The 57,671-nt window shown below is 60.9% G+C and carries 47 protein-coding genes (1 of these 47 running past the window's edge); 24 read left to right on the forward strand and 23 right to left on the reverse strand.

Annotated elements, in window-relative coordinates:
* Positions 1-211 precede the first annotated feature (211 nt).
* From AC3WQN_RS14210 to AC3WQN_RS14220, 3 genes are read right to left on the reverse strand one after another with little or no spacing between them, the layout of a single operon-like run.
* On the reverse strand, positions 212-553 hold the full coding sequence (locus tag AC3WQN_RS14210) for a hypothetical protein (RefSeq protein WP_103399465.1): 342 nt from the start codon (positions 551-553) through the stop codon (positions 212-214).
* Positions 550-939, reverse strand: coding sequence for a phage holin family protein (locus AC3WQN_RS14215; protein WP_103399464.1), 390 nt, complete (start codon positions 937-939; stop codon positions 550-552). The genes AC3WQN_RS14210 and AC3WQN_RS14215 overlap by 4 nt, the downstream gene beginning before the upstream one ends.
* 1 nt (position 940) lies before the next feature.
* Positions 941-1,255, reverse strand: a complete 315-nt coding sequence (locus AC3WQN_RS14220; RefSeq protein ID WP_103399463.1) for an ElaB/YgaM/YqjD family protein — start codon at positions 1,253-1,255, stop codon at positions 941-943.
* A 324-nt stretch (positions 1,256-1,579) separates the two neighbouring features.
* Between AC3WQN_RS14220 and AC3WQN_RS14225 the strand changes: the two genes are divergently transcribed.
* The 5 genes from AC3WQN_RS14225 to AC3WQN_RS14245 all read left to right on the forward strand — a co-directional run bounded on the left by AC3WQN_RS14225 (position 1,580) and on the right by AC3WQN_RS14245 (position 5,087).
* Positions 1,580-2,788, forward strand: a complete 1,209-nt coding sequence (locus AC3WQN_RS14225) for an ammonium transporter (protein WP_103399462.1) — start codon at positions 1,580-1,582, stop codon at positions 2,786-2,788.
* Positions 2,789-2,922: 134 nt separating this feature from the next.
* Entirely contained in the window at positions 2,923-3,159 is a 237-nt protein-coding gene (locus tag AC3WQN_RS14230; protein ID WP_095078696.1) for a glutaredoxin family protein, read from the forward strand.
* Positions 3,160-3,274: 115 nt separating this feature from the next.
* Positions 3,275-3,709, forward strand: coding sequence for a LexA family protein (locus tag AC3WQN_RS14235; RefSeq protein ID WP_103399461.1), 435 nt, complete (start codon positions 3,275-3,277; stop codon positions 3,707-3,709).
* A gap of 73 nt (positions 3,710-3,782) precedes the next feature.
* Positions 3,783-4,103, forward strand: coding sequence for a transcriptional regulator (locus tag AC3WQN_RS14240; protein WP_095078698.1), 321 nt, complete (start codon positions 3,783-3,785; stop codon positions 4,101-4,103).
* A gap of 93 nt (positions 4,104-4,196) precedes the next feature.
* Complete coding sequence (locus AC3WQN_RS14245) at positions 4,197-5,087, forward strand: pseudouridine synthase (protein WP_103399460.1); 891 nt, start codon at positions 4,197-4,199, stop codon at positions 5,085-5,087.
* A gap of 65 nt (positions 5,088-5,152) precedes the next feature.
* Here AC3WQN_RS14245 and AC3WQN_RS14250 read toward each other — a convergent pair whose 3' ends face one another.
* Together AC3WQN_RS14250 and mobA are read right to left on the reverse strand one after the other, a co-directional pair.
* Complete coding sequence (locus tag AC3WQN_RS14250) at positions 5,153-5,374, reverse strand: YgdI/YgdR family lipoprotein (RefSeq protein ID WP_095078700.1); 222 nt, start codon at positions 5,372-5,374, stop codon at positions 5,153-5,155.
* Between the two features lie 73 nt (positions 5,375-5,447).
* A complete protein-coding gene (gene mobA, locus AC3WQN_RS14255; protein WP_103399459.1) occupies positions 5,448-6,050 on the reverse strand; it encodes a molybdenum cofactor guanylyltransferase MobA in 603 nt (200 codons plus the stop codon).
* Between the two features lie 81 nt (positions 6,051-6,131).
* On the opposite strand from mobA, the gene moaB reads away from it, so the two are divergent.
* Both moaB and AC3WQN_RS14265 read left to right on the forward strand, forming a co-directional pair.
* On the forward strand, positions 6,132-6,671 hold the full coding sequence (gene moaB / locus AC3WQN_RS14260; RefSeq protein WP_103399458.1) for a molybdenum cofactor biosynthesis protein B: 540 nt from the start codon (positions 6,132-6,134) through the stop codon (positions 6,669-6,671).
* A 22-nt stretch (positions 6,672-6,693) separates the two neighbouring features.
* On the forward strand, positions 6,694-7,881 hold the full coding sequence (locus tag AC3WQN_RS14265; RefSeq protein WP_178081888.1) for a molybdopterin molybdotransferase MoeA: 1,188 nt from the start codon (positions 6,694-6,696) through the stop codon (positions 7,879-7,881).
* Between the two features lie 73 nt (positions 7,882-7,954).
* Here AC3WQN_RS14265 and AC3WQN_RS14270 read toward each other — a convergent pair whose 3' ends face one another.
* The 4 genes from AC3WQN_RS14270 to AC3WQN_RS14285 form a co-directional block, all read right to left on the reverse strand.
* Positions 7,955-8,251: a hypothetical protein gene (locus tag AC3WQN_RS14270; protein ID WP_256587232.1), complete on the reverse strand. Its 297-nt coding sequence runs from the start codon at positions 8,249-8,251 to the stop codon at positions 7,955-7,957.
* 258 nt (positions 8,252-8,509) lie between these two features.
* On the reverse strand, positions 8,510-9,169 hold the full coding sequence (locus AC3WQN_RS14275; protein WP_103399456.1) for a response regulator: 660 nt from the start codon (positions 9,167-9,169) through the stop codon (positions 8,510-8,512).
* Complete coding sequence (locus AC3WQN_RS14280) at positions 9,166-10,059, reverse strand: sensor histidine kinase (RefSeq protein ID WP_103399455.1); 894 nt, start codon at positions 10,057-10,059, stop codon at positions 9,166-9,168. The genes AC3WQN_RS14275 and AC3WQN_RS14280 overlap by 4 nt, the downstream gene beginning before the upstream one ends.
* Before the next feature lie 452 nt (positions 10,060-10,511).
* Positions 10,512-10,982 (reverse strand): hypothetical protein, encoded by a 471-nt coding sequence (locus AC3WQN_RS14285; RefSeq protein WP_103399454.1) that lies wholly within the window; start codon positions 10,980-10,982, stop codon positions 10,512-10,514.
* 543 nt (positions 10,983-11,525) lie between these two features.
* Here AC3WQN_RS14285 and AC3WQN_RS14290 point away from each other — a divergent pair.
* Together AC3WQN_RS14290 and AC3WQN_RS14295 are read left to right on the forward strand one after the other, a co-directional pair.
* Entirely contained in the window at positions 11,526-12,461 is a 936-nt protein-coding gene (locus AC3WQN_RS14290) for a chemotaxis protein CheV (protein ID WP_095143838.1), read from the forward strand.
* 257 nt (positions 12,462-12,718) lie between these two features.
* A complete protein-coding gene (locus AC3WQN_RS14295; protein WP_103399453.1) occupies positions 12,719-13,525 on the forward strand; it encodes an MOSC domain-containing protein in 807 nt (268 codons plus the stop codon).
* 68 nt (positions 13,526-13,593) lie between these two features.
* On the opposite strand, the gene ppnP is transcribed toward AC3WQN_RS14295, so the two are convergent.
* From ppnP to AC3WQN_RS14335, 8 genes are all read right to left on the reverse strand, one after another.
* The gene (gene ppnP / locus AC3WQN_RS14300) at positions 13,594-13,878 is read right to left on the reverse strand and encodes a pyrimidine/purine nucleoside phosphorylase (RefSeq protein WP_095078709.1); all 285 of its coding nucleotides are present in this window, start codon (positions 13,876-13,878) and stop codon (positions 13,594-13,596) included.
* 73 nt (positions 13,879-13,951) lie between these two features.
* Positions 13,952-14,500 carry a 3'-5' exonuclease gene (locus AC3WQN_RS14305; protein WP_095143836.1) on the reverse strand — a complete coding sequence of 183 codons (549 nt, stop codon included), beginning with the start codon at positions 14,498-14,500 and terminating at the stop codon, positions 13,952-13,954.
* Positions 14,501-14,570: 70 nt separating this feature from the next.
* Entirely contained in the window at positions 14,571-16,532 is a 1,962-nt protein-coding gene (locus AC3WQN_RS14310; RefSeq protein WP_103399452.1) for an acetyl/propionyl/methylcrotonyl-CoA carboxylase subunit alpha, read from the reverse strand.
* Between the two features lie 83 nt (positions 16,533-16,615).
* A complete protein-coding gene (locus tag AC3WQN_RS14315; RefSeq protein ID WP_103399451.1) occupies positions 16,616-17,413 on the reverse strand; it encodes an enoyl-CoA hydratase/isomerase family protein in 798 nt (265 codons plus the stop codon).
* On the reverse strand, positions 17,410-18,567 hold the full coding sequence (gene atuD / locus AC3WQN_RS14320) for a citronellyl-CoA dehydrogenase (RefSeq protein WP_103399450.1): 1,158 nt from the start codon (positions 18,565-18,567) through the stop codon (positions 17,410-17,412). The genes AC3WQN_RS14315 and atuD overlap by 4 nt, the downstream gene beginning before the upstream one ends.
* Positions 18,568-18,705: 138 nt before the next feature.
* Positions 18,706-20,322 (reverse strand): geranyl-CoA carboxylase subunit beta, encoded by a 1,617-nt coding sequence (atuC, locus tag AC3WQN_RS14325; protein WP_103399448.1) that lies wholly within the window; start codon positions 20,320-20,322, stop codon positions 18,706-18,708.
* 3 nt (positions 20,323-20,325) lie between these two features.
* On the reverse strand, positions 20,326-21,195 hold the full coding sequence (locus AC3WQN_RS14330) for an SDR family oxidoreductase (RefSeq protein ID WP_103399447.1): 870 nt from the start codon (positions 21,193-21,195) through the stop codon (positions 20,326-20,328).
* A 12-nt stretch (positions 21,196-21,207) separates the two neighbouring features.
* Complete coding sequence (locus AC3WQN_RS14335) at positions 21,208-22,998, reverse strand: acyclic terpene utilization AtuA family protein (RefSeq protein WP_103399446.1); 1,791 nt, start codon at positions 22,996-22,998, stop codon at positions 21,208-21,210.
* Positions 22,999-23,177: 179 nt separating this feature from the next.
* Between AC3WQN_RS14335 and AC3WQN_RS14340 the strand changes: the two genes are divergently transcribed.
* The 3 genes from AC3WQN_RS14340 (at position 23,178) to AC3WQN_RS14350 (ending at position 25,813) form a co-directional block, all read left to right on the forward strand.
* A complete protein-coding gene (locus AC3WQN_RS14340) occupies positions 23,178-23,801 on the forward strand; it encodes a TetR/AcrR family transcriptional regulator (RefSeq protein ID WP_103399445.1) in 624 nt (207 codons plus the stop codon).
* Between the two features lie 103 nt (positions 23,802-23,904).
* On the forward strand, positions 23,905-24,699 hold the full coding sequence (locus AC3WQN_RS14345) for a substrate-binding periplasmic protein (RefSeq protein WP_103399444.1): 795 nt from the start codon (positions 23,905-23,907) through the stop codon (positions 24,697-24,699).
* 100 nt (positions 24,700-24,799) lie between these two features.
* Complete coding sequence (locus AC3WQN_RS14350) at positions 24,800-25,813, forward strand: GNAT family N-acetyltransferase (RefSeq protein ID WP_103399443.1); 1,014 nt, start codon at positions 24,800-24,802, stop codon at positions 25,811-25,813.
* Positions 25,814-25,983: 170 nt separating this feature from the next.
* Here the strand turns inward: AC3WQN_RS14350 and AC3WQN_RS14355 are convergent, their stop codons facing one another.
* Positions 25,984-26,532, reverse strand: a complete 549-nt coding sequence (locus AC3WQN_RS14355; protein WP_103399442.1) for an RNA polymerase factor sigma-70 — start codon at positions 26,530-26,532, stop codon at positions 25,984-25,986.
* A gap of 373 nt (positions 26,533-26,905) precedes the next feature.
* On the opposite strand from AC3WQN_RS14355, the gene AC3WQN_RS14360 reads away from it, so the two are divergent.
* A complete protein-coding gene (locus AC3WQN_RS14360; protein ID WP_103399441.1) occupies positions 26,906-39,919 on the forward strand; it encodes a non-ribosomal peptide synthetase in 13,014 nt (4,337 codons plus the stop codon).
* 257 nt (positions 39,920-40,176) lie between these two features.
* On the forward strand, positions 40,177-41,001 hold the full coding sequence (locus AC3WQN_RS14365; RefSeq protein ID WP_103399440.1) for an alpha/beta fold hydrolase: 825 nt from the start codon (positions 40,177-40,179) through the stop codon (positions 40,999-41,001).
* A gap of 69 nt (positions 41,002-41,070) precedes the next feature.
* Here AC3WQN_RS14365 and AC3WQN_RS14370 read toward each other — a convergent pair whose 3' ends face one another.
* Positions 41,071-41,688 (reverse strand): TetR/AcrR family transcriptional regulator, encoded by a 618-nt coding sequence (locus AC3WQN_RS14370; protein ID WP_095078721.1) that lies wholly within the window; start codon positions 41,686-41,688, stop codon positions 41,071-41,073.
* Positions 41,689-41,821: 133 nt separating this feature from the next.
* Between AC3WQN_RS14370 and AC3WQN_RS14375 the strand changes: the two genes are divergently transcribed.
* Positions 41,822-42,736, forward strand: a complete 915-nt coding sequence (locus AC3WQN_RS14375; RefSeq protein ID WP_103399439.1) for a DUF808 domain-containing protein — start codon at positions 41,822-41,824, stop codon at positions 42,734-42,736.
* Between the two features lie 90 nt (positions 42,737-42,826).
* On the opposite strand, the gene AC3WQN_RS14380 is transcribed toward AC3WQN_RS14375, so the two are convergent.
* Positions 42,827-43,615: an MlaA family lipoprotein gene (locus tag AC3WQN_RS14380; protein WP_103399438.1), complete on the reverse strand. Its 789-nt coding sequence runs from the start codon at positions 43,613-43,615 to the stop codon at positions 42,827-42,829.
* Positions 43,608-44,906, reverse strand: a complete 1,299-nt coding sequence (locus AC3WQN_RS14385; RefSeq protein ID WP_103399437.1) for a serine/threonine protein kinase — start codon at positions 44,904-44,906, stop codon at positions 43,608-43,610. Before AC3WQN_RS14385 ends, AC3WQN_RS14380 begins: the two co-directional genes overlap by 8 nt.
* 222 nt (positions 44,907-45,128) lie before the next feature.
* Between AC3WQN_RS14385 and AC3WQN_RS14390 the strand changes: the two genes are divergently transcribed.
* Positions 45,129-45,503: a hypothetical protein gene (locus tag AC3WQN_RS14390; RefSeq protein WP_103399436.1), complete on the forward strand. Its 375-nt coding sequence runs from the start codon at positions 45,129-45,131 to the stop codon at positions 45,501-45,503.
* 22 nt (positions 45,504-45,525) lie between these two features.
* Here AC3WQN_RS14390 and AC3WQN_RS14395 read toward each other — a convergent pair whose 3' ends face one another.
* Positions 45,526-47,121 carry a glycoside hydrolase family 17 protein gene (locus AC3WQN_RS14395; protein ID WP_103399467.1) on the reverse strand — a complete coding sequence of 532 codons (1,596 nt, stop codon included), beginning with the start codon at positions 47,119-47,121 and terminating at the stop codon, positions 45,526-45,528.
* Positions 47,122-47,402: 281 nt separating this feature from the next.
* Here AC3WQN_RS14395 and AC3WQN_RS14400 point away from each other — a divergent pair, with 281 nt between their 5' ends.
* From AC3WQN_RS14400 to AC3WQN_RS14410, 3 genes are all read left to right on the forward strand, one after another.
* The gene (locus AC3WQN_RS14400; protein WP_103399435.1) at positions 47,403-48,251 is read left to right on the forward strand and encodes a glycine betaine ABC transporter substrate-binding protein; all 849 of its coding nucleotides are present in this window, start codon (positions 47,403-47,405) and stop codon (positions 48,249-48,251) included.
* 195 nt (positions 48,252-48,446) lie between these two features.
* Positions 48,447-48,758, forward strand: a complete 312-nt coding sequence (locus tag AC3WQN_RS14405) for a DUF485 domain-containing protein (RefSeq protein ID WP_095078729.1) — start codon at positions 48,447-48,449, stop codon at positions 48,756-48,758.
* Positions 48,755-50,413, forward strand: coding sequence for a cation acetate symporter (locus AC3WQN_RS14410; RefSeq protein WP_103399434.1), 1,659 nt, complete (start codon positions 48,755-48,757; stop codon positions 50,411-50,413). The genes AC3WQN_RS14405 and AC3WQN_RS14410 overlap by 4 nt, the downstream gene beginning before the upstream one ends.
* A 953-nt stretch (positions 50,414-51,366) precedes the next feature.
* Here the strand turns inward: AC3WQN_RS14410 and gltA are convergent.
* Positions 51,367-52,656: a citrate synthase gene (gene gltA, locus AC3WQN_RS14415; RefSeq protein WP_103399433.1), complete on the reverse strand. Its 1,290-nt coding sequence runs from the start codon at positions 52,654-52,656 to the stop codon at positions 51,367-51,369.
* Positions 52,657-53,019: 363 nt separating this feature from the next.
* Between gltA and sdhC the strand changes: the two genes are divergently transcribed.
* The 5 genes from sdhC to AC3WQN_RS14440 all read left to right on the forward strand — a co-directional run.
* Complete coding sequence (sdhC, locus tag AC3WQN_RS14420; protein ID WP_056852964.1) at positions 53,020-53,394, forward strand: succinate dehydrogenase, cytochrome b556 subunit; 375 nt, start codon at positions 53,020-53,022, stop codon at positions 53,392-53,394.
* Positions 53,388-53,756: a succinate dehydrogenase, hydrophobic membrane anchor protein gene (gene sdhD, locus AC3WQN_RS14425; protein ID WP_045057756.1), complete on the forward strand. Its 369-nt coding sequence runs from the start codon at positions 53,388-53,390 to the stop codon at positions 53,754-53,756. Before sdhC ends, sdhD begins: the two co-directional genes overlap by 7 nt.
* Before the next feature lie 3 nt (positions 53,757-53,759).
* Complete coding sequence (gene sdhA, locus AC3WQN_RS14430) at positions 53,760-55,532, forward strand: succinate dehydrogenase flavoprotein subunit (protein WP_103399432.1); 1,773 nt, start codon at positions 53,760-53,762, stop codon at positions 55,530-55,532.
* 11 nt (positions 55,533-55,543) lie between these two features.
* Positions 55,544-56,248: a succinate dehydrogenase iron-sulfur subunit gene (locus AC3WQN_RS14435; protein ID WP_095078947.1), complete on the forward strand. Its 705-nt coding sequence runs from the start codon at positions 55,544-55,546 to the stop codon at positions 56,246-56,248.
* 262 nt (positions 56,249-56,510) lie between these two features.
* Positions 56,511-57,671: the start of a 2-oxoglutarate dehydrogenase E1 component gene (locus AC3WQN_RS14440; RefSeq protein WP_103399431.1), read on the forward strand. It continues 1,671 nt past the right edge of the window; 1,161 of the gene's 2,832 nt are visible here — the first part of the coding sequence; its start codon is at positions 56,511-56,513; its stop codon lies off the right edge, out of view.

Here is a 57,671-nt window from a genome sequence, read left to right on the forward strand (position 1 = left end):
AAACCGCGTTCCTCGCGCCTTGCCCTGCACCAAGCGGGCATCCGTCGCGGCCGCCACCAAACGTCAACAGACCCTAGCTTCCCGGTTCGTGCCGCCGGCTGCAAGCGGAACCCGAGCCCGTCGGTATCGATATTCGGTGAACGGGCAGGTGGCATCGAACCTCTCGATAAAGAGGTTCGAACCCGGCAACACTGCAGCCAGTGACAGCGGACTAGTCTTTGCGTGAGGTGCCTTGCATCACCAGCTTGATCAGCGGCAACAGTGCGGTGCCCAGTCCGACCCATCGGGAGACATTGCGCAGGCCTCCACCCTTGGCGCCCTTGCCGGTGAGAAAGCCCAGCAAGGTCACGGCGGCAACCCCCCAGAGTGGCGCGTGCTTGATGCCCAGGCCCTCCTGCAGGGTTTGCGACATGCCGCGTATCCGCTGCAAGGGTTGCAGCAATTGTCGCGACTCATGACGTATTTCCTGGCGATGCATTTCCATGCGCAAGCGGATCAGGGCCTTGCGCATTTCTTGCCGCGAGCTGTTCTTGGGGATCTTGGGCAGGCTCATGGCAGCAGGCGCTCCCTGTCGTTGTTCAGCTCTTCGAGGGTGGCGTGGAACGGCGACGACTCATCGAAGACCGCTGCTTTCAGGCGCATGCCGCAGAACAGGGCCGCGAGCGCATAGAACACGCACAGGCCAACGATGGCCGACAGGCGATAGGTGTCCCAAAACACAATCAACACCAGTGCCGAAAGACCCACCAGCAACAGCAGGGCGAACACCAGCGCAAGGCCGGCGAACAGCAACAGGCTGACCGTACGCGCCTTTTGCTCTTGCAACTCGATGCCGAACAACTCGACATGACTGTGCAGCAACCCAAGGAACGCGGCGCCCAGGCGCCGCGATGAGGAGCCGGAGTCCGTATCCGGCGAGCCGGATTCACCGATCGCCATATCAGCGCCGAGTCGCCAGCAGGCCAATCAGAAAGCCCACGCCAGCCGCGATACCCACCGACTGCCAGGGATTGGCCTGGACATACTCTTCTGTCGAAGAGACAGCGGCCTTGCTGCGCTCGCTCAGGGAGTCCTGGGTCAGTTTCAGGGTTTCGCGGGCGCGCACCAGGCTTTCGTGAATCTGACCGCGCAGTTCGTCGGCTTGATCACCGGCCAGTGTCGCGGTGTGTTCCAGCAGCCGCTCGGTGTCGCTGACCAGTGTCTGAAAATCTTCCATCAGGATTTCTTGAGCAGTCTTTTCCGTTTTGCTGGCCATGGTGATCTCCATAAGTGGGGTGTGAAGTGTTCGAGTATGAGCCGTTTGCGAAGGTTCAGTGCAAACGGCTGGTACAGCTTTTGCTATGTCGTGGTGCGTCAATCGGTGCTGTTGTACTGAAAACGGGCGTGCTTCGCGAAAACCTTAACCTAAATAATAGTAATCAGCGGAAACATCCAGGCAAGGATTGAGCCCGTCGGTTTTTTTGCGCCAAAACGGTTCGCCGTAAGGTGAGTTGATGCCAGGGGAGGTGTCAACTTGGTGCGCAAAAAGACCTGGCGAACTGCTTTGGTGCTTTTCCCGGATTGAAGGTCTGCCAACCCCATGGAAAATCTGCAAAGTGCAGTGGACAGTCTGGTCCTCGGTTCCAACACGCTCTTCATCCTGATCGGCGCGGTCATGGTCCTGGCGATGCATGCCGGTTTCGCCTTCCTGGAAGTCGGTACGGTTCGTCAAAAGAATCAGGTCAATGCCTTGTCGAAAATCCTCAGCGACTTTGCCATTTCGACCCTGGCTTACTTCTTTATAGGCTACTGGATCTCATACGGCGTCCATTTCATGCAACCGGCCTCGGTGATCAGTGTCGATCACGGTTATGGACTGGTGAAGTTTTTCTTTCTGCTGACGTTCGCCGCCGCCATTCCAGCCATTATCTCCGGCGGAATTGCCGAGCGGGCGCGGTTCATACCGCAGTTGTGCGCCACCGCGCTGATCGTGGCGTTCATCTATCCATTTTTTGAGGGCATTGTCTGGAATGGCAATTTTGGCCTGCAAGCCTGGTTGCTCGAGCGCTTTGGTGCCGGCTTCCATGACTTTGCAGGTTCGGTGGTGGTGCATGCCATGGGCGGCTGGCTGGCACTGGCGGCGGTGCTACTGCTCGGCCCGCGCAATGGACGGTACCGCGACGGGCGCCTGGTAGCGTTTGCTCCATCGAGTATTCCGTTCCTGGCATTGGGCTCGTGGATTCTGATCGTCGGCTGGTTCGGCTTTAACGTAATGAGCGCCCAGACTCTGCAGGGGGTCAGCGGATTGGTGGCGGTCAATTCGTTGATGGCCATGGTCGGCGGAACCGTGGCCGCGTTGATCGTTGGTCGCAACGATCCGGGGTTTCTGCACAATGGACCGCTGGCCGGGCTGGTCGCGATCTGCGCGGGCTCGGACCTGATGCACCCGGTGGGGGCCCTGGTGACCGGTGCCATCGCCGGGGCCCTGTTTGTCGGGTGTTTCATTGCCGCGCAAAACCAATGGAAGATCGATGATGTGCTGGGCGTCTGGCCATTACATGGCTTGTGTGGCGCCTGGGGCGGCATTGCCTGCGGGATCTTCGGCCAGACGGCGTTGGGCGGGCTGGGTGGTGTCAGCCTGATCAGCCAATTGATCGGTACGGCGCTGGGTATTGTGGTGGCATTGATCGGGGGGCTGGTGGTGTATGGCGCAATCAAACGCTTGCATGGTCTGCGCCTGAGCCAGGAAGAGGAGTACTACGGTGCTGACCTGTCGATCCACAAGATCGGTGCCGTCAGCCAGGACTGAGGGGCGCTGGGAGCGCAATGATCTGCACCCGCGATCTGCGCGCGGCATTCACCCCGTGATGGGGGTGGCTGGCGCTCGACGGTTTTTCACGTCCGGCCTAGAATGATCACCCATTCCTCAGTGATCTGTACCTCATGCCTTCTGAATGCCAGTTGTTCGGCACCCTTGGCTGCCATCTCTGTGAACTCGCCGAAGCGGAGCTGATGCCGCTGGTCGAGCACGGATTGTTGGTGGAACTGGTGGACATTGCGGACAGCGATGCGTTATTTGAAGCCTACGGCTTGCGAATTCCGGTGCTGCGCCGGGTCGATACGGGGGCCGAACTGGGCTGGCCCTTCGATGCCGAGCAGGTCGTGGCGTTTTTGCGCTGATCCCCTCGCTTTTGTTGCGACACGGACTCCGTTTGTCGTGACCTGCCTGTAATGCGTTGGCGCGCGCTCGAATATTCGTTTACTGTATGTGCATACAGTTATTCGGGTGGCCGTCATGTCCCTCACCATACTCGCAAGTCGTCAGCGCTTGCAGCTGCCGGATTCCGGTGAGCTGAGCATCAGTACCCTGCATTGCGCCGCTCAAGAGCAGGCGCATTGCGACTTCTCGCTAGACCGGATAGTGGGGCTGGGGGCCGAGCAGGTGCGTGCGGTCCTGGTTGATGACGACAGCTTGCTGGGGTTCGGTATTTATCCCGGTGACCGTCTGATCGTCGATCGTTCGATCCAGCCTGTTCAGGATCAATACGTGGTGGCCCATCTCGACAGCGAAAACGATTACTGCGTGCGCCTGCTGGCGGCGGATCCCAAGGGAGGGCTGCTGCTCAAGGCTGCGCGGCCCTCTATCCCCTCGGTCCCCTTTGATGAACTCGACCCGGCCCCGATCTGGGGGGTGGTGCTGTGGGTCGTCAGTTATGTGGGGCGTGGGTGAGATTGGCCCTGCGAGCCTGATTGGCTGGAACGCCAGGCGCGCGCACGGGATTACGAAATGAGAGGGATGCAACATGGTCAATGTTGAACAGTTGAAAGCCAGCGTGAACCGGATGTCGGTCGACGTGGTACGCGAGGCGGTACGGGAGTTACGCCTGGACGGCCTGGTGACGGAAGGGAAAACGCCGTTCAACAAAGTGCACTTCAATACCTGTTTTGCCGAAATCGAGGCTCTGTTTCAGCGCGCCGGGTATCACCGTCAGCTGGACGTCGTCGGTTACCAGGGCTTGCTGTATGCGCTTTATGATCCTGGCCGCTGGGAAGCCGTCGATGTATTGCGCTGGCTGAAAGAGTTCACCGACGCGGCAGCGCTGCGCGAGTCCTTGACCGCGTGACGGAAATCAGGAGGGGCCGTGTGGAATCTGTCCTAGGTCCGTTCAAGCCGTTGTTGGATAATAGCCATCAGCATTAACGGCCAGAGCTTTCGTATGTCCACCTCATCGTTTTCCGCCGCACAGAACCAGGCCAGTACGCTATACCTGCCACCAGGCAGTTGGGCGACCGTGCTTGATTGCCTGTGCGAACACTTCAGCGCCATTGGGCGTGAACAATGGCTGGACAGGATCGCCCGCGGTCGTGTGCTCGACGGTCAAGGCCAGGCGATTGCCGTGGACCTGGCGTACAAGGAAGGCCTGCGAATCCATTATTTTCGCGAGGTGCCTGATGAGAAACACATCCCGGTTGTGGAAACGATCCTGTATGCCGACGAGCATCTGGTGGTGGCGGACAAACCCCATTTCTTGCCGGTGACCCCCGCTGGCGAGTATGTCGAGCAGACGTTGCTGCGTCGGTTGATCCGTCGCCTGGACAATCCGCACCTGGTGCCACTGCATCGTATTGACCGGCACACGGCGGGGCTTGTGCTGTTTTCCGCCAATCCGCAAAGCCGTTCGGCGTATCAGTCACTGTTTCCGACTCGCACCATCGAAAAGCACTATGAAGCCATTGCCCGTGCGTTGCCGGCACTGTCGTTTCCCCTGGTACACAAAAGCCGTCTGGTCGATGGTCAGCCCTTTTTCCGTATGCAAGAGGGGCCAGGCATCAGCAATACCGAAACCGCAATCGAGGTCGTAGAAAAAAATGCTGATCTGTGGCGCTACGCGTTGTACCCGGTGACGGGCAAAAAACACCAGTTGAGGGTTCACATGGCCGCGTTGGGGGCGAGTATCTGTAATGACCCCTTCTATCCCGACGTCTTGAACGATGCAGAGGATGACTACGCCAATCCTTTGAAGCTGTTGGCCAAAGGCTTGCGCTTCGTCGACCCGGTGACCGGTCAGGAGCGGGTGTTCGAAAGCACCATCAGCCTGGACTGGTAGCCGCTCCAGACAACAACAAGCCCGCGCTGGGCGGGCTTGGTCGTGTCGCTGGAACGCGTCGCGACTTACAGGTCCTTGACGGTGCGAACCTGATCCTTGTTGATGCGGGTTTGCTTGCCGTCCAGCTGTTCGAACTCATAGAAACCCGACTTGTCATTGTATCTAGGGGTGTCGACAGACTGGATTTCGCGGCCGTCATTCAAGGTGATGACTGCAGGTGACGAGCAGCCCGCGAGGGTGGCCAAGCCCAAGGCAAGCATGAAAGTGGCGAGGGTCCGATGAGTCATGAGATGTCTCCGCTATTGAATTCTTGATGTCTGAACTTGAGACGTACAGCACGCGTGCAAGTTCCAGAATAGGTCATTCTGACACGCTGGCATGCAGACTTAATAGCTCTGGGGTATTGAGGTTGGCCAGGCGCCGATCATTCTCGGGACACTGCAGTGCAATGGCATCAAGCGTGCGCATGATACGTCCAGGGCTGCGCTCGCCCGCACTCCAGGCCTTGTCGAACTCATCTGACAGCGCGACAGGGATGATGCACAGCAACGGCTCCCAGTGTTCACCCTGACGCACCATCAAGGGTTTTTCCGGGTGCTGGCGGGCCGCCTCACGCATGGTTTGCAGCAGTTCGGCGTCCAGGCGTGGCACATCGCACGGCAGCACCATCAGGTGGGGGTGGCGTGCGGCCTTCAGCCCGGCGCGAATACCTGCCAAAGGGCCAGGGAAATCACTGTCGTCATCGTGTACCAACTGATCGGCATAGGACGCATAGCGGTCAAGATTGCGGTTGCAGGAAATGATCAGGTCATCGGTCAAGCCCCGGGTCCGTTGGTGCAGATGCGCAATCAGAGGCAGGCCCCGCCATTCGAGCAACCCTTTGTCCTGCCCCCCCATGCGCTGGCCACGCCCGCCCGCCAGGAGCAGGATGGAGCAGGGCGGTAACTCAGTATTCAGGGGCATGACGCCTCTCCATCGGTGGGGCAAAAAAACAGGGCTCTGTGATATAACACCGGGCCGTTTCTCCTACAACTGGACGAGCCTATGAAAGCCAAGGCCGATGTACCTTTCGTTGCGCTGAACATCGCGGTGCTGACCGTCAGCGATACCCGCACGCTGGAAACCGATACCTCGGGCCAGGTCTTTGTCGACCGCTTGAGCGCTGCCGGCCACAACCTGGCGGCGCGTGTCCTGCTTAAAGATGACCTGTACAAAATACGTGCGCAAGTCGCCACCTGGATCGCCGACGACCTGGTTCAAGTGGTGCTGATTACCGGGGGGACGGGTTTCACCGGGCGTGACAGTACGCCTGAAGCCGTGAGCTGCCTGCTGGACAAGCAGGTCGACGGGTTTGGCGAGTTGTTCCGACAGATATCGGTCGCTGATATTGGCAGCTCCACGGTCCAGTCGCGTGCACTGGCAGGCCTGGCCAATGGCACGCTGGTTTGCTGCCTGCCAGGTTCCACCAACGCGGTGCGAACCGGTTGGGATGGCATACTCGCCGAGCAATTGGATGCGCGTCACCGTCCCTGCAACTTCGTCACTCACCTGAAACAGGCGGCACCTTGTGAATCGCGCGGCTAAGCCAGGCAAGACGGGCAGCTTGATGCCCGTCGAAGTGGCGTTGGCACGCCTGCTTGAAATGGCTGAAGCATCGCCCATTGACGAGCATGAGCGATTGCCGCTGGCTGCCGTCCACGGGCGTGTGCTGGCCAATGACCTGGTATCGACCCTTGATCTGCCGCCGTGGCCCAACAGTGCCATGGACGGTTACGCCCTGCGGCTGGCCGACTGGACGGGCGAGCCATTGGTGGTCAGTCAGAAGATATTCGCCGGGCAAGCACCGGAGCCCTTGGCGCCGGGTACGTGCGCCAGGATCTTTACCGGCGCACCGGTGCCGGCCGGTGCGGATTGCGTCGAAATGCAGGAAAACGCCGAGGTTCTGAGCGACCTGCGGGTGCGGTTCACCGAACCGATGAAGGTCGGACAGAACATCCGCCCGCAAGGTCAGGAAGCCACGGTGGGCGAGCAGGTGCTGAGTGCCGGCACCCGTTTGGGGCCTATCGAGCAAGGCCTGGCTGCCTCACTGGGGTGCGCGGAGCTCGAGGTGGTGCGCAAGGTGCGCGTCGCCGTACTGTCTACCGGCGACGAGCTGATCGAGCCGGGGCAGTCGCTGGGTCCCGGACAGATCTACAACAGCAATCGGGTATTGCTGTGCAGCTGGCTGCAGCGCCTGGGCTGCGAAGTGGTGGATGCCGGTATTCTTCCTGACAATCTGCAGGCCACGCGCGCGAGACTCGCTGAGCTTGGAAGTGTTGACCTGATTCTTTCCACGGGTGGCGTATCGGTTGGCGAAGCCGACTTCCTGGGTATCGCCTTGCGTGAAGAGGGTGAGCTGGCGCTGTGGAAGCTGGCGATCAAGCCCGGGAAACCGTTGACGTTCGGTCACTTCCGAGGTGTGCCGGTGATTGGTCTGCCAGGGAACCCGGCCTCGACACTGGTGACGTTCGCGTTGCTGGCCCGGCCTTATCTCCTGCGCCGCCAAGGCGTGCAAGCAGTGGCCCCATTGCAATTCCAGGTCCCGGCGGGATTTGTCTGGTCCAAGGCAGGCAATCGGCGGGAGTACCTTCGCGGTCGGCTGGAGCAGGGGCGGGCGATTGTCTACAGAAACCAGAGTTCGGGTGTTTTGCGCAGCGCGGCATGGGCCGAGGGGTTGGTCGAAGTGCTTGAGGGGCGCACCCTGGTCGAGGGCGATTGGGTCAACTTCATCCCGCTAAGTGAAGTACTCGGCTGAACTTCACTGCAGCGCTACCTCGTCAGGCCCGACAGCGAGCCGAGTGGGCCTGGCTCGCCGCCTGGCGGCTCTGTCAGTTGAATAGCATGACCAGTTGATCGATCCGGCTGCTGGCGATCCAGCTGACGAGTCCGATGATCACGGTAATGGCGCCTGTTGAGTACGCAAGCCTGTGCTGGATGGATTTCAGGTCGCTGCGAGCCGTTTCCATGTCTCTGCGGATATGCCTGAGGTGGGCCTCCAGTTCGGTAAGGCGAGGCTCCAGGGCGCTTCCTTTGCTTGAGTCGAGGCCGCACAGGCATTCCGCTCGCTGATTGTCCTTTGGGGCTGCCGTGCGGATTGCCGAGATTCGCAAGTCATGGCTTGTCATATGGATGCACATCCTTGTGTGTGGCCAATCTGTTTCTGATAACGACTGACACAAGGTGTTCCAATATCAATTGACCGTCAATTCGGCTGATTCGTCGCGGCATGTAAGAAAAAACTCCACACGTTCAGCGGCGCTGGACGCAGGCAAGGTGCAGTGCTGATGGCCTGGTGACGACGGGTTCTGGATGTCAGCATTGCACCGGTGCCGCTGAAGAGAGTGAGCGCCTTCAGTGGAAGCTTGTTTCAGGGCTGATGCCGATCAGTCGTCGAGGCTGATGATCTGTTCGCGCACGGCAAACAGCACCAGGCCCGCCACATCGAAGATCTGCAAGCGTTTCATGATATGCGAGCGATGGGTTTCAACGGTCTTGATGCTCAGGCCCAGGCCATTGGCAATCTCGCGAGTGGATTTGCCGCGCACGATCAAGCGCAGGATCTCCAGTTGGCGTGCCGTCAGGTTATGGGTCTCGATGGTTTCTGGCGGTTGTCGGTGTGTCTGTACCAGTGCCTGATTGATCACCGTGTGTGCAATGGCCGGGCTCAGGTAACGTTCGTTGTTGCGCAAGGCTTCGAGCGCGTGCTCCAGTTCCGTGGCGGTGGTGTCCTTGAGCAGGTAGCCGTGGGCTCCCGATTCCAGGGCGCGCATGATCAACGCCGGTTCGGTGTGCATCGACAGGATCAGCACCTTGCTCTGGGGGCGAACCGCCTTGAGCGTTTGCAGCGCTTCGAGCCCGCCGATGTCGCGCATGGACAGATCCAGCAGGATGATGTCAGGTTGCAGGTGCTCGACCATTTCGAGCACCTGGGCGCCATCAGTGGCTTCTCCGATGACCGAGTAACCGGGAATGTCCATGACCAGTGCGCGTACACCGGCCCTGATGAGTGAGTGGTCATCCACCAGAAGCAAGTTGCAAGTCAATGTAGAACCTTATTCGTGCTGGCCCGTTCGCGCGCGCGGGGCGCCCAGGGGAAAAGAGCGTCGATCTGCGTTCCTTTGCCGGGCTCACTGGTGACGCTCAGGGTGCCGCCCAATTGCTCGACCCGCTCTGACATCCCGGCCATCCCGCACTGCCCTTCGCGGCCAGGATGGGGGGCGGGGGAGAATCCCAGTCCGTCGTCACTGATGAACAACGCAAGCCCTTGGGGCGTACGCTGCAAGCGGACCAACAGGTTATGGGCCTGTGCATGGCGCAGTATGTTGGTGATGGCTTCCTGGGTAATTCGAAAAGCTGCCACTGCCATTTCCTCCGGGATGCCGGTCAGTTGCTGGTGGCATTCGAGGCTCCATTTCACGGCGGTATTGGCCAGTGTCTTGAGCAAGTGCGCGCGCAAACTGGCTTCCAGGCCAAGGCTGGTCAGTTGTCTTGGGTTGAGCAGGGCGGACATGTCGCGAACTTTTGTCAGTGTTTCTTCCAGGGTTTCACACAACACGGTGCATTGGCTTTGCTGGTCGTCAGGCAGGCGGCGCTTGAGCCATTCGCCTTGTAGTCTGGCGGCTGTCAGTAATTGACCAATGTCGTCGTGCAGTTCACGGCTGAGTCGATGACGTTCGTTTTCCTGCACTTGCAGCAGGCGGTCGGCAAGTTCCTGCGGCTGAAACTTGATGGACCTGCGCGAGTGGCAATACTGCTCCAGCGCACAGCCTGCAGCCACCAGGTTCAACGCCACCAATACCGGTGGCATGGGGATGGAGAGGCCATAGACCAGCACGCTGCCCACTGCCGAGCAAAGGCAAAGCAGCAGGGTGATCCGGCGAAGGTTCGTTCGGGACAGGCGCCAGGTTTGGATGGATTTCAGGCCGGCGTGCATAGCTGATGGAGCCAATGAGTGTTCGCTGCGGGCAGGCCGGTCATGGAGGTTGACGGGACTGTGTCTGGAAAAACCGGGTAAATGAATGATCCGCTTCAAATTAGCGCAGCCTGATTGTCACAATCGGGTTTTGCACTTACCAGAAGGCAATGCCGGGCTGGATTCAGAGTGCCATTAATGTAGCGTCAATTAATTGGACGGCATGTTAACACCTAAGGCACGCCTGGTCGCCTTTGCCCTCTATTGTTCAACGGACAGGAGCAGGCTTGAGGTCGAATGCCGGTTGATGACTATTCACGGCTTTGAACGGGTTGTTCTGGCGTATTCGAAGTGCTCGCCAATCATTGGACTTACGTCGGCAATGTCGTTGTTGGATATGAGTTATTCAAAGGCGACATGATCAGATGTTACATGGCGTGTCGATAGTTGTTCGGGGAAGTGCAGAGTGTGAGTCAGGCATGTCTGGCCGTGAGAGTCGCGCGCGCATAGCCTTTGGCGGGAACGCTGAACCGCAGGGGGGCACGTCCGATTTCCACCGCGAACGCTTCGAGCAACGACACCTGCTCGGCGTTGTCGAGGCTCAGTTCACCGGTAATGACGTCGACCAGCTCCAGTTGCCAGGCCATCAACGTGTAGCATTCCTTCAAGGCGCAAAGGGCCTGGGCGTGCAGGTCGATTTGCGGGGGCGCTTGACTGAGCAGTACGTGGATAGACGTCGCGAACTCCGACACCGTCCCCAGTGCCAATGCGTCCGCACGGTTGGCCAGCGTGAGTAGCGTGCCGAGCATGCAATCGATAGCGTCCTGGTCGTTGTTGATCAGTTGCAGGTGGGCCAGGCACTCCTCTGACTTGGCCAGAAGGGTTTCCGCCTCGATCAGGAATTCAGGCAACCGTTGGCTCCAGTTTTTACGATCGTTCAGCATGCTTTTCTCCACGACATCAAGTCAGGTGGCGCAATGGGGTGTTGAGTGAACGGGCGTAAATTACTGCCAGATAACCAGCCAAGTCTGTAGGACAGTTCCGGTATTTCAGGATGGACGACGCAAGGTTTGTGTGTGTCTGGCACGTGCTTATCCTTTGCATCGATGGCAGCGTGGGCGTGATGCGCGGTTTTGGCACGCCCCCATGAAGCGTGTTCCGATTGGCTGAAATTGAGGCCTGGCGTTGGTTCTGTGATCAAAAACAAAAGCCTGACTCCATTCATGCAATGAGAATGGCGTCACATTAATGGCTATTGGATATCGCGAATATCAGGCTGATCCTGATTGTGCCTAGGGGATTCCCTTATGGCAGGGAACCTGTCACGCATTTGTTGGTCGCGCGGCCAGGAGAGAGGGTCCATTCAGTAGAGCATGATGTTAATGTGACATCAATTTTTTTGCGGGCCGGTATTCGAGGTCAAGAAGCGGTGGCATCCGCCGATACGCTGTTTTAGTGAATTCATCAGAAAAGCCCAGGAGTCATTAATGGCCGGCATTCTCGACACGGTAGATCAACGCACGCAGCTGGTGGGTGAGAATCGCCTGGAAATCCTCATGTTCCGCCTGGCCGGTCGGCAATTGTTCGCGATCAACGTGTTCAAGGTGCAGGAAGTCCTGCAATTGCCCAAGTTGACCTTGATGCCGCAGCGCCATCCGTTTGTCTGTGGCGTGGTCAATCTGCGTGGCCAGACGTTGCCGGTGATTGACCTGTCCCAGGCCATCGGCATGCGTCCGCTGGTACCTGGCCCCAACAGCACCATCATTGTCACCGAGTACAACCGCTCGGTGCAGGCGTTCCTGGTCGGTGGTGTGGACCGCATCGTCAACATGAACTGGGAAGCCATCCTGCCGCCGCCAACGAGTGCTGGTCGCCAGCATTACCTGACCGCCATCAGCAAGGTCGATGACCAGTTGGTGGAGATCATCGACGTCGAAAAAGTCCTGGCCGAGATCGTGCCCTACAGCGCCAAGGTCTCTCGTGAAAAGCTCGAAGATCCGGTTCTTGAGCGCGCCCGTGGCCGTGAGGTGCTGCTGGTGGACGACTCCAACGTCGCGTTGTCGCAGTTGCGCGACACCCTGGGTCAGCTAGGGGTGAAAATGCACATTGCCAGCGATGGCCTCAAGGCCCTGAAGCTGCTCAAGGGCTGGGCGGACTCCGGGGTCGAGATGACCGACAAGCTATTGATGGTCTTCACTGACGCCGAAATGCCGGAGATGGACGGTTATCGCCTGACCACCGAGATCCGTAACGACCCTCGCCTGCGGGGCTTGTATGTGGTGCTGCACACCTCACTGTCGGGTAGCTTCAACGACTCGATGGTCAAGAAGGTCGGTTGCGACAACTTCCTGTCCAAGTTCCAGCCCGACAAGCTGGTCGATGTGGTGCGTGAGCGCCTGATGCGCGATGAAGTCACTGCCTGACAACCGCACAAAAAAGGTGGGCACGCGCTCCAATGTCAGTCAGTTAAGCCGCAGGACCAGTGGGAGCGGGCTTGCCCGCGAATAGCGATAACGCGTAATGCCTGGAAAACCGCGGTGTTTTCTTCGCGGGCAAGCCCGCTCCCACAGAGTTTTCGTCGATCGAGTTGCTTAACTGACTGGCATTAGGCACGCGGTCAGCCTTTGATTCGATGATCAAGCTCGTATAGGGTGGCGTTTTTGCCAAACAGGAGCTGGCCATGTTGCGTCTGAGCGCGCTTTACCGTTATCCACTCAAGTCCGGCAAGGGTGAAACCCTGCAGCAGGCGAGCCTGGACAAGCTCGGGCTTGCCGGTGACCGACGCTGGATGCTGGTGGATGAGGCCAGTGGGCGCTTCCTGACGCAACGGGCGGTATCGGCCATGAGCCAGTTATCGGCCCTGTGGAATGCTGCTGGAGGCCTGACCCTCGCGGCGCCGGGCCATTTGCCGATTGATGTTGCCTTGCCGGCAGCGGATGCCGATCTGCGCGGTGTGACCATCTGGCACGATACCTTGCGGGTGCCGGATGCCGGTGATGCCGCGGCTGCCTGGGTCAGTGCGTTTATCGGCAAGCCGACCCGGCTGGTACAGGTCCCCGAAGCGCTGGCCCGCACCACGCAGGCCGGTTATGGCAGGGACGACGATAAAGTGGCGTTTGCCGATGGCTTCCCGCTGTTGTTGATTGGCCAGGCTTCGCTGCAAGATCTGTCGCAACGGGTAGGGCGCCCCTTGGAAATGATGAGGTTCCGGCCGAACCTGGTGATCGAGGGCAGCGAGGCATTTGCCGAGGATGGCTGGACGCGCATTCGCATTGGCGATGTCGAGTTCCGTGTGGTCAAGCCTTGTTCGCGCTGCATCCTGACCACCATCGATCCGCAGACCGGCGAGCGCAGCGAAGACCGCGAACCCTTGGCCACCCTGCAAAAGTACCGGGCCCGGGAAGAGGGCGCGATGTTCGGTCAGAACCTGGTCAATGATGGCAGCGGTGTGCTGGAAGTGGGCATGCCGGTGACGATTCTCGAATAAGTTGCCAGCCCTGCAAGCAAAAATGCCCGTGTCCTTGGACACGGGCATTTTTTATCGCGAAGAATCTCTTAACCGCGGTATTCGCACAGGTAAGCGCTGTCGACGGCGACCTTGAGCTGGAACTTGCTGTTGGCCGGTACGTTGAACTGGCTGCCGGCGGCGAAGGTTTCCCAGTCGCTGCTGCCAGGCAGCTTGACGGTCAGGGCGCCGGATACCACGTGCATGATTTCACGCTGGCTGGTACCGAATTCGTATTCGCCCGCCGCCATGACGCCGATAGTGGCCGGACCTTCAGCAGTGCCGAAAGCAATCGACTTGACGGTACCGTCGAAGTACTCGTTGACTTTAAACATGGGCGATTCCTCGAAAAGGGCTAAAAAGGCCGGCCAGTATGCACAAGGCCATTTCGCCCGTCACCTGTTGCCCTCAAGGTTTCGCCGCAAGCGTCAGGGGCAGCAGGCGTGCGGTATTTCGTGCGTCTTCCAGTGCCCGGTGCTGTTGTCCGGTGAACTGCAAGCCAGCCAGTTGCAGGGCGCCGTTGAGCCCCAGTGGCCGCTCCAGGCGGCGAGCCTTGGCAAACCGCTGCTTGAGATTCATGTGCGGGACACGACTCAGGGCGCTGTCGAGCTGCAGGCGTTGCCATTCCTGAAGCAACTGCTTGCGGTCGTAGTCTCCCCAACTGGCCCAGCCTTCCAGGCGAGTGTGATGCTGGCCCAGCCAGCGCTCGAACAGCGGCCAGACATCGCTCAGCGGTTGGGCCGCGTCGATACTGGCCTGGGTGATATGGGTCAGCTCCCGGCAAAACGGGGTCAGCAATGGCCGCCGCAATGGCCGCACGAAGCGCTGGAAGTGATCCAGCTCACGGCCCTGGCGATTGACCAGCGTGGCGCCGATCTCGATGATTTCCATCTCTTCTATGGGCCAGCCACCGTCATCGGTTGTCGCTTCTAGATCAATTACCAGCCAATGAGGCATTGCAGGGTTCCTGGTATCCGCGTCCTGATAAGGCTGAGCGTAGCCAACCGCGACGGATCCGCCTAGCGGCTTATTCAACCTCCAGCAAAATCTGCCGGTTCTTGACCTGGTCGCCAGGGCTGACCTGCAAGCGTGTGATCACGCCATCGATGCCAGCCTTGAGCGGGTGCTCCATTTTCATCGCCTCTAGCACCAGTAGCAGTTGGCCCTTGCTGACGGTTGTCCCTTCACTGACCAGTACATCGACAATGGCGCCATCCATGGGGGCCTTCAGCGTACCGCTGCTGACACTGGCCTGGCCGCCGATCGCCGCCAATGTCTGGTCCTGCAACAGCAGGGCACCGGGGCGGGTAAACAGCCTGAGTTGTCCATGGGCCAATTGATAGCTGTACCGTCGGCGAATGCCGTCGATATCCAGGTGGACGGCGCGAGGGTCGATGTCGAGCACGGTCAGTTGCAGCGTTTGCCCGGCCACCTGAATGCGCAATTGACCCGCGGCCTGGACCGTCACTTCGCTCGCCCAGCGGCCATCGTGCATACCGATTTGTAGCTGCAGCGGCGCATTGGCGTTGTTGCGCCAACCCGTGAGCCCCGGTGCGTGGGCGCGGGCGGACTGCTGGTAGAAGATCGCTGCGGCAACGGCCAGTTCCTGGGCCGTGGGTGTGTGCGGGTGCAGGCTCGAGTGATCACTGAAGTATTGCGGGATAAAGCCGGTGCTGAAATTCCCGGCAATGAACTGTGGGTGTTCCAGTAACCCGGCGAGCAGTCGCTGGTTGGTCTGCAATCCGAGCAAGGCACTGTCTTCGACCGCCCGCAACAGCTTGCGCCGGGCTTCTTCACGGGTCGCACCGTAGGCGATGATTTTGCCGAGCATCGGGTCATAGAACGGGCTGACCTGCTGGCCTTCCAGCAGGCCGTGGTCAATCCGTACACCGTCCTGCAGGGCCGGCTCCCAGCGGGTGATGCGCCCGGTCTGGGGCAGGAAGCCCTGGGCCGGGTCTTCGGCATAGAGTCGCACCTCCATGGCATGGCCCTTGAGTGTTACCTGCTCCTGGTTCATCGGCAGCGGCAATCCGGCGGCGACGTCCAGTTGCCAGGCCACCAGGTCGATGCCGGTGATCAATTCGGTCACCGGGTGTTCGACCTGCAAGCGAGTGTTCATCTCCAGGAAATAGAATTGCCCACGGGCGTCGAGCAGAAACTCGACGGTACCGGCGCCCACGTAATGGACGGCGCGTCCCGCTTTCAGTGCCGCTTCGCCCATCGCCTGACGCAGCTCGGCCGTCATGACCGGGCATGGGGCTTCTTCAATGACTTTTTGATGGCGGCGCTGAATCGAGCAGTCGCGCTCGCCGAGGTAGATCAATTGACCGTGCTGGTCGCCGAACAATTGAATTTCAACATGACGAGGGTCGATCAATGCTTGTTCGAGAATCAGTTCGTCGCTGCCAAACGCATGCAGGGCTTCGGAGCGTGCGGTGCGGATCTGTTCCAGCAATTGGTGGGGATTGTGCACCAGGCGCATGCCACGTCCGCCGCCGCCGGCGCTGGCTTTGATCATCAACGGGTAGCCGATGCGCTCGGCCTCGCGGCTGAGGGTGGCGTCGTCCTGTTCAGGCCCTTGATAGCCAGCGATGCACGGCACGCCGGCAGCCAGCATGGCGATCTTCGACAGGCGCTTGCTGCCCATCAGTTCGATGGCGGCCGGGCTTGGACCGATGAAGGTCAGGCCGGCATCGGCGCAGGCGCTGGCGAAGTCGGCGTTTTCCGAAAGAAAGCCGTAGCCCGGGTGGATGGCGTCGGCTCCACTGCGTCGTGCGGCGTCGATGATCGCCTCAGCGTTGAGGTAGGACTGGGCAACCGCGGCGGGGCCGATGTTGATTGCTTCATCGGCCATGCGCACGTGCAGGGCGTCGGCATCGGCATCACTGAACACCGCCACCGTGCGATAGCCCAAGGCCTGGGCGGTGCGCTGGATGCGGCAGGCGATTTCACCGCGGTTGGCGATGAGGATTTTGCGCAAGGTGGGCATGGTTCAATTCCCTTGGTGAATGCGGTGTGTGTGAGGGCCCCATCGTCGGAACGCCGTCGGCTGCGGACCCGTTCGCGATGCCCTCAGGGCGCCCAGCCGGGTTTGCGCTTTTGTACGAAAGCCATCGTCCCTTCGATGCCTTCGGCACCGGTCACGGCTTCAGCGAACCACTGGGCGGCCTGATCGAGCAATGGCCCCGACAGCTGTTCGGTGCTGGCCAGTAACAGGGCTTTGGTCGCGGCATTGGCGCCCGGTGCGCAGCACAGTACGTGGGCGAGCACCCCATCCAGGCGTTCGGCCAAGGACTGGGCATCATGCTCGACAAAATGCACCAGCCCCAGGCGCCGTGCCTCGTGGCCATCAAAACGGGCGGCGGTCAGTGCCAGGCGCCGGGCCTGGGTCAGTCCGATGCGCTGGACCACGAACGGCGCGATTTGTGCCGGCAGCAGGCCCAGGCTGGTTTCCGGCAGGCCGAATTGCGCGTTGTGTTCGGTCAGCGCAATGTCGCTGACACACGCCAGGCCAAACCCTCCGCCGAGCACCGCGCCTTGCAACACGCTGATCAGCACTTGCGGTGCATGCTGGGCCTCTTCCAGGAGCGAGCCGAACGCACGGTTCAATTCACGGTAAGCCTCCAGGCCTTGGGCCCGTGCATTGGCCATGTCCTTCAGGTCGCCGCCGGCACAAAAGTGGCCGCCGGCACCGCCCAGCACCAAGGCTCGAACATCCCGGTCATCGCGTACCGCCGCCAGCACTGCGCGCAACTCAGTGACCATCTGCAGGCTCATGGCATTGCGGCAGTCCGGACGGTTCAAGGTGATGTGCAGCACGCCGTTGTGCTGCTCCAGCAACAGGGTCTGGCAAGCGGGCAGGGTGCTCATTTTTTCTTCCCGGGCAGGATGCCCATCAGTTTGCAGATGATCCCCAGCATGATTTCGTCGGCCCCACCGCCGATCGACACCAGCCGTACATCGCGATAGGCGCGGGCCACCGGGTTGTCCCACATGTAGCCCATGCCGCCCCAATATTGCAGGCAGCTGTCGCTGACCTCGCGCCCCAGGCGCCCGGCCTTGAGCTTGGCCATGGATGCCAGGCGGGTGACGTCCTGGCCTTTGATGTACTGCTCGGTGGCCTGATAGACCAGGGCCCGCAGGCATTCGATTTCAGTCGACAGCTCGGCGAGGCGGAAGTGGATGACCTGATTGTCGATCAGCGCGTTGCCGAAGGTCTTGCGCTCCTTGCAGTACTCGATGGTGCTGTCGACACAGTACTCCAGGCCCTTGATCATGTTGGCGGCCCCGAACAGGCGTTCCTCCTGGAACTGCAGCATTTGCATCATGAAACCGGCGCCTTCGTGGCCAATGCGGTTGCGTTGCGGAACGCGCACGTTGTCGAAAAACACCTGGGCGGTTTCCGAGCTGCGCATGCCCAGTTTGTCCAGGTTCGGACTGAGGCTGATGCCGGGGGTGTTCATCGGCACCATGATCAGCGACTTGTTGATGTGGGCCTTGTCGTCCGAGGTATTGGCCAGCAGGCAGATGAAGTCAGCGTTCGGGGAGTTGGTGATCCACATCTTGCTGCCGTTGATCACGTAATCGTCACCGTCCTTGCGGGCGGTGGTTTTCAGCCCTGCGACATCGGAGCCGGCACCGACTTCCGAGACGCCGATGCAGCCGACCTGCTCGCCGCTGATCGCCGGGCGCAGGAACTCATCGCGCAACTCATCGGAACCGAACCTGGCCAGGGCCGGGGTGCACATGTCGGTCTGCACGCCGATGGCCATCGGTATCCCGCCGCAACGAATGGTGCCGAACTCCTCGGCGGCGACAATCGAATAGCTGTAGTCCAGGCCCATGCCACCGAATTTTTCCGGCTTGGAAATCCCCAGTAGGCCGAGCTCGCCGGCCTTGCGGAAAATCTCGTGGATCGGAAAGCGCCCGGCTTTCTCCCACTCGTCGACGTGGGGGTTGATTTCGCGGTCGACAAACTGGCGGACGGTACGGCGCAGTGCTTCGTGTTCCTGGGTAAAGATCATTGTTGTTGTTCTCCTGACGAACCCTGATCGTTGCCACGCCCTGCGTGGCAACGCTGCTTTGGACGCCCTGCGTCCACTGTTGGGACGCAGAGCGTCCCGGGCTGCATTCCCGCGTGGCGCGCGGGAACGATCAACTGACTAAAACCGTGCGACACCAAAACTGTTGGACTGCAGCTGACGAACATCGGCCTCGTGACAAACATCCAGCAGGTAGCCCAGCAGCGTACGGGTGTCCCGTGGATCAATCAGCCCGTCGTCCCACAGGTTGGCACTGCCATAGAGGGCGGTGGACTGGCTGTCGAGTTTTTGCGCGGTGACCTGTTCCAGCATGTCGAGCATCTTCGGATCCGGGACCAGGCCGTCCTTGAGCTGTTTGGCTTCGGTGACGATGCGCAGCACCTTGCCGGCCTGGGCGCCGCCCATTACCGCCGTGCGGCTGTTGGGCCAGGCGAAAATGAAGCGCGGGTCCAGGCCCCGGCCACACATTGCATAGTTGCCGGCGCCGTAGGAGCCACCGACCACCAGGGTCAGCTTCGGTACCCGTGCATTGGCTACCGCCTGAATCAGCTTCGAACCATGTTTGATCACCCCTTGCTGTTCCGACTCGGTGCCGACCATGAAACCGGTGGTGTTGTGGAAAAACAGCAGGGGGGTCTGGCTCTGATCGCACAACTGAATGAATTGCGCCGCCTTGCTGGCGCCTTGGGGGGTGATCGGGCCGTTGTTGCCGATGAAACCGCAAGGCCGTCCCTGGATGTTCAGATGACCGCAGAGGGTCTGCTGGTCGAACTCACCCTTGAATTCCAGAAAGCGCGAGCCATCGGCGATGCGGGCAATAATCTCGCGCACGTCGTAGGGTTTTTTCGGGTCATCGGGAATCAGCCCCAGCAGTTCATCGATGGGGTAGAGCGGTTCGTCCCAGGGCTGGGCGGCAAGCCGTGGCAGTCGAGCGTTCCACGGCAGCAGGCTGACGATCTCGCGCACCAGGCGCACACCGTCGGCATCATTCTCGGCCAGGTACTCGGCGGTGCCGGCGATTTGCGCGTGCATTTCGGCGCCGCCGAGTTGCTCGTCAGTGGCGACCTCGCCCGTGGCGGCCTTGAGCAGCGGCGGCCCGGCAAGAAACAGTTTGGCCTTGCCGCGCACCACCACCACGTAATCCGACAGCCCTGGCTGATAGGCGCCACCGGCCGTTGCCGAACCATGCACCACGGTAATCTGTGGCAAGCCCATGGCCGACATCCGCGCCTGGTTGGCGAAGCTGCGTGCACCCTCGACAAAAATCTCGGCGGCGTAGTTGAGGTTGGCACCACCGCTCTCGGCGAGGGTAATTATCGGCAGTTTGTTTTCCATGGCGATCTGTTGCAGGCGCAGGGATTTCTTCAGGCCGCTGGGGGAGATGGTGCCGCCCTTGATCGCACTGTTGTTGGCCACCACCAGTACCCGCACGCCGGACACATGGCCAATCCCGGCGATCAGGCCGCCGCCGGCCTGGCTACCGTCCTTGTCATCGTGCAGCTTGTAGCCGGCCAGGCTCGCCAGTTCGAGAAACGGCGCGCCGGGGTCGAGCAACAGGTTCAAGCGTTCGCGCGGCAACAGCTGCCCGCGCTTGTCGAATTTCGCTTTGGCTTCGACGGCCTTGCTCAGCAGGTTGCGTTCCAGCTGGCGGATTTGCTCGATGCCGCCGAGCATCGCCTCGCGGTTTTGCGCAAACTGCGGGCTGAGGGGGTCGAGCAGGGATTCGATGACTGGCATGGATCAACCCTCGCCCTTGAGCACGTCGGGTAAATACGCTCGATGGAAGCCATTGAACGACTCACTGTGTTGCGCCTTGTGCAGCGGCCACGCCCGGCTGCCAAGACTGGCGGCGCCGTCGATGCGCAAGGTGCTGCCGCTGATAAACGCGGCGGCCGGGCTCAGTAGGAAAACGATCGCCGCGCTGACCTCCGACTCGGTGCCGATGCGTTTTAGCGGGACATGCTCACGCAGGGTCGGGATCACGGCCTTGAAGGCACCTTCGTAGGTGTCCATGCCACTGGAGGCAATCCAGCCCGGCGCTACCGCGTTGACCCGCACCCCGGCATAACCCCATTCGAAGGCGGCGGTCTTGGTGAAGTTGTCCATGCCCGAGCGTGCGGCCCCCGAGTGACCCATGCCAGGCATGCCGCCCCACATGTCGGCGAGCATGTTGACGATCGCGCCGCCGGTCTTGCTCATGGACTGGTTGAACACTTCCCGGGCCATCAGGAAACCGCCCACCAGGTTGGTGCGCAGCACGGTTTCGAAGCCCTTCTGATTGATCGAGGCCAGAGGCGCCGGGTATTGGCCGCCAGCATTGTTCACCAGCCCCTGAATCGGACCGTGTGCCTCGATCAATTGCGCCACCAGCTGCTTGACCGCTTCTTCATCGCGAATGTCGCAGGCCTGCCAACTGGCCTTGCCGCCATCTTCGGTGATTTCAGCGGCGACTTGCTGCAGCTTCTCCGGCTTGCGCCCCACCAGCAGCACATGGGCACCGAGGGCCGCCAGTTCATGGGCGGTGCAACGGCCGATGCCACTGCCGCCGCCCGTGACGATGATGTTCTGGCCAGCAAACAGATCGGTTTTGAATATTGAATCGAAGGCCACGGTGACAGTCCTCTAGTTGACTTGGTCAGCGATGCTTTGCGGCACCGGGATCTGGATTTCCAGCAGCTGTTGAGCGAATGCCTTGCCTTGCGGGTCGATCCGCAGGCTGGCCACGCCACCGCCACCGAGGGCGTTTTCCAATAAAAAGTTCAGGCTGTGGGTGCCGGGCAGGTACCAGCGCTCGACCCGCCCGTGGACCGGGTCGAGTACGTGACTCATCCAGTCGACTATCACCTCGGGTGTCAGCGCTTCGGCAATCCACGGCAGGAAATCGGGCGAGCGGGCCATGACACCGATATTGCTGTGATTGCCCTTGTCGCCGGAGCGCGCCACCGCCAGTTTCACCAGAGCCACACTGGCGTCGGCCCGGCCCTGGGGTTTGGGCGGGGCAAAGGGCACCGGCAGGGCGGCGGTATCGAGATGATCGAGGGCGGGCAGGGGGCAGGCGTAACGCTGACCTTGCAGATCGACTTCCAGCGCGCAGGCCGTTTTGTCGATCAGGAACGAATACAGACGGATCAGCGGGTACACCGTCGGCCGGCCACCGACGATGCCAGTCAACCCCGGAGCCATGCCGGTGGCCGCCTGGGCGATCTCGCGGGAAAACAGGATCAATGCCTGCTTGTTCGGGTGCCGCACCGCGAGTTTGATCACCACCTCGCGGCTGTCCTGGCGCTGGCCGTGGGGGCCGTAGGTCGCTTCGCTGCCGAGCAGTTCGATGTTGACTTCACTGTAGGGCGCCCAGCCGCGCTGGCTGAACATCTCCGAAGTCCTGGCGATGATTGCGTCGCTGACACGGCGAGCCTTGGCCACGGCATCGATGCCGGCGATCAGGCAGCTGGCGGTGCAGCGAAAGCCATCCGGATAGGTGGCGCTGACCTTGTACTGCGCCGAAGGGGGCAAGCCCTTGGCGCCGTGCACCTGAACACAGTTGTGGCCGTGCTGCTGGAGTTTGACCTGGCTGAAATCACAGACCACGTCGGGTAGCAGGTAGGCGCGCGGGTTGCCGATTTCATACAGCAGTTGCTCGCCCACCGTCAGCGGGGTGACCAGTCCGCCGGAGCCTTCGGGTTTACCGACTGTGAACTGGCCATCGGCGCCGACTTCGACGACGGGAAAGCCGATGTGTTCGTAGTCTGGCACTGCTCGCCAATCGGTAAAGTTACCGCCGGTGCACTGCGCTCCGCATTCAATGATGTGCCCGGCCAGTGCGGCCTGGGCCAGTTTGTCGTAGTCCTGCCATGACCAGCCGTACTCATGCACCAGGGCGGCGCTGACCACGGCGCTGTCGACCACGCGCCCGGTGATGACGATGTCCGCACCCTGGCGCAGGGCTTCGACGATGCCGGGAGCACCCAGGTAGGCATTGGTCGAGACGCACATCGGGGGCAGGGGCGCGCCGCTGAACATTTCCTGCACGCCGCGGGTCGCCAGTTGCTTGAATTGCGGCTGCAGGTCATCGCCCAGCAACACGGCGATTTTCAGGGGCACACCGGCCGCATCGCATGCGCTTTGCAACGCGGCGGCACAGGCCAGTGGATTGACCCCGCCGGCGTTACTGATCACGCGGATGTTCTGTTGGCTGATGCGGCCCAGGAGCGGAGCGAGCACCTCGACGAAGTCGGTGGCGTAACCGGCCTGGGGATCTTTCAGGCGGGCACCGGCCAGCAGCGACATGGTGATTTCCGCCAGATAGTCGAACACCAGGTAGTCCAGCCGGGCGCCTTCGACCAACTGCGCCGCGGCGGTCGAGGTGTCGCCCCAAAAGGCACTGGCACAGCCGATACGAACGGTTTTGTTCATTGCGAGCCTCCGACAGAAGTGTTTTGAGACTACCAAGCAAGCGCTTGGTTTGTAAATGCCGGTTACAACTTCTGCCCAAGCGCTTGCTTGGTTTCCCCGGCCAGCTTAAATTGCCCGCGCAACCCACTGCGTTGGCGGTGTGGCCGCACATTTGATTGAGCGACTGTAGGAGAGAACGGGTGGACGAGCAAAAAGCCCTGCTGGTAATGCGCGAGTTGGTCGACAACGGGCAACTGACCGACCCTGACAGCGCTCGTGGCAAACTGCTGCAGATGGCCGCTCACCTGTTTCGCAACAAGGGCTACGAGCGCACGACGGTGCGTGACCTGGCCAGTGCGGTGGGGATTCAGTCGGGAAGCATCTTTCATCACTTCAAGAGCAAGGATGAAATCCTGCGGGCGGTGATGGAAGAGACCATTCGCTACAACACCGCCTTGATGCGCGCGTCACTGGCTCAGGCCCCCACGGTGCGTGAGCGGCTGCTGGCGCTGATCCGCTGCGAACTGCAGTCGATCATGGGCGGTAGTGGTGAGGCGATGGCGGTACTGGTCTATGAATGGCGTTCGTTGTCCGAGGAGGGGCAGGCCCAGGTGCTGGCATTGCGCGACATCTATGAGCAGATCTGGTTGCAGGTGCTGGGGGAGGCCAAGGACGCCGGATTCATACGCGGCGACGTGTTCATTACCCGGCGTTTCCTGACGGGGGCCTTGTCCTGGACCACCACCTGGTTTCGCCCGGACGGCAGCATGAGCCTTGATCAATTGGCCGATGAAGCGTTGATTCTGGTGCTGGATGAAAAGTGACGGCTTGGCCAAAAACTATTAAATAGTCCTCCGTACATTGTCTAAGTGGCTGAAACCGCCTAGCGTGATGAGGGAGACAGACTTTTCAGGGGTGGTGTTTTTGATGGCTTCGCCAGTGTGGACGGCTTCGCGGATCTTACTGATGGCGCTGGCTGCGCTATTCGTACAGCCGACTTCGGCTGCACAGTTGGTGCGAGTCGGTGCGGCACACTTTCCGCCTTACACCGTCCGCCCGGAAAGCGGTGCCGACACCGGGTTGTTGCCGCAATTGGTGGTGGCCCTGAACCAGCTGCAAACCGACTATCAATTTATCCTGGTACCGACCTCGATCCCGCGTCGCTTCGGCGATTTCACGCAGGGGCGGGTCGACATGGCGATCTTCGAGAACCCGGCCTGGGGCTGGCAGGACATTCCCCACACGACTGTCGACATGGGGCTGGAAGATGCGGAAATCTTCGTCGCCCAACGACGTCCCGGTCGCGAGCAAACGTATTTTTCCGACCTGCAAGGCAAGCGACTGGCATTGTTCAGTGGATATCACTACGCCTTTGCCAATTTCAACGCGACCCCAAAGTTCCTCGCAGACGAATACAACGCCACGCTGACCTACTCTCACGACAGCAACCTGCTGATGGTCTTGCGTGATCGCGCCGATATTGCGCTGGTCACCCGTTCGTACCTGTTCGATTATTTCTTGCGTAACGAGGCGGTCGCGCAACAGCTGCTGGTATCCGAACGCATCGATCAGGTCTATCACCATTACGCACTGATTCGCCCGAAGGCCCCGATCAGCGGCGAGGCATTCGGCAAGTTGCTGCAAGGCCTGCGGGACAACGGGCAGATGCTGAAGATTTTTGATCCGTACAAGATTGTCATCGTCCCGGTGCCCAAGAGCTGAAGCCCGGTGCGCCCGCGCCGATTTGCCAGCCAGCCCTAAATTTCCCTGCGTCGCTCACGTCACATCAACGAACAGTCGATGATTACCGTGAGCCCGACCCATGTCCAATCTGAATGATCTGACGGCCCTTGCACTACCGCTGGGGCACCGTCTTGTTGGTGATGAAAGCGAGAGCCGGCTGAGCCTGTCTCTGCAAGGGCAACCGCTGATTCAGTTGAGCCTGAGCCGTGAGCCCGGGTTGCACCTGCGTGTGCAGGCGCTGTTTGGCCGTCCTGTCGGCGAGGCCTTGTGGGCGGCCTGTTATTGGTTGTTTGCCCGTGACCCGGGATGTCAGTCCCTGACCTGGCATCTGGATGAGCCTCCCACGCAAGCCTTGCTCAGTGGCTTGCTGATCACCACTGAAATCGCCGCGCAGTACCGCTGCGAGCGCAGCCTGTTCTGGCAGTTGCCCCAACCCTGGCTGGGCGAGTCATGCAACGGCAGTTATCCACAACAGATGTTGATCAGTGCCGGCAAGCGCCATCCCAGGCGTGCCGTGAAACCCCGGGGTGAAGTCTACCGCCGCTTCGATGCCCGGCTGGGGGCCTGGATATCCTTGCGCACGGTTGAAATCGACAACGACCTGGCGCGCTTCAATCGCTGGCAGAACAGTCCGCGAGTCGCGAGTTTCTGGCAGGAGAGTGGCAGCCTGGAACAGCATCGCGAGTACCTGACCAAGCTGGACGCCGACCCTCATACGCTGACGTTGATTGGCTGTTTCGACGATCAGCCGTTTGCCTACTTTGAAGCCTATTGGGCCAAGGAAGATCGCATCGCTCCGTTCTATGAGGCCGGTGACTACGATCGCGGGATTCACATGCTGGTCGGCGAAGAACAGCACCGGGGCCCACACAAGGTGGCGAGCTGGCTCTCGGCACTGGTGCACTACCTGTTCCTGGATGATGCGCGCACGCAACGGGTGGTGGCCGAACCGCGCGCCGACAACGCGAAGATGATCGGGCACCTGCACAACCAGTGCTTCCACTGCGAAAAGGAATTCGACTTTCCTCACAAGCGCGCGGCGCTGATGATCCTGGGACGTGAACGGTTTTTTGATCGTTGCGCGTTGGCGTGATTGGTTAGCCAGGAAGGTTGCTTTTGTGGCGAGGGAGCTTGCTCCCGCTCGGCCGCGAAGCGGCCGCAATCTCGTGTGAGTTACACACTAAAACGGGGTTGCAGGTTCGGGGCCGCCTTGCGCCCCAGCGGGAGCAAGCTCCCTCGCCGCAGGGGATAGGGTGTTCGGGGTCAGCGACGGGCGTAGGTATCGCTGCGAGTGCCCGAGACCTTGCGGCAATGCACCAGCGCATCGCGGATCATGAAGTTCACCAGGGTCGGCGACACGCCCAGTTCCTTGGCGATGTCTTTCTGGGGCACGCCGTGCAGGCGATACATCTCGAAGGCGTAGCGAGTGCGGCTCGGCAGCTCACCGAGGGCGTCGGCGATATGTTCCAGGGTCGAGAAGTTGATGTGTGATGTTTCTGGCGAAGCACCGTGAATGACCACGTTCAAGCCTTCTTCTTCAGTCCCTGAATACTTCTGCTCCAACGCCTGTTTACGGTAGTGGTCGATCGCCAGGTTGCGCACGATCTGGAACAGGTAGCTGAGCTGCGCCTTGAACGAGGATGTGATTTGCGGCGCCGACTGCAACCGGAAGAAGGCGTCCTGGACCACGTCTTCAGCGCGGGATCGGCAACCGGTAATACGAGCAGCTATCTTCACCAAAGTCAGTCGGTTATCAACGAACGCCTGGAGTAAGGGTGAGTCGCACCTGCTTGTGAACACTGGTTCCGTCATGGAAGTCACCTTGCTGCAAAAAGTTAGTGGGACGACAAGGGATTTGGAGCCGTCCAACGCATCGAGCGACAAGCTAGGCGTAATGATAATGATTGTCAATTGAGAGGGATAATTAATTCTATTGGACAAAGCGTTTTGCGAACCGCCTCACGCTGAGAGGCCGTGATCCGCTGCGCTGAGCCTCAAGCACGGACTAATTATTTCGATTCTCCATCCGTTCTCATTGGTGAATGGCACCGGGCGAAGGCCCCGGTTTCGCTGCTTTACCAAGCCTTGCGCGGTCGGCAAAGACCGCGTCCTGCACGTTCTTGAAGGGACGTGGCGCAAGAAAAAATCGACTCCATTTGCAAGCCGAATTCAGGCAGGAATCCTCATGAGCGACGCGTTCGAACTCCCCAGCACACTGGTCCAAGCCCTCCAGCGCCGCGCGGCCCTGACGCCGGACCGGATGGCCTTGCGCTTTCTTGGCGAAACGCCGGAGCAGGGCGTCGTCTTGAGTTACCGCGAGCTGGACCTTCGCGCGCGAACCCTGGCGGCGGCCCTGCAGGCGCAGGCACAACCCGGCGATCGTGCGGTGCTGTTGTTCCCCAGCGGCCCGGATTACGTCGCGGCGTTTTTCGGTTGTCTGTACGCCGGTGTTATCGCGGTGCCGGCTTATCCACCGGAATCGGCGCGCCGTCATCATCAGGAGCGCCTGCTCTCGATCATCCAGGATGCCGAGCCGCGCCTGTTGCTGACCAGCACCGACCTGCGTGATTCATTGCAACAAATCAGTGAGCTGAACGCCGCGCACGCACCGCAATGGCTGTGCATCGACGAGTTGGACCGTTCGCTGGCCGAGCGTTGGCGGGCATCGGTACTGCTGGCTGACGACATCGCCTTCCTGCAATACACCTCGGGGTCCACGGCGTTGCCCAAAGGCGTGCAGGTCAGCCACGGTAACCTGGTCGCCAACGAGTTGCTGATCCGCCGGGGATTTGGCATCGACCTGAACCCGGATGACGTGATCGTCAGCTGGTTGCCGCTGTACCACGACATGGGGCTGATTGGTGGCCTGCTGCAACCGATCTTCAGTGGTGTGCCTTGCGTATTGATGTCGCCGGCGTACTTCCTCGCACGACCGTTGCGCTGGCTGGAAGCGATCAGTGAGTACGGCGGCACCATCAGTGGCGGTCCGGACTTTGCCTATCGGCTGTGTAGCGAGCGGGTCAGCGAGTCGGCGCTGGAGCGTCTGGACCTCAGTGGCTGGCGCGTGGCCTATTCCGGCTCCGAACCGATTCGTCTCGACACCCTGGAGCGTTTCGCCGAGAAGTTTTCCGCCAGCGGGTTTACCCCGGACAGTTTCATGGCGTCATACGGGTTGGCCGAGGCCACGCTGTTCGTGGCAGGCGGTGCGCGCGGCCAGGGTATCCCGACATTGCGTCTGGACGAGCAGGCGCTGGCGCAGAACCGTGCGGAACCGGGCGAGGGTGGCGCCATCATGAGTTGCGGCCACAGCCAGCCTGAACACGCGGTGCTGATCGTCGAGCCCCAGGCGCTGACGGAACTGGCTGACCAACAGGTCGGTGAAGTCTGGGCGGCCGGGCCGAGTATCGCCCATGGGTACTGGCGTAACCCCGAAGCCACGGCGCAGACCTTTGTCCAGCATGCAGGGCGCACTTGGTTGCGCACCGGCGACCTGGGCTTCCTGCGCGATGGCGAACTGTTCATCACCGGGCGCTTGAAAGACATGCTGATTGTGCGCGGCCACAACCTGTATCCACAGGACATCGAACAGGCCATCGAGCGCGAAGTGGAGGTGGTGCGCAAAGGTCGGGTCGCGGCCTTCACCGTGAATCATCAGGGCCAGGACGGTATCGGCATCGCTGCGGAAATCAGCCGCAGCGTGCAGAAAGTCCTGGCGCCCGAGACGCTGATCAAAGCCATTCGCCAGGCGGTGGCCGAGGCCTTTCAGGAGGTCCCCAGCGTCGTGGTGTTACTCAATCCCGGTGCGCTGCCGAAGACCTCGAGCGGCAAGCTACAGCGCTCGGCGTGTCGCAGCCGGCAGGTCGATGGCAGCCTCGACGCCTACGCGCAGTTCCCCGGCGATGATGAGCCTGCCGCTGGCGAGCCTCGGTCGGTGTCGGCACTTGAAAGCCTGATCGGCCAGATCTGGTGCGATCACCTGCACGTCGAGCACGTGAGCGCCGACGATCATTTCTTTCTGTTGGGCGGCAACTCCATCGCCGCCACGCAGGTGGTGGCGTGCCTGCGCCAGGCGTTGGGCCTGGAGTTGAATCTGCGCCTGCTGTTCGAGGCCCCGACCCTCGCGACATTTGCCTCGGCAGTGGCACGCCAACAACAGCGCGGCGGGCAGGCCTTGGGCACCATCAAGCCCTTGGCGCGCAACGCAGCATTGCCGCAATCGCTGGCGCAAAACCGTTTGTGGATTACCTGGCAACTGGAACCGCAGAGCAGCGCCTACACCATTCCCGGTGCCTTGCAGTTGCGTGGCGAGCTGGATGAAGACGCCTTGCGCGGCAGTTTCCAACAGTTGATCGAGCGCCACGAATCCCTGCGCACGCGGTTTTTCGAACGGGACGGCCAGGCGCTGCAGCAGGTCGACCCCGCCTGTGAGTTCAACCTGCAATTGATCGATATCAGCGACCTGCCGCTGGCCGAGCGTGAAGCCCGTGCCCGGCAGATTCGTGAAGACGAGGCCCGCACCCAGTTCGATCTGGAGAACGGCCCGTTGTTCTGGGTCACCCTGGTACGCCTGGACGATGAAGAGCACCAATTGCTGGTGACCCTGCATCACATCATCGCCGATGGTTGGTCGCTGAACGTGCTGATCGATGAGTTTTCGCGCCTGTATGCCGCCGCCGTCCAGGGCCAGGCCGCTGCCCTTGCCGCCTTGCCGTTGCAGTACGCGGATTACGGCAGTTGGCAGCGTCAATGGCTGGCGCAGGGGGAGGGCGAGCGGCAACTGGCTTACTGGAAGCAGCAGTTGGGCGACGAGCACCCGGCCCTGAACCTGGCGACCGATCACCCACGCTCTACCCAGGCGTTGCGTAGCGCAGCACGCTACACCCAGCGGCTGGACGCAGGCTTGAGCGAGGCGATTCGCCAGACCGCCCAGGCTCATGATGCGACGACCTTCATGCTGTTGCTGGCAGGGTTCCAGAGCCTGTTGCACCGCTACAGCGGCCAGCGCGATATTCGGATTGGCGTCCCCAATGCCAACCGTCCGCGCCTGGAAACCCAGGGGCTGATCGGCTTCTTCATCAACCCCCAGGTGCTGCGCGCCGAAGTGGATTCGCGTCTGCCATTCGTCGAGCTGCTGGCGCAAACCCGCGCCAGCGCACTGGATGCCCAGGCCCATCAGGACCTGCCGTTCGAGCAACTGCTCGAAGCGTTCCCGCAAGCCCGCGAGCAGGGTCTGTTCCAGGTGATGTTCAACCATCAACAGCGTGATCTCGGTGCCCTGCGCCGCTTGCCGGGGCTGTTGGCCGATGAGCTGCCGTGGCACAGCCGCGAGGCCAAGTTCGACCTGCAACTGCACAGTGAAGAGGACCGCAATGGCCGCTTGAGCCTGTCCTTCGACTACGCCGATGAGCTATTCGATGAAGCGACGGTCCAGCGTCTGGCCCGGCACTTGGTCAACCTGTTGCGCGGTGTTTGCGAGCAGCCGCAACAGACCATCGGCGATCTGTCTCTGCTTGAGCCCAGCGAACACGCCGAGCACGCGCAGTGGAGTGTTACACCCCACCCGGCGGCTAACCAATGGTTGCCGGAGTGGCTCAACGAGCAAGCGCGCCTGACCCCGCAACGCATCGCCCTGATGTGGGAGGGCGGGCAACTGGGTTACGCCGAGCTGCACGCCCAGGCCAACCGCCTGGCCCAATACCTGCGCGACAAAGGCGTGGGGCCGGACGTCTGTGTGGCGATTGCCGCCGAGCGATCGCCGCAGTTGTTGATTGGTCTGTTGGCGATCATCAAGGCCGGTGGCGCCTATGTGCCGCTGGACCCGGATTACCCGGCCGAGCGCCTGGCCTACATGCTCGAAGACAGCGGCGTGACGCTGCTGCTGACCCAGAGTCAGCTGCTGCAACGTCTGCCGACAGTCGCGGGTGTCAGTGTCATCGCCATGGACACCCTCAACCTCGACAGTTGGTCGAGTCATGCACCGGGGCTGCACCTGCAGGGCGACAACCTGGCCTACGTGATTTACACCTCAGGTTCCACCGGCCAGCCCAAGGGGGTTGGCACTACCCATGGGGCGCTCAGTGAACGGCTGCAGTGGATGCAGGCCACCTACCGCCTCGATGAAACCGATGTGCTGATGCAAAAGGCGCCGATCAGTTTCGACGTGTCGGTGTGGGAGTGTTTCTGGCCGTTGATCACCGGCTGTCGTTTGCTGCTGGCAGGCCCTGGGGAGCATCGCGACCCCCAGCGCATTGCCCATCTGGTGCAAGCTTTCGGCGTGACCACGCTGCACTTTGTACCAGCGTTGTTGCAGCTGTTCATCGACGAGTCCACGACGGCCGCATGCACCAGCCTGCGCCGCCTGTTCTCCGGCGGCGAAGCCTTGCCTGCCGAGTTGCGCAACCGCGTGCTGGAGCAATTGCCGGCGGTACAACTGCACAACCGCTACGGCCCGACTGAAACGGCGATCAACGTCACCCATTGGCACTGCCACACGAGCGATGGCGAACGCTCGCCCATCGGCCGACCGCTGGGCAATGTGGTGTGCCGGGTGCTGGACAGTGATCTCAATCCGCTGCCGGCCGGTGTCCCTGGTGAGCTGTGCATCGGTGGTAGCGGCCTGGCCCGGGGGTATCTGGGGCGACCCGGGTTGACCGCCGAACGCTTTGTCGCCGATCCGCTGAGTGAACAGGGGGCGCGTCTGTACCGCACCGGTGACCGCGTGCGCTGGAGCGCCGAGGGTGTTCTGGAATACCTCGGACGTCTCGATCAGCAGATCAAACTGCGTGGCTTGCGGGTCGAGCCGCAAGAAATCGAAGCACGCCTGCTGGCACAGGACAACGTCGTACAGGCCGTGGTGCTGGTGCGTGACACCGTTGCCGGCGCGCAGTTGATCGGCTACTACACGGTGGTCGATAGCGTTGAAGCGCCAGAGGCGCAAAGCCTGCGCCTGAAACTCGCACTGGCTGCCGAGCTGCCGGAGTATATGGTCCCGGCACAGTTGGTGCGCCTGGACACAATGCCCTTGAGCCCGAGTGGCAAGGTCGACCGTCGTGCGTTGCCGCAGCCCCAGTGGCAGGTGCGTGAGCAGGTCGAACCGGTCACGGCGCTGGAGCAGCAGATCGCCGCGATCTGGCGTGAAGTGCTGGGCCAGGCCCAGGTCGGTCTGCGCGATGACTTCTTCGCCCTCGGTGGCCACTCTTTGCTGGCGACCCAGATCATCTCCCGGACCCGGCAGGCCTGCGACGTCGAGTTGCCGCTGCGGGTGTTGTTCGAGGCCAGTGAGCTGGGTGACTTCGCCGAGCAGGTGCGCTTGATTCAAGCGACGGGTCAGCGCAACCAACAGCCGCCGATCGAGAAAGTCGATCGCAGCGTGCCGGTGCCGTTGTCCTATTCCCAGCAGCGCATGTGGTTCCTCTGGCAGATGGAACCGGACAGCCCGGCCTATAACGTTGGCGGCATGGCGCGTTTGCGCGGGCTGCTGGATGTCGGGCGTTTCGAGGCAGCGTTGCAAGCGCTGGTCATGCGCCACGAGACCCTGCGCACCACCTTCCCCAGCATTAACGGTGTGGCCTGGCAGCGGGTTGATCCGCAAACCGGCCTGCGCATGGACTGGCAGGACTTTTCGACGCTGGACGCTGACCTGCGCGATGCGCGAGTCCAGCAACTGGCCGACCGTGAAGCGCACACCGCGTTCAATCTGGAGACCGGGCCGTTGCTTCGGGCCTGCCTGGTCAAGACCGCCGAGCACGAGCACTACCTGGTTCTGACCTTGCACCACATCGTCACCGAAGGCTGGGCGATGGATATCTTTGCCCGTGAGTTGGCGGCGTTGTACGAAGCCTTCCTCGATGATCGGGAGTCGCCGCTGGAACCGTTGCCGGTGCAGTACCTGGATTACAGTGTCTGGCAGCGTCAATGGCTGGAGTCCGGCGAGCGTCAGCGCCAGCTCGACTACTGGACTGCACAGCTAGGCCATGAGCATCCGCTGCTGGAACTGCCGGGTGACCGCCCAAGACCTGCGGTGCAAAGTCATCGGGGCGAGCTGTTTCGCTTTGACCTGAGTGACGACCTCGCCACACGGGTGCGCACCTTCAATGCACAACAGGGCCTGACCCTGTTCATGACCATGACCGCTGCCCTGGCCGTGTTGCTCTACCGCTACAGTGGCCAGACCGACTTGCGCATCGGTGCACCGGTGGCCAACCGCATTCGTCCGGAAAGCGAAGGGCTGATCGGTGCGTTTCTCAACACCCAGGTCCTGCGTTGTCAGCTCGACGGGCAGATGACGGTGGCCGAGTTGTTCGAGCAGGTTCGCCAGCGAGTCATCGAAGGCCAGTCCCACCAAGACCTGCCGTTCGATCACTTGGTGGAAGCCTTGCAGCCACCGCGCAGTACGGCCTACAACCCGCTGTTCCAGGTGATGTGCAACGTTCAACGCTGGGAGTTCCAGCAGAGCCGTTCGCTGGCCGGCATGATGGTCGAGTACCTGGCCAACGATGCACGGGCGACCAAGTTCGACCTGAACCTGGAAGTCACCGACCTCGATCATCGGTTGGGTTGCTGTTTCACCTACAGCACCGATCTGTTCGATGAGCCACGCATCGCTCGCATGGCCAGGCATTGGCGCAACCTGCTGCGTACCTTGATCAGCGACCCTGAACAGCGCCTCAGCGAACTGCCGTTACTGGACGCCACCGAGCAGCAACAGCTGTTGGCCAGCCTTGCGCAAGCGCCGGGGGAATATCGCCTGGACCAGTGCATTCATCACCTGTTCAGCGAGCAGGTGCTGGCGCGCCCCGATGCGCCGGCCTTGACCTTCGCCGCTCAGACCTTGAGTTATGCCGAGCTGGATCGTCGCGCCAATCGCCTGGCCTGGGGGCTCTGTGAGCGGGGCGTCGGCCCGCAGGTGCGGGTCGGCCTGGCGCTGGAGCGCTCGCTGGAAATGGTCATCGGTCTGTTGGCGATTCTCAAGGCGGGCGGTGCCTATGTGCCGCTGGACCCGGAGTACCCGCTGGATCGCCTGCACTACATGATCGAAGACAGTGGCCTTGGCCTGTTGCTCAGCGACGCGGCGATGTTCGATGCGCTGGGTGAACTGCCGCCCGGTGTGGCGCGTTGGTGCCTGGACACGGATGCCGTGCGACTGGCGAATTACCCGGACTGCGAGTTACCCCTGATCAGTTCGCCGCTGGATCCGGCCTACCTGATCTATACCTCCGGCTCCACCGGCAAGCCCAAGGGCGTGGTGGTGGCCCACGGCGAAATCGCCATGCATTGCCGCGCGGTGATCGAGCACTTCGACATGCGTGGCGATGACTGCGAACTGCATTTCTATTCGATCAACTTCGATGCCGCCACCGAGCGTCTGCTGGTGCCGTTGCTCTGCGGTGCACAGGTGGTGTTGCGGGCTCAGGGGCAATGGGACGCGCAAGCGATCTGTCAGCTGATTCGTCAGCACCGCATCACTGTTCTCGGCTTCACCCCCAGTTACGGCAGCCAGTTGGCGCAATGGCTGGCCACCCAGGGGGAAACCCTGCCGGTGCGCATGTGCATCACCGGTGGCGAAGCCTTGTCCGGGGAGCACCTGCAGCGAATTCGCGCAGCCTTCCAGCCGAGTCTGTTTTTCAATGCCTATGGCCCGACCGAAACCGTGGTCATGCCATTGGCCAGTCTGGCCCCGCAAAATCTGGAGGAGGGCGCCGGCAGCGTACCGATCGGCCGTGTGATCGGTGACCGCGTGGCCTACATTCTCGACGCTGACCTGGCGCTGGTGCCGCAAGGCTCGACCGGTGAGTTGTATATCGGCGGGGGCGGTCTGGCCCAGGGCTATCACCAGCGTCCGGGGATGACTGCCGAACGCTTTGTCGCCGACCCGTTCGCCGCTCATGGCGGGCGGTTGTACCGCACCGGCGACCTGGTGCGCCAGCACATCGATGGCCTGGTGGAGTACCTGGGGCGCATCGACCATCAAGTGAAGATTCGCGGTTTCCGCATCGAGCTCGGTGAAATCGAAACCCGCCTGCTGGAACATCCGGCGGTACGTGAAGCGGTGGTGTTGGCGCTCGATACCCCGAGCGGCAAACAGCTGGCTGGCTACCTGGTCAGTGACGTGGCCGAACAGGACCCCGCGCAGCAGGCAACGCTGCGCGACTCGCTCAAGGCGCACCTGAAAACCCATCTGCCGGACTACATGGTACCGACGCACCTGGTGCTGCTGGCTCACTGGCCGCTGACGGCCAACGGCAAGCTTGACCGCCGTGCGTTGCCGGCACCGGACCTGGACCTCAATCGCCAAGCGTACGTCGTCCCGAGCAACGCGCTGGAGCAGACGCTGGCCGGTATCTGGTGCGAGGTGTTGAACGTCGAGCAGGTCGGCCTCAACGATAACTTCTTTGAACTGGGCGGCGATTCGATCCTGTCGATCCAGGTCGTCAGCCGGGCACGTCAGCAGGGCATCCACTTCAGCCCACGGGACCTGTTCCAGCATCAAACGGTGCAGGCGCTGGCGGCAGTGGCCACGCGCACCGAACAGGTCATGGCCGAGCAAGGCCTGCTCACGGGTGAGTCGGCACTGACGCCGATTCAGCATTGGTTCTTCGAGACCGATATGGCGGCGCGTCAGCACTGGAACCAGGCGCTGTTGCTGGAGCCTGCGGTGAACCTTGAACCTCATCGGCTGGAGCAAGCGTTGCTGGCGGTGGTCGAGCAGCATGACGCCTTGCGCCTGCGCTTCACGCCAATGGCCGGGCAATGGCGAGCCGAACACCAGGCGCTGACGGATGCTGCCTTGCTGTGGCAAGTCCGGGTACCGGACCTGGACCACTGTGAAGCGCTGTTCGCCGATGCCCAGCGCAGCCTGGATCTTGAGCAGGGTCCGCTGATGCGGGTGGTGTTGGTCGATGGGGCCGAGGGTGGGCAACGTCTGTTCATTGCCATTCACCACCTGGTGGTCGACGGAGTTTCGTGGCGGATGTTGCTGGACGATCTGCAGACTGTCTACCGCCAACTCGAGGCGCAACAGGCCGTGCGCCTGCCGGCGAAAACCAGCGCGCTACGTGACTGGAGCGCGCGCTTGCAGGCCTATGCCAGCAGCGAATCCCTGCGCGAAGAGCTGCTCTGGTGGCAAGGACAACTGACCACGGCCCGGTCCGGGCTACCCTGCGATCATCCTGAAGGTGGCCGGCAGCAGCGTCACGCACAAACCGTCAGCGTGCGGTTGAACGCCGAGCAGACTCGGCAATTGCTGCAACAGGCGCCCAGTGCTTACCGGACCCAGGTCAACGACTTGCTGCTCACCGCCCTGGCCCGCGTGCTGTGCCGCTGGAGCGGCAATGACTCGGCGCTGATTCAACTCGAAGGCCACGGCCGTGAGAGCCTGTTCGACGAGATTGACCTGACCCGCACCGTCGGCTGGTTCACCAGCGCCTACCCCTTGCGCCTGACGCCCGGGAGCATCGAAGACGCGACCAGCCAGGGCGCTTCGATCAAGGCCATCAAAGAGCAACTGCGTGCCGTGCCGCACAAGGGGCTGGGCTATGGCGTGCTGCGCTACCTGGCCGATGATGCGTGCCGGCAACAGATCGCGGCACTGCCGCAGGCACCGATCACCTTCAACTACCTGGGCCAGTTCGATCAGAGCTTTGGCAGCGACGCGCTGTTCCAGCCATTGGATCAACCCGTCGGCGCCGCTCATGACCCGGATTCACCGTTGCCCAATGAACTGAGCATCGACAGCCAGGTGTATGGCGGTGAGCTGTTGTTGCGCTGGACCTTCAGCGCCCAGCGCCATGATGGGCAGGCCATCCGTGAGCTGGCGCAGGCCTACCTCGACGAATTGCAGGGCCTGATCGCCCACTGCCTGAACGACGATGCCGGAGGCCTGACACCGTCAGATTTCCCGTTGGCGCAACTGACCCAGGTTCAGCTCGACGAGCTGCCGGTTCCCGCCTCGCAGATTGAGGACCTGTACCCGCTCACGCCGATGCAGGAAGGCATGTTGCTGCACACCTTGCTGGAACCGGGCACCGGCCTGTACTACATGCAGGACCGTTACCGTATCCACAGCGAACTTGACCCGCAGCGTTTCGCCCAGGCGTGGCAGGCGGTGATCGCTCGGCACGAAGCCTTGCGTGCCTCGTTCTGCTGGGACATCGGCGCGCAGATGCTGCAGGTTATCCACACGCCGGGCAGCACCCCGATCGAGTTCCTCGACTGGAGCTCGGTGGCCGAAGACGAGCAGGAGCCCAAGCTGCAAGCCTTGCTCAAGGCCGAACGCGAGGCCGGCTTCGACCTGCTCCACCAGGCGCCGTTCCACCTGCGCCTGATCCGTGTCGGCGCGGCACGCTACTGGTTCATGATGAGCAACCACCACATCCTCATCGATGCCTGGTGCCGTTCCTTGCTGATGAATGACTTCTTCGAGATCTACACGGCAATGGGCGAGGGGCGGGAGGCGCAACTGGCCGCGGCACCGCGCTATCGCGACTACATTGGCTGGCTGCAACGCCAGGACATGGCCGAGGCACGCCAGTGGTGGAAGCGCAATCTGCAAGGCTTTGAACGGACCACGCCGATACCGGGTGACCGTCCGTTCCTGCGTGAACACGCGGGTGACAGTGGCGGCATGATCGTCGGTGACTGCTACACCCGGCTGGACGCCCGCGCCGGCGCGCGACTGCGGGAGCTGGCCCAGGCCCATCAATTGACAGTCAACACCTTTGCCCAGGCGGCGTGGGCCCTGGTCCTGCGACGCGTGAGCGGTGATCGCGACGTGCTGTTCGGCGTTACCGTGGCCGGGCGTCCGGTGGAGATGCCCGAGATGCAACGCACGGTGGGGCTGTTCATCAACAGCATCGCCTTGCGCGTCAAGCTGCCCGAAGACGATCAACCCTGCAGTGTGCGCCAATGGCTGAGCGATCTGCTGGACAGCAACATGCAGCTGCGCGAGTACGAGTACCTGCCGTTGGTGAACATCCAGGAACAGAGCGAACTGCCCAAGGGCCAACCCCTGTTCGACAGCCTGTTCGTGTTCGAGAATGCCCCGGTGGAAGTCTCGGTGCTGGACCGTGCGCAAAGCCTCAACGCCACTTCGGACTCGGGCCGCACCCACACCAACTTCCCGCTGACGGCGGTGTGCTACCCGGGAGATGACCTGGGGCTGCACCTGTCCTACGACCAGCGTTACTTCGACGCCTCCACGGTCGAACGCATGCTTGGCGAGTTCAAGCGACTGTTGTTGGCCCTGATCGATGGTTTCCACGGCGACATGGCGGACTTGCCCTTGCTGGGCGAGCAAGAGCGGGACTTCCTGATCAACGGCTGCAACCAGAGCGAGCATCACTACCCGCTGCAGCAGAGCTATGTCGAACTGTTCGAAGCCCAGGTCGCCGCGTACCCACAGCGCATTGCCGTCAGTTGCCTGGACCAGTGCCACAGCTACAGCGAGCTCAACCTGCGGAGCAACCGCCTGGGTCATGCCCTGGTGGCAGCGGGGGTGCGGATGGATCAGCCAGTGGCGTTGCTCGCGGAACGCACTCCGGACCTGCTGGGGATGATCATCGGCAGCTACAAGGCCGGTGCCGGTTACCTGCCGCTGGACCCGGGCCTGCCGAGTCAGCGCCTGAGCCGGATCATCGAGCTGAGCCATACGCCGTTGCTGGTGTGCAGTGCGGCGTGCCGTGAACAGGCAGTGGCATTGCTGGATGAGTTCGGTTGTGCCAATCGACCCCGGTTACTGGTCTGGGAGGAGGTGCAGGCGGGCCAGGCCCCGGTGCATAACCCGGGGATCTACAGCGGTCCGGATAACCTGGCCTATGTGATCTACACCTCCGGTTCCACCGGTCTGCCCAAGGGGGTGATGGTCGAGCAACGCGGCATGCTCAATAACCAGTTGAGCAAGGTGCCCTACCTGCAACTGAGCGAAACCGACGTGATCGCGCAGACCGCTTCGCAAAGCTTTGATATCTCGGTCTGGCAGTTCCTTGCCGCACCGTTGTTCGGTGCGCGGGTGGACATCGTGCCGAACGCCATCGCCCATGATCCGCAGGGACTGCTGGCCCACGTGCAGGCCCAGGGCATCACCGTGCTGGAGAGTGTGCCTTCACTGATTCAGGGCATGCTTGCCCAGGAGCGGATGTCATTGGACGGCTTGCGCTGGATGCTGCCGACGGGCGAGGCGATGCCACCTGAACTGGCGCACCAATGGTTGCTGCGTTACCCGGATATCGGGCTGGTCAATGCCTATGGTCCGGCTGAGTGCTCGGATGACGTCGCGTTCTTCCGTGTCGACCAGGCCTCGACCCGCGGCAGTTACTTACCGATTGGTACGCCGACCGACAACAACCGTTTGTACCTGCTTGATGGTGCACTGGAGCTGGTGCCGATGGGGGCCGTGGGCGAATTGTGCGTGGCTGGCACGGGGGTGGGGCGCGGTTATGTCAGCGACCCGCTGCGTACCGCTCCGGTGTTTGTGCCCAATCCGTTCGGTGCCCCGGGCGAGCGCCTGTATCGCAGCGGCGACCTGGCAAGGCGGCGTCCCGATGGCGTGCTGGAGTACGTCGGCCGTGTCGACCATCAGGTGAAGATCCGCGGCTACCGCATCGAGCTGGGGGAAATCGAGGCGCGCCTGCATGAACAGCCAGAGGTCCGCGAAGCGGCGGTCGGCGTGCAGGAAGGTGTCAACGGCAAGCACCTGGTCGGCTATCTGGTGGCCAGCGATTCGACTCAGGATCAAGGTGAGCAACTGGAGGGGATCAAGCAACGCCTGCGCGCCGAGCTGCCCGACTACATGGTGCCGCTGCACTGGTTGTGGCTGGCTCGGATGCCGCTCAATGCCAACGGCAAACTCGATCGCAAGCAGCTGCCGGCGCTTGCGATCGGGCAGTTGCAAAGCCAGGACTATCAGGCGCCGGGAACGGAGCTTGAGCAAACCCTGGCGGACATCTGGGCGCAGGTGCTGAAAGTCGAGCAGGTCGGGGTTCGCGACAATTTCTTCGAACTGGGCGGTCATTCACTGCTGGCCACGCAAATCGCCTCGCGGGTACAAATCGCCTTGCAGCGGGATGTGCCGCTGCGCGCGATGTTCGAGTGCAGCACGGTACAGGCGCTGGCGATGTACATCGAAGGCTTGGCCGCGACGGACATCACCGAGGAGAAGGTGGACCGATTGAATGACCTGATGGCGGAGCTGGAGGGGCTGTAGTTCTGCTGCGCTTGTAAGTGCCACTTGTCTGGAGCGTCGCCCGGACCGGGCTCGCTCTCTCACTGCACCTGTGTCGCAGGTGTTATGCGGGAGTGGGCTTGTCCGCGACAACGTCCGTGCAGAGGTGGGGGGCGGTAGCGTTTGTACGCGGTGGGCGTTGTCACATGCGCTATTGAAGACGGAATTGACGCTCATACCTGCGCGGGGCAGTCTGCCGAAGCTTTTCTGGCAGGCACACTGTGCAAAGGAGACAACGGATGCCCTTCGTTACGATTGATGGACAACCCCTTCACTATATTGACCAGGGTGTGGGCCCTGCGGTGCTGTTGGCCGGTAGCTACTTGTGGGACCAGGCTATGTGGGCGCCACAGATAGCGGCCTTGTCGCAACAGTATCGGGTGATTGCCCTGGACCTGTGGGGGCACGGTGAATCCGGGCCGCTGCCCCAGGGCACGGTCTCCCTGGATGACTTGGCGCGCCAGGCCCTGGCGCTGCTCGATCACCTGGACCTTGAGCGTGTGACGCTGGTCGGCCTTTCGGTTGGCGGCATGTGGGGGACGCGCCTGGCCTTGTTTCACCCGCAGCGCATCAACGGCCTGGTGCTGATGGACACCTACCTCGGCGCCGAACCCGAGGCCACCCGGCAGTACTATTTTTCGTTGCTCAAGCAGATCGAGGAGGCGGGTGCGATTACGCCGCAGATTCTCGATATCGTGGTACCGATTTTCTTCCGGCCGGGGATCGACCCGCAGTCACCGCTTTATCAGCAATTTCGCGCATCACTGGCAGCGTTGCCGCCCGGGCGTTTGCGCGAGAGCATTGTACCGCTGGGGCGTATCACGTTTGGTCGAGAGGATGTGTTGGCGTGTCTGAGTCAGTTGAACCCGCAAGCCACGCTGGTGATGTGCGGTGACCAGGACACTCCAAGACCGCCTTCGGAAACCATGGAAATGGCAGAGTTGATTGGCTGTCCCTATCGACTGGTGCCTGAAGCCGGACATATCTCCAATCTGGAAAATCCGCGGTTTGTCACTGAGGCCTTGTTGGCGTTCCTGGCTGACAGGCATCCGTGCAGCGGTTGATTGGAATTCGCAGGCCGCCCCCATTCGGGGCGCGGTACTGCACGGATCAAGCGGGCCCGCGATGGAGGGTCACTCGGCCCTGCGATCCGGCTCGCAGCCCTTGAGCACCAGGCGAATGATCGTCTGCGCCGCCGCTTCGTAATCCTCTTCATCCAGCTTGGCCTTGCCGGTGATGGCGGTGATCTGCCAGTCGAAGTCGGCGTAGGTCTGGGTCGCGGCCCAGATGCTGAACATCAGGTGATGGGGGTCGATGGGGGCGATCTGGCCGCGATCGATCCAGGTCTGGATGCAGTCGATGTTGTGCCTGGCCTGGCCGTTGAGTTGCTCCACCAAATCGGCGCTCAGGTGCGGGGCGCCGTGCATGATTTCGCTGGCAAACACTTTGGAGGCAAACGGCAGGTCGCGGGAGATGTGGATCTTCGAGCGAATGTAGCCGCCGAGCACTTCGCTGGGCTCGCCGTCGGCGTTGAACGGCGTCGAGGCCTGCAGGATCGGCTCGATGATGCTTTCCAGGACCTCGCGGTAGAGGTTTTCCTTGGATTTGAAGTAGTAATAGACGTTGGGTTTGGGCAGTCCCGCCTTGGCCGCGATATCGCTGGTTTTGGTCGCAGCGAAGCCCTTGTCGGCAAACTCTTCACTGGCGGCACGCAGGATCAGTTCTTTATTGCGCTCGCGGATAGTGCTCATAAAACAGGTGATTCCTTGCCTGTACTGGCGGTTGCGCATGGTAGCACCGGCCTCGCGCGACGCTCAAGAATGCCCTTACGCAGCGCGGCAGGCTATGCTGCACATCACTTATTCACGAAGGACACCCTGAGCCATGGCAGGAAGCAGTTTGCTGTTGTTGATCGATGACATTGCCGCGGTGCTCGACGATGTTGCGTTGATGACCAAGTTGGCCGCGAAAAAGACCGCCGGCGTACTGGGTGACGATCTGGCGCTCAATGCCCAGCAAGTGTCTGGTGTACGCGCCGAGCGGGAAATTCCGGTGGTCTGGGCGGTGGCCAAGGGCTCGTTCATCAACAAACTGATCCTGGTGCCGTCGGCGCTGGCCATCAGCGCGTTCGTTCCCTGGCTGGTCACGCCATTGCTGATGCTGGGGGGGGCCTACCTGTGTTTTGAAGGGTTTGAAAAGCTGGCGCACAAGTTCCTCCACAGCAAGGCCGAAGATCAGGCCGAGCATGCGCAGTTGGTCGAGGCGGTGGCCGACCCGGCCGTGGACCTGGTGGCCTTCGAGAAGGACAAGATCAAGGGCGCAGTGCGCACCGACTTCATCCTCTCGGCGGAAATCATCGCCATCACCCTGGGCACCGTGGCCGACGCGCCGCTGACGCAACAGGTGATCGTGCTGTCGGGCATTGCCATCGTCATGACTGTCGGCGTTTACGGTCTGGTGGCGGGCATCGTCAAGCTCGACGACCTCGGTTTGTGGCTCACGCAGAAACCGGCGCAGCTGGCCAAAAGCATCGGGGGCGCGATCCTGCGGGCTGCGCCGTACTTGATGAAAAGCCTGTCGGTGATCGGTACGGCCGCGATGTTCCTGGTCGGTGGCGGGATTCTGACCCACGGCGTGCCCGCGGTGCATCACTGGATTGAAGCTGTGAGCCAGAGCGTCGGCGGCTTCTCGTGGATCGTGCCGAGTTTGCTGAACGCCGTGGCCGGGATTGTGGCGGGGGCGGTGGTGCTGGCCGGTGTGATGGGGGTGAGCAGGGGCTGGCGTGCGGTCAAAGGCTGAGCCAGCAATGTACGCACGCTTCCACACAGGACAGGTGCATGAAAAAGGCCATTCGATGCGAGTCGAATGGCCTTTTTGTTGCCGGCGTGATTACTCGGCGATCTGCAGCTTGCGGGCTTCGCTGTACACGTAGCGTACTTTCTCGTACTCGAACGGCGAGTTTGTCTGGCCGTAGCGGAAGCGGGTCTGGTAACGCTTGTCGATGCCACGCAGGATCACGATTTCCGGATGGTTCTCGCTGACTTCCGACACGTTCAGGAAGTTGATCGCCGACTCTGCCGTGTAGTCGACTACCAGCCCGCCGGTGTCGCGCAGGTTCGAGGGTCCGAGGATCGGCAGCATGAGGTAGGCGCCGCCCGGAACGCCGTAGAAGCCCAGGGTCTGCCCGAAGTCTTCGTTTTGGCGTGGCAGGCCCATGGAGGTCGCCGGATCCCACAGGCCGGCGATGCCGACCGTGGTGTTGAGCAGCAGGCGTCCGGTGGTCTCCAGTGAGCGCTGGCCCTTGAGTTGCAACAGGCTGTTCACCAGATTGGGCACGTCACCCAGGTTGTTGAAGAAGTTGCTGACACCGGTGCGCAAAAAGCTCGGGGTGATGTAGCGGTAACCGTCGACCACCGGCAGGAACACCCACTGGTCGAAGCGGTAGTTGAAGTGGTAGACCCGACGGTTCCACGACTCCAACGGGTCATAGACGTTCAGGGCGCTGAGGGTCGAGCGCTCGAATTCGCGCTGGTCCAGCCCCGGGTTGAACTTGAGTTTGGTCAACGGCTCGGTGAAGCCGTCTGGATCAACCACGGTCGGGGTGTTGGCCTTGCTGTTGTCGGCATTGGCATAACCTGCGCAGAGCAACGCAGCGAGAAACAGGAGAGGTTTAGCCACGGAAAAACTCCAGCATGTCGTCGGCGTTGACGCGGTAGTTGAGGTTGCCGCAATGGCCGCCGTGAGGGTAGACCGTCAAGCGGTCGCCGAAAGTTCTGCGCAGGAAACCCAGGTCGCCAGGGCCAAGGATCACATCGTCAGCGTTGTGCATGACGGCGATTTTCGGGCTGCCGTGCAGGTAGTCCTTCAGTGCGTACAGGCTGACCTGGTCGATCAGTTGCAGCAGGCTGCCGCCGTCGGTGCGCGCGCGCCACATGGGAATCACCTGCTCGGTGAGGTAGCAATCGAAGTCGCATTGCAGGGCGCGTTTGAAGAACGGCGTCAGGCTGGTGCCTTCGGCGATCGGGTACTTGGGCGGAGTGATCAGGCCGCGGCGGTTGACCAGGTCCGAGGTGTAGGCGATATCGGCGGCCGAGAAACGGAACGAGGTACCGATCAGCATGGCCATCTGTTCGTTGGTCAGATGCTCTTTCGACTGCTGGAAGTCATAGACCAGCGCATCGTTGAGATCGATGTAGCCTTTTTCCTGGAAGTAGCGGGTCAGCTTGTTGAGGACCAGTTCATAAAACGTGGTGCTGTTGTTGATGCCCTTGACCTCGGTTTGCACCATCTTGTCGAGGTTGGTCACGGAGGTGTAGAGGTTCACCGGCGGATTGAGCAGCAGCACTTTCTTGAAGTTGAAGCTGCGCCGGGTTTCGTCCAGATGGGCGACGAAGGCTGCATCCAGTGCGCCCAGGCTATACCCGGTGAGGTAGTAGTCGGTGACCGGCAGATTCGGATTGTGCGCGCGCACGGCTTGCATCACGCGGTACATGTCCTCGGCATCTTCCTTGGTTACGCCCGGGGTGGCGAAGCGGGACGCGGAGGCAATGAAGTCGTAGCTGGTGGGCGAGGACAACTGGACGACGTGATAGCCGGCCTTGTAGTAGAGGCGCTTGAGGTATTCGTTGAGGCTGCTGTCGTAGCGTGCGCCGGTGCCGGCGATCAGGAAGATCAGCGGTGCGGCGTGGTCCTGGGTGGCCATGCGGTAGGTGAGTTTCTTCACCGCCCAGAAATTGTCCGGCAACTCGAAGGCGCGCTCGGGGCGCAGTGCCAGGCTGTAATCACCCTGATTGATATCTTCGTCCAGTGGCAGCTCTGGCCTCAGTTCTGGTGGTGTCGTGGCAATCGTCGCTTCAAACGGGTTGGTAAGCGGGTAGCCATAACTGGCGGCATCGATATCTACCGCCAGTGCGGACGCACTCAGGATAAGGCCGCCGAAAAGGGCAGCGAAGCGCAAGGAACGGAGCATGACTAAATCCCTTAGAGGAAGGTGCCTAATGAAGTTCGCAGGCTATGACCACAGGTCACGCGCCAAAGTGCCATGCATCGGCACCAAAGTGGCTGAGTGGTGGTTAATAGTAGCCGGACGATACACTTTGCAGGCATTTGATGACCAGTTATCTGTTCATTGCGCTTGCTTCGCGGCCTCGTGCGATTAAGCTGGGCGCCGTTTTGCCTATCGGAGAGTTTCATGTCCCGCCGTTTACCCGTGATGTTGCTGTGCATCGTACTGCCGCTGTGGCTGGCCGCCAGTTATGGTGCGCGTTATGGCTTTATGGAAGATGCCCAGTGGGTTGGCATTTGCGTGGATCAGGCCAGCCGTTGGGAGTGCCAGTTGCGCTCCGGGCTGGGGCTGATGATTCACTTCAAGGTCATGGGCTGGGCCGCGTTGGCCGCGGCGGTAAGCGGTTTTGTCGTGCCGGGGCGCGCGGGCTGGTGGCTGGCAATGCTGGCGCTGGTGTTCGGCTTTCCGGCACTGGCCTTGTACAACACCAGCCTGGCGGTGTTTGCAGTGGTGATTGCGGGGCTGCGGCTGGTGCGGGCACCGGCTGCTTGCCCGCGATAACCCATCGACAGGCGAATGGCCCTCAGCCTTTGCGTACTCGCAAGCTGCGCCACAACGCGGCAACCATCAACCCACTGACCAGTGCCCAGCCCCAGGCTTGCTGATTGAGCAAGCCTTCGCGGTACAGTTGCGGGGCGATGCCCGCTCCGATGATGAAGGTCAGCAGGGCGATTTCACGGCGAGGAGCACTGACCGGGCGAGTCAGGTAGACCAGTGCTGGCAGCAGCAGGGCGGCGCTTGGGAAGCTGCGATATCGCGGTTCGAACACCAGTCCCAGCATCATCACCGCACCGGCAAAACCGGCCGCGGCCAGCAGCCAGCCGGCGCGACGCTCCAAAGCATTGAAGGCGCGTGCACGCCAGCCGGTCCTGGCGCTCAGGCCAAGTGCCCCATGGACCAGGACCAGCAGGTTCAGTGCGACCAGCAAACCAGCCCAGATCCATTCATCGGCAGAGCGGCTGGTGACGCGCGCCAACTCGGCGAAGGTTCCGATAGAGCAGGCCGCGACGGCGCCCAGCAGCGGCAATATCAATGCTGAGCGGGTGCTGCGCACGCGGCCTCCCAGCATCAACGCGCCGAGGAAAATCAGCCCGCCCACGGCCAGCCATTGCGGCCAGTACGGCAGGTTGCTGACCGGGCCTGCGAGAACACCCTTGTCCTGGCGGTCTGCGTCGAACAACCCCCAGTAACCACCGACCGCGCCTTCGCTGCCACGTTTCCAGGGTTGGTCGAACGCTTCGATCAGGTTGTAGTGCCAGCCTTGCTGTTCGGCCATGGCGACAAAGCCGCGAATGAAGCGGGCTTCGTTGACCCGGCTGGGCACGGCGGTTTCCCGCTGACGGCCTTCGCTCGGCCAGCCGGTTTCGCCAATCATCACGTCTTTGGGCGCGAAGCGATTGCCGAACACCTGGCGTACCTCGGCGACGTGTTGCAGGGCGGCGTCGATGTTCGACGGATCGTCTTCCCAGTACGGCAGCAGGTGAATGGTGAGGAAATCCACTGTCGGGGCGATTTCAGGATGTTTGAGCCAGAATTCCCAGACGTCGGCGTAGGTCACCGGTTGTTTGACCTGGCTTTTGACGTGACTGATCAGCTTGGCCAGTTGCGCGCCAGTGATTTCCTTGCGCAGCAGGGCTTCGTTGCCGACGATCACCGCAGTGACCACGTCCGGGTTGGCGTTGGCTTCGGCGATCAGTAGTTCGACTTCCTTGGCGGTGTCCACCGGGTTGCTGTTGACCCAGGCGCCGATCATCATTTTCAGGCCGTGCTTGCGCGCCAGGTCCGGCAGGGCTTCGAGGCCGGTCATCGAGTAGGTGCGGATGCATTCAAAGCGGGTCGCCAGCAGCGCAAGGTCGGCATCCATGCGCTCGGGACGCAGGTTGAATGGCACATCGAATGGCGATTGGTCTTTATCGAACGGGGTGTAGGAGGCGCACTGCAGTTTGTGCGTGGCGCTGGCGGCATCCGGCAATACCACCGGTTGGCCGAGGCCGTACCAGTAGCCACATAAGGCAAAGAGGCCGAGCAGGCAGGCAAACAGATAAGCGAAAAAAGGGAAGCGCGAGCTGGCGGGCATGGTCAAGCCATCCGGGAACAAAGCCGCGCATCTTACCTGTATTTGCCAGAGGCTTGGTGCGCTGCATGATTTTGATATGCAAAGTCCGGGCGGGAGTTGCCCGGGTATTTCCCCAGGGTGTCGTTACTGGCTTTCTGATGTCGTTTCTCGCTGCCTTGAGGTCGCTCGCAGAGCAGGTCGCCAAGGTCGCGCGGTTGATGATCGAGGTATCAGTACTCCGCTGATGTTCGAACGAGTTTGCGGTGAGGCGTGATGGAGGCGCTGGGCACATACGTTGACGCTGCTCGGCATCCGTCGGGCGCAGCACTTTCGGGGAAGTAACGATGAAGATGCGACGACTCTTAGGCGCCGGTGCCGCTCTGGCACTGGCGATCGGCTCCACGCAGGCATTTGCCGACAGCAAAACCCTGAGCATCGGCTATGTCGACGGTTGGTCCGACAGCGTGGCGACCACTCATGTGGCGGCGGAGGTGATCAAGCAGAAGCTCGGCTATGACGTGAAGCTGCAAGCCGTGGCGACCGGGATCATGTGGCAGGGCGTGGCCACGGGCAAACTCGATGCCATGCTCTCGGCCTGGCTTCCGGTGACCCACGGTGAGTACTGGACGAAGAACAAGGACAAGGTGGTCGACTACGGCCCCAACTTCAAGGACGCAAAAATCGGCTTGATCGTGCCGGAGTACGTCAAGGCCATTTCCATCGCTGACTTGAAGGATGACACCACCTTCAAGAACAAGATCGTCGGCATCGATGCCGGTTCAGGCGTGATGCTCAAGACCGACCAGGCCATCAAGGACTACGGCCTGGACTACAAGCTGCAGGCCAGTTCCGGCGCCGCGATGATTGCCGAGCTGACCCGTGCGGAAGAGAAGAAAGAGTCCATTGCCGTGACCGGCTGGGTGCCGCACTGGATGTTCGCCAAGTGGAAGCTGCGTTTCCTTGACGATTCCAAAGGCGTTTATGGCGCAGCGGAAACCGTCAACAGCATCGGCAGCAAGGGGCTGGAGAAGAAGGCGCCGGAAGTCGCCAAGTTCCTGCATAACTTCCAGTGGGCCTCGAAAGACGAAATCGGCGAAGTCATGTTGGCGATCCAGGATGGCGCCAAGCCGGATGTCGCGGCCAAGGATTGGGTGGCCAAACACCCGGAACGAGTGGCCGAGTGGGTCCAGTAATTTAATTCGACACGTCTAGTCAGCACCTTCCAGGCCCGCTTGGCATTTTTGCTTCGCGGGCCTTTGTTTTTGTCCGCGTTCAATGGGTGAAACCGACACTTTGCGTTCTAAGACTAAGGTCGTCTGGAACCTCTCCTTGAGCCGCATACAGTGGATAACGTTCCAATACATATCTGTGCTGCGAGGATAAAAACAATGAACGACAGCATTTACCTCTCGATTCAAAACAGCCCGCGCTTCAAGGAGCTGGTTCGTAAAAGGGAAAAGTTCGCCTGGATACTCTCGGCGATCATGCTTGGGCTGTACTCCGGATTCATTCTTCTGATCGCTTACGGGCCGCATGTACTGGGGGCGAAGATCGGCCCTGAGTCGTCGATTACCTGGGGCATACCGATTGGTGTGGGGCTGATTGTTTCGGCCTTCATTCTGACCGGCATCTATGTACGACGCGCCAACGGCGAGTTCGACGATCTGAACAATGCGATTCTCAAGGAGGCCAAGCAATGATCCGGCGCCTATTTGCAGTCCTGGGCCTCGCCGCCTTCGCCCCCGCCGTTTGGGCGGCCGAGGCACTCACTGGCGAAGTGCACAAGCAACCGCTCAATATTTCGGCAATCCTGATGTTCGTGGCCTTTGTCGGCGCGACGCTGTGCATCACCTACTGGGCTTCCAAGCGTAACAACTCGGCTGCCGACTACTATGCGGCGGGCGGCAAGATCACCGGTTTCCAGAACGGTCTGGCGATTGCCGGTGACTACATGTCGGCGGCGTCCTTCCTGGGGATTTCCGCGCTGGTGTTCACGTCCGGCTATGACGGCCTGATCTACTCGATCGGCTTCCTGGTGGGTTGGCCGATCATTCTGTTCCTGATCGCCGAGCGTCTGCGTAACCTGGGCAAATACACGTTTGCCGACGTGGCGTCCTACCGCCTCGGGCAGACCCAGATCCGCACCCTGTCTGCCTGCGGTTCGCTGGTGGTGGTGGCGTTCTACCTGATTGCGCAAATGGTCGGCGCCGGCAAGCTGATCCAGTTGCTGTTCGGTCTCGATTACCACGTCGCGGTGATCCTGGTAGGCATCCTGATGTGCATGTACGTGCTGTTCGGCGGCATGCTGGCAACCACCTGGGTGCAGATCATCAAGGCCGTGCTGCTGCTGTCCGGTGCTTCCTTCATGGCACTGATGGTGATGAAGCACGTCAACTTCGACTTCAACATGCTGTTCTCCGAGGCGATCAAGGTTCACCCTAAAGGTGAAGCGATCATGAGCCCGGGTGGTCTGGTAAAAGACCCGATCTCCGCGTTCTCCCTGGGTCTGGCGCTGATGTTCGGTACCGCAGGCCTGCCGCACATTCTGATGCGCTTCTTCACCGTGAGTGATGCAAAGGAAGCTCGCAAGAGCGTGCTGTATGCCACTGGCTTCATTGGCTACTTCTACATCCTGACCTTTATCATCGGCTTCGGCGCGATCCTGCTGGTCAGCACCAATCCTGAGTTCAAGGATGCGGCTGGCGCCCTGCTGGGTGGTAACAACATGGCGGCGGTGCACCTGGCCAACGCGGTGGGTGGCAGTATCTTCCTGGGCTTCATCTCTGCGGTGGCGTTCGCGACCATTCTGGCAGTGGTTGCCGGCCTGACACTGGCCGGTGCATCGGCGGTGTCGCATGACCTGTATGCCAGTGTGATCAAGAAGGGCAAGGCCAACGAGAAGGATGAAATCCGCGTTTCGAAAATCACCACCATTGCCCTGGCGGTGCTGGCGATCGGCCTGGGTATCCTGTTCGAAAGCCAGAACATCGCGTTCATGGTAGGCCTGGCGTTCTCCATTGCCGCGAGCTGCAACTTCCCGGTGCTGCTGCTTTCCATGTACTGGAAGAAGCTGACCACCCGCGGGGCGATGATTGGCGGCTGGCTGGGCCTGATCAGTGCGGTGGGCTTGATGGTGCTGGGTCCGACCATCTGGGTGCAGATCCTGCATCACGAGAAGGCGATCTTCCCGTATGAGTACCCGGCGCTGTTCTCGATGATGATTGCGTTTGTCGGGATCTGGTTCTTCTCGATCACTGACAAGTCGACGGCGGCGGACAATGAGCGGGCGCTGTTCTTCCCGCAGTTCGTTCGTTCGCAGACTGGGTTGGGGGCGAGTGGGGCGGTTTCGCACTGATTGCTTGATGCTTATATATAAGTGGTAATGCTTCACTGAAATGCCCTGGTCGAGAGATCGGGGCATTTTTTTGTTGGTCGTGTGTATATCCATTTCTGCGGTAACGGCTACTTAAGGTTCCGCCCTTACGACGGGTCACTTTTTCCAGACGCCGAAAAAGTAACCAAAAAGGCTTTACCCTGACGTACGGCCCCTCGCTGGGGCTCGGGGTTCCTTCGCTCCGGGATTCATCCGTGTGGCATCGCCTCCGGTTTGCTTCGCTGCACCTCCTCTCGATGTGTTCGACGTTCGTCGAACGTCGCTGCGCTCCCACCCCCGGATAAATCCCTCCACTCAGCCTTCCGACGGGCCTTTCAGATCAAGAGCTGCAGCCGAGCTAACGCTCATCCTGTTGAGTGGTGATAAGCACGGCGCGTTCGGCTTTTGATCTTCGTAGGAGCTGAGCTTGCTCGCGAAGGCGGCCTGTCAGCCGACCATTCTCTTGATGCGATCACCTGTGGGAACTGCCGAAGGTTGCGATCTTTCGATCTGGCTCTGGCTCTGGCTCAGGCTCTGGCTCTGGCTCTGGCTTTTGACGTTGCTTTTGATCTTCTACCCCTTCGGCAGGCCGAGCGGAGGTGTGCATCAGGGGGGGGCGCGTAGCGCCGTGCGGCGAAGCCGCATACATCGAGAGGAGGTGCAGCGAAGCAAACCGGAGGCGATGCCCCCGGATGGACGCCGTAGCGAGGGAACACTGAGCCTAAGCGAAGTGCCGTACGCCAGGGGGAAGCCTTTTTGGTTACTTTTTCGGCGTCTGGAAAAAGTGACCCGCCGTAAGGGCGGAACCCTAAGCAGCCATTACCGCAGAAATGGATATACACCCAAATCCAAAAAAACCTAGACAAACAAAAACGGCCTCTATTCACATAGAGGCCGTTTCCGGTGCAGCTTAAGACGTCATCGCAAGACAGGTCTTACTTGCGGTCTTCCAGCTTGGTAATGTCACGCGACTCGTAGCCGGTGTACAGCTGGCGCGGGCGACCAATCTTGTACGGGCTGGAGAGCATTTCTTTCCAGTGGGAGATCCAGCCGACGGTCCGCGCCAGGGCGAAGATCACGGTGAACATGCTGGTTGGAATGCCGATCGCCTTGAGGATGATCCCCGAGTAGAAGTCGACGTTCGGGTACAGCGAGCGCTCGATGAAGTACGGGTCGGTCAGGGCGATCTCTTCCAGGCGCATGGCCAGTTCGAGTTGCGGATCGTTCTGGATACCGAGCTCCTTGAGCACTTCGTCGCAGGTCTTTTTCATGACGGTGGCGCGTGGGTCGCGGTTTTTGTAAACCCGGTGACCGAAGCCCATCAGTTTGAACGGATCGTTCTTGTCCTTGGCCTTGGCGATGTACTTGTCGATGTTCGAGACATCGCCAATTTCGTCGAGCATGGTCAATACGGCTTCGTTGGCGCCGCCGTGAGCCGGGCCCCAGAGTGCCGCGATACCGGCAGCGATACAGGCGAACGGGTTGGCGCCCGAGGAGCCTGCCAGGCGTACGGTGGAGGTCGATGCGTTCTGCTCGTGGTCGGCATGGAGGATGAAGATCCGGTCCATGGCCTTGGCGAGTACCGGGCTGATCGGTTTGATCTCGCACGGGGTGTTGAACATCATGTGCAGGAAGTTTTCCGCGTACGACAGGTCGTTGCGCGGGTACATCATGGGTTGGCCCATGGAGTACTTGTAAACCATCGCTGCCAGGGTCGGCATCTTGGCAACCAGGCGGATCGCGGAGATTTCGCGATGCTGCGGGTTATTGATGTCCAGGGAGTCGTGGTAGAAGGCCGACAGGGCGCCGACTACGCCGCACATCACGGCCATTGGGTGAGCGTCGCGACGGAAGCCGTTGAAGAAAGTCTTCAGCTGCTCGTGAACCATGGTGTGGTTCTTCACGGTGCTGACGAACTGGGCCTTTTGCTCTGCTGTCGGCAGTTCGCCGTTGAGCAGCAGGTAACAGGTTTCCAGGTAGTCCGACTTCTCGGCCAGTTGCTCGATCGGGTAGCCGCGGTGCAGCAGAATGCCGTTATCGCCGTCAATATAGGTAATCTTCGACTCGCAGGAAGCGGTCGACATGAAACCTGGGTCAAAGGTGAAGCGGCCCGTGGCCGTCAGGCCCCGAACGTCGATAACATCGGGACCAACGGTGCCGGTTAAAATGGGCAGCTCGACGGGGGCTGCGCCCTCGATGATCAACTGCGCTTTTTTGTCAGCCATGTGGCCTCCTATTTATGCTTGAAATCATCAGACAGACCCCCCACGCAGGGCCCGCACCACTATAGTGAGATAAATTCGAATGTCAATTTGCCTAAAGTCTTGCTCCAGAAGGCTTTAACCGGACTTTTTCCTCGAAATTACCTGCCGTTTACGCCTTTTATTGCGCTTGTGCAATCAGCTATTAGGGGAAGGTGAACGCGTTGTCATTAGTAGCCTAACTGTCTATACTCGGCCACCGACCGCCAGGGGCTTTTGGGCCTGCTTTATTGGGGGTCGCATCCCTGGGTGGTGGTTACCTGACCAGTGCACTCCCCAACAACTTTGCCCTGATTGTTAGGGGCTCTTCAGTGTGAAAAAAAAGCCGTGAAAAGCCAACGACCTGTAAACCTAGACCTAAGGACCATCAAACTCCCCATCACCGGCGTTACGTCGTTTCTTCACCGTGTTTCCGGCATCATCCTCTTCCTGGGCCTTGGCTTCATGCTGTATGCATTGGGCAAATCCCTGGGTTCCGAGGAAGGTTTTGCCGACGTGAAGGCATGCTTGACCAGTCCGCTGGCCAAGTTCGTAGCATGGGGCCTCCTGTCCGCTCTGCTGTATCACCTGGTAGCCGGTGTGCGCCATTTGATCATGGACATGGGCATCGGTGAGACGCTGGAAGGCGGCCGCCTGGGCTCGAAAATTATCATCGCCGTTTCCGTGGTGTTGATCGTTCTGGCAGGAGTTTGGATATGGTAACCAGCGTTACGAACCTTTCGCGTTCGGGCCTCTATGACTGGATGGCACAGCGTGTGTCTGCGGTTGTTCTCGCGGCTTATTTCATTTTCCTGATCGGATACCTCGCAGCGAATCCGGGCATTGGCTACGAGCAGTGGCATGGCCTGTTCGCCCACAACGGGATGCGTATCTTCAGTCTGCTGGCCCTCGTTGCCCTGGGCGCTCACGCCTGGGTCGGCATGTGGACCATCGCGACCGACTACCTGACGCCGATGGCGCTGGGCAAGTCCGCGACTGCAGTACGTTTCCTTTTCCAGGCAGTATGCGGCGTTGCGATGTTCGCTTACTTCGTCTGGGGTGTGCAGATTCTCTGGGGTATCTGATTCATGGCTAACATTCCAACGATTTCTTTCGACGCCATCATCATTGGTGGTGGCGGTGCTGGCATGCGCGCAGCGCTGCAACTGGCACAAGGCGGTCACAAGACTGCCGTGATCACCAAGGTATTCCCGACGCGTTCGCACACCGTATCGGCTCAGGGTGGCATCACCTGCGCTATCGCGTCTGCGGACCCGAACGATGACTGGCGCTGGCACATGTACGATACCGTCAAGGGTTCCGACTACATCGGTGACCAGGACGCTATCGAGTACATGTGTCAGGAAGGCCCGGCTGCCGTTTACGAGCTGGACCACATGGGTATGCCATTCTCGCGTACCGAGCAGGGTCGTATCTACCAGCGTCCGTTCGGCGGTCAGTCCAAGGACTACGGTAAAGGCGGCCAGGCTGCGCGTACTTGCGCTGCGTCCGACCGTACCGGTCATGCTCTGCTGCACACCCTTTATCAGGGCAACTTGAAAGCCGGTACCGTGTTCCTGAACGAGTACTACGCTGTCGATCTGGTGAAGAACGGCGAAGGCGAGTTCGTCGGCGTGATCGCCATCTGCATCGAAACCGGCGAAACCACCTACATCCGTGCCAAGGCCACCGTACTGGCTACCGGCGGAGCAGGTCGTATCTACGCTTCGACCACCAACGCCCTGATCAACACCGGTGACGGCGTTGGCATGGCGCTGCGTGCCGGCGTGCCGGTACAAGACATCGAAATGTGGCAGTTCCACCCGACCGGTATCGCCGGTGCCGGTGTACTGGTTACAGAAGGTTGCCGTGGTGAAGGTGGATACCTGATCAACAAGCACGGCGAGCGTTTCATGGAGCGTTATGCTCCGAACGCCAAAGACCTTGCCGGTCGTGACGTTGTTGCCCGTTCGATGGTTAAAGAGATCATCGCCGGCAACGGCTGTGGCCCGAACGGCGACCACGTGATGCTCAAGCTCGACCACTTGGGCGAGGAAGTACTGCACAGCCGTCTGCCAGGCATTTGCGAACTGTCGAAGACGTTTGCCCACGTTGACCCGGTTGTCGCTCCGGTTCCGGTTGTTCCAACCTGCCACTATATGATGGGCGGCGTTCCGACCAACATTCACGGTCAGGCGATCACCCAGAACGGCGAAGGCGTCGACGAAATCATCCCTGGCCTGTTCGCAGTGGGTGAAGTGGCGTGCGTATCGGTTCACGGTGCCAACCGTCTGGGCGGCAACTCGTTGCTCGACCTGGTGGTATTCGGCCGCGCTGCCGGCCTGCACCTGGAAAAGGCGCTGACCGACGGTATCGAATACGACGAGGCCACCGACGCCGACATCAATGCGGCCCTGGCCCGTCTGTCCGCTCTGAACGAGCGTACCGAAGGTGAGGACGTGGCAACCCTGCGTCGCGAGCTGCAAAACTGCATGCAGAACTACTTCGGTGTATTCCGTACCGGCGAATACATGCAGAAGGGTATCGCCCAGCTGGCTGACCTGCGCGTGCGCATCGCCAACGTCAAGATCAACGACAAGTCGCAGGCGTTCAATACCGCGCGTATCGAAGCTCTGGAACTGCAGAACCTGCTGGAAGTGGCCGAAGCCACCGCCATCGCTGCCGAAGTACGTAAAGAGTCCCGCGGTGCTCACGCCCGTGAAGACTTCGAAGACCGTGACGACGAAAACTGGCTGTGCCACACCCTCTACTTCCCGGGTGACAAGCGCGTGACCAAGCGTGCTGTGAACTTCTCGCCGAAGACTGTTCCGACTTTTGAACCTAAGATTCGGACTTATTAAGGGTGGCCGCCATGTTGAAAGTCAGCGTTTATCGTTACAACCCTGATCAGGACGCCGCGCCGTTCATGCAGGAATTCCAGGTCGATACCGGTGGTAAAGACCTGATGGTGCTGGACGTGCTGGCCCTGATCAAAGAGCAGGACGAAGGTTTCTCCTATCGTCGCTCTTGCCGTGAAGGTGTTTGCGGTTCCGACGGCATGAACATCAACGGCAAAAACGGCCTGGCCTGCGTCACGCCGCTGTCTGCTGTCGTAAAAGGTAACAAGTTGATCGTTCGTCCTCTGCCAGGTTTGCCGGTTATCCGTGACCTGGTCGTCGATATGAGCATCTTCTACAAGCAATACGAGAAGGTTAAGCCTTACCTGCAGAACGATACGCCGGCTCCGGCCATCGAGCGTCTGCAGTCCCCTGAAGAGCGTGAAAAGCTCGACGGTCTGTACGAGTGCATCCTGTGCGCTTGCTGCTCGACCTCGTGCCCGTCCTTCTGGTGGAACCCGGACAAGTTCCTGGGTCCAGCTGCCCTGCTGCAAGCCTACCGCTTCCTGGCAGACAGCCGCGACACCAAGACGTCCGAGCGTCTGGCTTCGCTGGATGACCCGTTCAGCGTATTCCGCTGCCGCGGGATCATGAACTGCGTCAACGTATGTCCGAAAGGCCTGAACCCGACTAAGGCCATCGGTCACATCCGTAACATGCTTCTGCAAAGCGGCGTGTGATTCAGCTGTTGTACCCGTAGGACCGCTGTACCCGTAGAGGCTAAGGCGCGGGCTTCAACCCGCGTCGTAGCTATAACCAGAGCCGCAGCTCAAAAAGCTGCAGTTCTTATTTTGAAGAAATGAGACAAGCAGGGGCATCCGGGCTGGTACCCGGACTATCAGCGTGATCCTAAGTGGCTTGTTTTGGTCGCTGCACTCGGACTTCTGCAAGTTTGCTCGGTGTCTTCGCCGATGGTGTTCCCCTAACCGAGGGTGACCAAGCATGCAAGAAAGCGTGATGCAGCGCATGTGGAACAGCGCCTACCTATCCGGTAGTAACGCTGCCTATGTGGAAGAGCTCTACGAGCTCTACCTGCACGACCCTAACGCTGTGCCAGAAGAGTGGCGCACCTACTTTCAGAAGTTGCCGACAGACGGCAGCTCTGCCATCGATGTTTCGCACTCGACAATTCGCGACCATTTCGTACTGCTGGCAAAGAACCAGCGCCGCGCCCAACCGGTTTCCGCCGGCAGCGTGAGCAGTGAGCACGAGAAGAAGCAAGTTGAAGTGCTGCGATTGATCCAGGCCTACCGTATGCGTGGCCACCAGGCAGCCCAGCTTGACCCGCTGGGACTGTGGCAGCGTCCTGCACCTGCAGACCTGTCGATCAATCATTACGGCTTGACCAATGCCGATCTTGATACGACCTTCCGTGCCGGCGACCTGTTCATCGGCAAAGAGGAAGCGAGCCTACGCGAAATTCACGAAGCGTTGCAGCAGACATATTGCCGCACCATCGGCGCTGAATTCACGCATATCACCGATTCCGAGCAGCGCCAGTGGTTCCAGCAGCGTCTGGAAAGCGTGCGTGGCCGTCCGACCTATTCGGCGGACATCAAGGGCCACTTGCTCGAGCGCGTGACCGCCGGCGAAGGCCTGGAAAAATACCTGGGTACCAAATACCCGGGCACCAAGCGTTTCGGTCTGGAAGGCGGCGAAAGCCTGATTCCGATGCTCGACGAGCTGATCCAGCGTTCCGGTTCCTACGGCACCAAGGAAATCGTTATCGGCATGGCCCACCGTGGCCGTCTGAACGTGCTGGTCAACACCTTCGGCAAGAACCCGCGCGAGCTGTTCGACGAGTTCGAAGGCAAGAAGAAGGTCGAACTGGGTTCCGGTGACGTTAAATACCACCAGGGCTTCTCGTCCAACGTGATGACCAGCGGCGGTGAAGTTCACCTGGCCATGGCGTTCAACCCGTCCCACCTGGAAATCGTTTCCCCGGTGGTCGAGGGTTCGGTTCGCGCCCGTCAGGATCGTCGCAACGACCCAACCGGTGAGAAGGTTCTGCCGATCTCCATCCACGGTGACGCTGCATTCGCAGGTCAAGGCGTGGTCATGGAAACCTTCCAGATGTCGCAGACCCGCGGTTTCAAAACCGGC

This window comes from Pseudomonas sp. FW300-N1A1 (assembly GCF_058789115.1).

Coding starts and splice junctions, on each gene's coding strand:
- AC3WQN_RS14210 (WP_103399465.1), bottom strand. CDS start 553: ATGAGCCTGCCCAAGATCCCCAAGAACAGCTCGCGGCAAGAAATGCGC.
- AC3WQN_RS14250 (WP_095078700.1), bottom strand. CDS start 5,374: ATGACTCATCGGACCCTCGCCACTTTCATGCTTGCCTTGGGCTTGGCC.
- AC3WQN_RS14290 (WP_095143838.1), top strand. CDS start 11,526: ATGGCCGGCATTCTCGACACGGTAGATCAACGCACGCAGCTGGTGGGT.
- AC3WQN_RS14435 (WP_095078947.1), top strand. CDS start 55,544: ATGTTGAAAGTCAGCGTTTATCGTTACAACCCTGATCAGGACGCCGCG.
- AC3WQN_RS14305 (WP_095143836.1), bottom strand. CDS start 14,500: ATGCCTCATTGGCTGGTAATTGATCTAGAAGCGACAACCGATGACGGT.
- AC3WQN_RS14230 (WP_095078696.1), top strand. CDS start 2,923: ATGCCTTCTGAATGCCAGTTGTTCGGCACCCTTGGCTGCCATCTCTGT.
- AC3WQN_RS14245 (WP_103399460.1), top strand. CDS start 4,197: ATGTCCACCTCATCGTTTTCCGCCGCACAGAACCAGGCCAGTACGCTA.
- AC3WQN_RS14385 (WP_103399437.1), bottom strand. CDS start 44,906: ATGCTCCGTTCCTTGCGCTTCGCTGCCCTTTTCGGCGGCCTTATCCTG.
- AC3WQN_RS14310 (WP_103399452.1), bottom strand. CDS start 16,532: ATGCCCACCTTGCGCAAAATCCTCATCGCCAACCGCGGTGAAATCGCC.
- AC3WQN_RS14405 (WP_095078729.1), top strand. CDS start 48,447: ATGAACGACAGCATTTACCTCTCGATTCAAAACAGCCCGCGCTTCAAG.
- AC3WQN_RS14215 (WP_103399464.1), bottom strand. CDS start 939: ATGGCGATCGGTGAATCCGGCTCGCCGGATACGGACTCCGGCTCCTCA.
- AC3WQN_RS14235 (WP_103399461.1), top strand. CDS start 3,275: ATGTCCCTCACCATACTCGCAAGTCGTCAGCGCTTGCAGCTGCCGGAT.
- AC3WQN_RS14225 (WP_103399462.1), top strand. CDS start 1,580: ATGGAAAATCTGCAAAGTGCAGTGGACAGTCTGGTCCTCGGTTCCAAC.
- sdhD (WP_045057756.1), top strand. CDS start 53,388: ATGGTAACCAGCGTTACGAACCTTTCGCGTTCGGGCCTCTATGACTGG.
- AC3WQN_RS14410 (WP_103399434.1), top strand. CDS start 48,755: ATGATCCGGCGCCTATTTGCAGTCCTGGGCCTCGCCGCCTTCGCCCCC.
- AC3WQN_RS14350 (WP_103399443.1), top strand. CDS start 24,800: ATGTCCAATCTGAATGATCTGACGGCCCTTGCACTACCGCTGGGGCAC.
- AC3WQN_RS14375 (WP_103399439.1), top strand. CDS start 41,822: ATGGCAGGAAGCAGTTTGCTGTTGTTGATCGATGACATTGCCGCGGTG.
- AC3WQN_RS14335 (WP_103399446.1), bottom strand. CDS start 22,998: ATGAACAAAACCGTTCGTATCGGCTGTGCCAGTGCCTTTTGGGGCGAC.
- sdhA (WP_103399432.1), top strand. CDS start 53,760: ATGGCTAACATTCCAACGATTTCTTTCGACGCCATCATCATTGGTGGT.
- gltA (WP_103399433.1), bottom strand. CDS start 52,656: ATGGCTGACAAAAAAGCGCAGTTGATCATCGAGGGCGCAGCCCCCGTC.
- moaB (WP_103399458.1), top strand. CDS start 6,132: ATGAAAGCCAAGGCCGATGTACCTTTCGTTGCGCTGAACATCGCGGTG.
- ppnP (WP_095078709.1), bottom strand. CDS start 13,878: ATGTTTAAAGTCAACGAGTACTTCGACGGTACCGTCAAGTCGATTGCT.
- AC3WQN_RS14370 (WP_095078721.1), bottom strand. CDS start 41,688: ATGAGCACTATCCGCGAGCGCAATAAAGAACTGATCCTGCGTGCCGCC.
- AC3WQN_RS14345 (WP_103399444.1), top strand. CDS start 23,905: ATGGCTTCGCCAGTGTGGACGGCTTCGCGGATCTTACTGATGGCGCTG.
- AC3WQN_RS14295 (WP_103399453.1), top strand. CDS start 12,719: ATGTTGCGTCTGAGCGCGCTTTACCGTTATCCACTCAAGTCCGGCAAG.
- AC3WQN_RS14280 (WP_103399455.1), bottom strand. CDS start 10,059: ATGCACGCCGGCCTGAAATCCATCCAAACCTGGCGCCTGTCCCGAACG.
- AC3WQN_RS14390 (WP_103399436.1), top strand. CDS start 45,129: ATGTCCCGCCGTTTACCCGTGATGTTGCTGTGCATCGTACTGCCGCTG.
- AC3WQN_RS14400 (WP_103399435.1), top strand. CDS start 47,403: ATGAAGATGCGACGACTCTTAGGCGCCGGTGCCGCTCTGGCACTGGCG.
- AC3WQN_RS14240 (WP_095078698.1), top strand. CDS start 3,783: ATGGTCAATGTTGAACAGTTGAAAGCCAGCGTGAACCGGATGTCGGTC.
- AC3WQN_RS14270 (WP_256587232.1), bottom strand. CDS start 8,251: ATGACAAGCCATGACTTGCGAATCTCGGCAATCCGCACGGCAGCCCCA.
- atuD (WP_103399450.1), bottom strand. CDS start 18,567: ATGATCTTTACCCAGGAACACGAAGCACTGCGCCGTACCGTCCGCCAG.
- mobA (WP_103399459.1), bottom strand. CDS start 6,050: ATGCCCCTGAATACTGAGTTACCGCCCTGCTCCATCCTGCTCCTGGCG.
- AC3WQN_RS14355 (WP_103399442.1), bottom strand. CDS start 26,532: ATGACGGAACCAGTGTTCACAAGCAGGTGCGACTCACCCTTACTCCAG.
- AC3WQN_RS14265 (WP_178081888.1), top strand. CDS start 6,694: ATGCCCGTCGAAGTGGCGTTGGCACGCCTGCTTGAAATGGCTGAAGCA.
- AC3WQN_RS14365 (WP_103399440.1), top strand. CDS start 40,177: ATGCCCTTCGTTACGATTGATGGACAACCCCTTCACTATATTGACCAG.
- AC3WQN_RS14360 (WP_103399441.1), top strand. CDS start 26,906: ATGAGCGACGCGTTCGAACTCCCCAGCACACTGGTCCAAGCCCTCCAG.
- AC3WQN_RS14285 (WP_103399454.1), bottom strand. CDS start 10,982: ATGCTGAACGATCGTAAAAACTGGAGCCAACGGTTGCCTGAATTCCTG.
- AC3WQN_RS14315 (WP_103399451.1), bottom strand. CDS start 17,413: ATGAGCACCCTGCCCGCTTGCCAGACCCTGTTGCTGGAGCAGCACAAC.
- AC3WQN_RS14220 (WP_103399463.1), bottom strand. CDS start 1,255: ATGGCCAGCAAAACGGAAAAGACTGCTCAAGAAATCCTGATGGAAGAT.
- atuC (WP_103399448.1), bottom strand. CDS start 20,322: ATGCCAGTCATCGAATCCCTGCTCGACCCCCTCAGCCCGCAGTTTGCG.